Origin of the sequence: Pseudomonas sp. 10B238 (assembly GCF_000970615.1) — a bacterium.
Classification (GTDB): domain Bacteria; phylum Pseudomonadota; class Gammaproteobacteria; order Pseudomonadales; family Pseudomonadaceae; genus Stutzerimonas.
This window is the reverse complement of the sequence record NZ_KQ033934.1, coordinates 225,530-267,559: the sequence shown is the minus strand read 5'-3', so window position 1 is coordinate 267,559 and position 42,030 is coordinate 225,530. Positions and strand designations below refer to the sequence as shown.

The window sequence follows — 42,030 nt, the reverse complement described above, 5'->3', positions numbered from 1 at the left end:
TTTCCCATATGCTGTCGCCTTCCAGCTTTTTCAGCTACGACGCCAATCGGGATATCGCCGTGACAGGTCAGCACGATTTGCTGTTGGATGAGCATTATTTCGACGATGCTACCAATGACCGCATCCGAGGAGAACTTTCGGAGCTCTTGCCCAAACAGGTCTACGAGGTAGAACGGCAACCTTTTTTGGGCCTGATGAGCGGATTGACCAACTACACCATGGCTGACGAGCTTCGCGTAAAGCAGGCACTCGACATTGCTGTCGCGACCGGTGATCTGCTGGCGGTCGACAAGAACGGCAAAACAAGGCGTCGAAAAGGCACAAGCATCAAGTCGACAGATATCCTGATAGCGCCCCCGCAAAGACCCATCTTCTTCGTGCCACCTCTGAAGAAATCCAGTTCAGAAAACTGAGAGGGGCGGCATCGCTCTTCGGGTGGGCGGTTCGCCTCCAACGGTAGAGGTACCGGCATGATACAAGCAGTAGTTTTCGATGTGTTTGGCACGCTTCTCCAGATAGGTGAGCGCCGCCATCCTTTCCGCCAACTGATGCAGAACCTGCGGCTTCAGGGCAAAACACCAAGGCCGGATGACGCACGGACTCTGATGACTCGAAATCTGGGCTTGGCTGGAGCTGCCGATTATTTCGGTGCGCAGTTGAGCAACTCTGAGTTAGCTAGCCTTGAAAGCGACCTTTTCACCGAGCTGGCCAGCGTTCGCCTTTTCGATGATGCGTTGGAGTCGCTAAATCAGCTAAAGGACGCCGGCCTGAATCTCGCGTTGTGCTCCAATCTCGCAGCCCCATATGCGATTCCGGCCAAACTGTTACTGCCGTCGTTCGATGTTTACGGATGGAGCTTTGAGGTTGGGACAATAAAGCCTGAGCCCGCAATCTATCGTCAGATGATCGAACAGCTTGGCTGCGAAGCCTCCGCTATCGCAATGATCGGTGACACGTTGCAAGCCGATATGCTTGGTCCAATTGGGCAAGGCATGCGGGGCTACCACCTACAGCGTGAAGGAAAAGCCGATCAGTGCGGCTTCGTCTCGCTGATGGACTTTGCAGCCCACGTTCTGCAATACCCACCATCCGCCAACGGCTAAAGCGGCGTCGCCAGTTTTAGCTGACGCCGCTAGACCCGGATGGCTTACAGGCATGAAGACACCCTTTTTCTGTAACGGGAGCTCCTTCAACCCTTGAGCGCCAGAATACGCCGAGCGCCGTTGAGAACGATGAATCCCACGACGGTACCGATAATCAGGTCTGGGTAGTTGGACCCAGTCCAAGCGACGAGCGCTCCGGCGACTATGACGCCCATGTTGATGACCACATCATTGGCGGAGAATATCCAGCTCGCTTTCATGTGAGCACCACCTTCCCGGTGTTTGGAAATCAGCAGCAAACAACCCGTGTTGGCGAGCAATGCCAGGAACGCGACGGCCATCATTATCAGCGACTCGGGCTCGCTGCCGAATATAAAGCGTCTGATCACCTCTACGAGCACGCCGAGGGCCAAAATCAGCTGGAGCACACCAGCAAGGTGTGCAGCACGCACCTGCAGATTGACGCTGCGCCCAACCGCATAAAGGGCCAGGCCGTACACTGCCGCGTCAGCGAACATGTCGAGCGAATCGGCAATCAGACCCGCGGACCTGGCAATCAGGCCAGCAGTCATCTCTACCACGAACATGAAGGCGTTGATGCCTAACAGTAAACGTAGGGAGCGGGATTCCTGTGTAGAGTTCGCCGGATTCTCGGCGGCTTTGATCATCTCAGGGTCTGCCGCGACAGTTTTCTGAAGAGTGGCGCCTAGCCCTAACGTCGCCAGCTTTTTGGTTATGGGCTCAACGGCACTGTCATGCATGACATCTAACCGACGGTCCGACAGATCAAAAGTCAGCTTCCGAACTCCGTCCAAACCATTCAGCGCCAAGCGGATCATTCGCTCTTCTGATGGACAATCCATCTTGGGCACGGCGTAAACACTGACCCATTGCCCCGTCGTATCGGAAGGGTTTTGCATATCGGCATCAGCGGCTGGTGTCGCATCGCAGCCGCAGGGACCATCGGACTTGCTCATGATACGGCTCCACTTGAAATCGAAGATGGGATCATTAAAAGCCTTATAGCTACTATAAGGTCAATAACGCAGAGCCGATGAGGATTCACACGATGCGCATTGGTCAGTTAGCAAGGCTAATAGGGATTGATACACAGACGATCCGCTTCTATGAGCAGCAGGGCTTGTTGCCACCGCCTGATCGCCAGGCGAACGGCTATCGTGTCTACACCGAGAAGCATGGCGAGCGGCTAGCTTTCATCCGGCGCTGCCGAATCTTGAATCTGTCACTTCCAGAGATTCACGCACTCCAAAGCTACCAGGATGACCCTCGCCAGCCTTGTACGGCCGTCAATGCCTTACTCGATGATCACATTTCTCAAGTCAGATCCCAGATAACCGCTCTGCAATCACTCGAACGACAACTCGTTTCACTGCGGGCTAATTGCAACGATGGGCGGGAAGTTGAGGCTTGCGGCATTCTCGCCGGAATTAGCGAGGACGCATGCATTAAATGAACGGCGTTGGGGCTTGCGGGCCTGGTTACCCGGCCAACGCGCATGCCCTCGAAATGGTTGTTTGTCCCTGTGGTTTTTGCCCCTTCGTAGTGATGGCTGTCTCCGTGCGGTATCACTTTGAGTCAGGCCTGCCGAGGAAACGTGAGTTCAAACGTGGTCCGACCGTCTTTGCTGGCGACGGCCACGTGGCCTTTGTGGAGGTTCATCACTGAGCGGACAATCGCTAGCCCCAATCCTGCCCCGCGAGGTTGTATGCCGTTAACGCGGTAAAAGCGGTCGAACAGATGTGGGAGATGATCCGATTCGATAGTCGCGCCATGATTGGTGACAGCCAGCGAGACGATGTCTACGTCCTCCTCAAGGATCTTAAGTTCGACCGTACTGCCAGTATTTGAATGCCGCAGCGCGTTGGATAGCAGGTTGGAAATGGCCCGCTGGACCATAAGTCGATTTCCCAAAATCATGGCATCGCCCGTTACTGTCGTAGCGACTCCCGCTTCTTCGGCAAGGACTTCGAAGTATTCACATACGCGCCTCGCCTCGCTTCCTAAAGATAATTGTTCGAGCTTCAGTGCTGGGCTGGCGTGGCTGGCCTGGGCGAGAAACAGCATGTCTGACACGATTCGATCCATGCGTTCGAGTTCTTCAACCGACGACTCGATCACCTCCCGATAATGCTCCTTGCTTCGCTCACGCACCAAAGTCACCTGCGCCTTGCCTATCAGGTTGTTCAGCGGAGTTTTTAACTCATGAGCCACATCGTCCGAGAATTGTGACAGTTGCTGAACGCCGTCATCGAGTCGATGAAGCATTACGTTGAGGCTGTGCGCCAATGCCTGGAGCTCTTGCGGAAGCCGATCGGTGCGGATTCGAGGTGATAGATCCTGTGTAGATACCTTAGTCGCCAAGGCCCGGAACTTGCGAAGCGGCCGCAAGCCATTTTGGGCGATTAGCCATCCAGCCAATCCGATCAATATCAGTAGCATCGGCACGGTCACTAAGGCCGAGCGCAGGAATGCAGCCACCAGCCGTTGATCGGCACTGCGATCTTGCGAAAGTAAAAGCGTCATTGGAGCCAGTCCCGGGACTTGGATTTGCTTGCGCCCGGTTAGCATCTGCACGCCATCTTTCGTTGTCCAGCCAAGATAGTCGCCGTCCCTGCTCACGAGATCCAGCTGCTGCGGCGCATTGGCGAATCGGCCGATACTGAAAATGGGTGATTTCGCTGTATCGCCGATGACCGTAATCGAAAGGTTGTCATGGCCGAGTACGGTATCGCTCAATGCGTGTTGCCAGGAGCGGCCCATACGGGCTTTGGTGTCTTCGAGGAGTCCATGATCGATCTGAGAGAGCTTGGCCGTCACTTCCTCCTGGGCGCGCAGTTCCAGTTGGCGCACCAGTACCCAGTAGCTCAGTGCAATCAGCAGCGCGACCAAAGCGGCGCCGGTCAGTGTGATTTGAAGCGCGAGACGCGATGCGAGGCTGAGTGGCTTCAAGGCCGCGCCTCCAGCACGTAGCCCACACCCCGGATGGTGTGTATCAGGCGATCGCCGAAGGGTTCGTCCACTTTCATCCGCAGGCGACGAATCGCAACATCCACCACATTGGTATCGCAGTCGAAATTGATGTCCCACACCATGGCAGTTATTTCCGTACGCGTGAGGACTTCGCCAGTCCGGCGCATGAGCAGATGCAATAACGCAAATTCTTTGCTGGTGAGGTCGATACGCTGACCGCTCCGGTAAGCCCTATGCCGGGCCGGGTCCAGTTCGAGGTCGGCTACACGCAGGTTGCTCGGAAGTGTGACTGCCTCGCCTCGCCGCAACAGTGTCCGGATACGGGCAAGCAGCTCGGGGAACTGGAACGGCTTGACCAGATAGTCGTCGGCGCCCGATTCCAAGCCGCGGACTTTTTGCTCTAAGCGGCCATTGGCAGTCAGCATGATGACGCGTGTCTGCTTACGCCGCCTGATGAGTTCGAGAACCTCCCACCCATCCATGGTTGGCAGATTCACATCTAGCAGCACGATGTCATAGTCGTTCTGCAGTGCCAGGTGAAACCCATCGAGGCCATCACTTACGCAATCGACCAAGTAACCACATTCGATAAGACCCTGCTGCAAGTATTCCGCAGCTTTGATCTCGTCTTCGACAACCAGGATGCGCATGTTTTGAGGTAACTCGGCAAGGAGGTGCGCGGTAAGCGGAACCAAAAAAATCCATGTAGTAACTAGGTCAAGACGAAAGCGGCTTGGCTCTAGCGTGAAAGGCAGAGGCGAAAAGATCTGCCCAGGGAAGCGGGAAGCACTTTAACGCGGTAAAAGCCCTGTGAGGGCTATCTTGCGAATTTGTAATCTACCGGTCATTTGGTTGACCCGCAGCGCGAGGGGGTGCACCAAACCAAAAAAGGCGCCCTGATGGGCGCCTGAAACACATCTTCAAACCAAGGGAGCAAAACTAAAGAAGATGTGGTGTTGCTCATGGTGTTTCACAAGATCGACAGAGGGTACTCGGCGATGAGTCGGACCTCATCGAGGTCGGACTCGAAAGCTGTCGCCCGCGTGGTAGCTTGGCGCACCCGCAGTGACAGATCCTTGAGAGAGCCAGTCTGTACAACGTAGCGGGCTTCGACGTCGCGTTCCCAGCGCTTCTGTCCGGACAGAGGCGCGCCGTTATCGTCTTGGCGCATATATACCTCATTTGCGTTGCTGTAATCGGCGCCCCAGCCGCGGGCGTAGCGAGTCATGAACGTAAGCCCAGGTATGCCGTAACCCGCCATGTTCAGGTCATAACGCAGCATCCAGGACTGCTCTTTAGGTGAGTTGAAATCACTGTACTGGATGGAGTTATTCAGGTAGATCGAGTCCGCCTGGCGCAAGTAGTCAAAGTCGTTGTTACCGTTGTTTCGCTGATACGACGCCGTGACGGTGTGCGCGCCGAAGGCGACACCCAGGCTGGAGCTCCAGATGTTGTTGTTGAACTCGCCCAGCAACTCGCGGCCTTCGTCGGTTGCCTTGTAGTAGTTGAAACTGCCCAGCAACGCGACGACATCGGAAAGCGGATAGGTGGCCGATAGACCGAAGTAATGTTGGTTCCAGGCATCCTTGAGCCGGCTGGTATACAGGCTAAGACTAAGATTTTCGTTGACGCTATAGTCGCCGCCTGCGTAGCCGAGCCAAGGCGAGTCGACGCCGCCGCCATAAAACGTGACGAAGTCATCGTTCGTGTTGCTGGTATTGGGCTGGCTCATCGCGTGCAGGCGGCCGCCCTGGAGGGTGAGGTCGTCCAGCGAGTTGTTCACAACGGTGACACCCTTGAAAGACTCCGGCAGCAGCCGTGCGTCACCAAAGTGCACGACAGGAGTAGCGGGAAATACATCGCCTGCCTTGATCTCGGTGCCCAAGAACCGTGCTTTCACGGCCCCCCCTACTCGAGAAAAGTCATCCTCGGCATCGCCGGCGCTATTGTAGGGGAGAAGATCGACGGTTCCGCCAGCACCGGAACGTCCTGATCCAGAATCGAGCTTGAGGCCGAGCATGGCGAAGGCGTCGACGCCGATCCCCACCGAGCCTTGGGTATATCCGGACTCGAAGAAGGCCATCAGCCCGTGAGCCCACTCCTCAGAGTAGCCATTGCCGGTCGCACTCTCACCGTCGCGAAAATCTCGATTGAAATAATAGTTGCGATTTATCAGCGATAGCGTGCTGCCTTCGATGAAGCCCTCCGCTGTTTCCGATTGGGCAAAGACCGGGGCGCTGCCCAATGCCAGTGAAAGGGCTGTTAGTGAAAAAACGGCCATTTTGCTCATGATGATGCTCCTGGTGTACGGCAGGTCAGTGCTCAAATGACGCCTTTCGCTTTTTTTTAGCGCTTAGGCAAGTTCTTCCCTGCAGATGACCGCAGGATTAGCGGCAAATTACTATTTTGTTATCTGAAAGGCAAGCAATCGCGCATATCCTCGATTACAGATTTGTAATGTTGCGGTCACGCGGTCGTTATCCACTCTTCTTTAAAGTCAGCCCCATGGCCATCAGTTATCTCCCCGGCTTGGCGAGGCTGATAAAAACGCTTTCGTGTATTGTGTCCTAAACCCAGGACGAATCACTGTCGCAGTAGCGGCGCTGTGTTCCGCGTCTTGGCGGGGGTAGCTCTATGATTGGATTCGACATCTAAACCAGGAAGTCATCGTTTTGCCTTGGATGAGAAAAATAGTTCTGCTGTTGTTGCTAGCCCTGTTCCCATTGCAATCATCATGGGCAGTTGTTAGCACGAGCTGCAGACATGAGGATGGTTCGGCAGCAAATCATCTTGGACATCACGAACATTCGCACGAGTCTCTGGGTGCTGACGAGGAAGGATCGTCAAAAGCCGCAAAAAAAATCAGTCTGGATGGAGACTGTGTCTTTCATGGCGACCATATCAAGCCGCTTATAACGAAAGGGATCTGTCCTGGTTCGGTATTATCAATGAGCTTGAAACCGTTTCCTTCTGCTAGCTACGCATCGGCTGAAGCGGGGCGTCCTGAGAAACCTAATTGGCGCATCGGTGCAAAACCGGTGGGACGCCAAAGTAACCAGTAAGCGCCATTTATCTGTATCTGACGTCTCACCGAACCTTCCCTTTTTTTAGGAGATTTCGGTGCGAAAAGCTCTTTTCTCGCTGGGGTTGACGACGTTGTCGTGCAATCTCGCCTTTGCGCAACCCTTAGAGTTGCCGACCTTCACACAGACCTTACCTGTCGGTGTGTCAAATACATTCCCCGTTGAGTCTGTCGAATCCATAAGCTTTCTACGCGCCTTGGAACTCGCTAGCTCTGCAAGCCCTGAACTGGCTGTTGCAAGACGTGAGCTGGCTGCTTCTCGCGCATTAATTAGCCAAGCCGGAGCACGTCCGAATCCAATATTGTCCGCTAGCCAGGAGGGAATCCGGGGCGATGCCCCGGAGACCACGCTTGAACTGAGCCAAGAAATAGAGCTGGGTGGTAAACGTTCGGCTCGTATTGAGGCGGCGCAACGAGCCTTGGACGTAGCAGCTGCTGACCTACAGGACGCCCAAGCTCGACTGAGGGGGGCAGTGATGGGCGCGTACTACGATGTGCTTACTGCTCAAGAACGGCTGGACCTCGCTCAGGCTGCTTCAAAGCTTGCGAAGCAAGCAGTGAACGTGGCCAATCGACGTGTGAGGGCCGGCATGGTTTCTCCCGTAGAGGAAACCCGGGCGCGGGTTGCGGCTACTGGAGTGCAAGTAGAGCTTGCCCAGGCCACAGCTGAACTCGAAGCTGCGCGCACTCGGCTGGCGGCCAACTGGGGAAATCCACAGCCACGCTTTGAGCGAGTAAAAGAGCCGGCAGAGGCAGTGCCTCCTCTTCCCGAGCTAGCTGAGCTTTATAGCCGTTTGAACGATTCCGCCCAACTAACCCGCGCGCGTCGGGAGGCTGAAAGACGTCGGGCTGCGTTAAAGCTGGAAAGGACGAATCGCTTTTCTAACGTGACGGTTAGCGTAGGTGCCCAACGCTCAGATGAATATAACGGCACGCTGGGATTGGTGAGTATCTCGATGCCCCTGCCGTTGTTTGATCGAAACCAAGGCAACATCGGAGCAGCGCAGGAACGGGCCTACCAGGCGCAGGACGAGCTCAACGCCGTCCATATACGCCTGAAAAGCGAACTTTCCCAAGCGCACATGCGGCTGCGCACTGCTCGCCAGCAGTTTGAACTGTTGCGCAACGATATGCTCCCCAGTGCCCAAAGCGCTTATGAAGCTGCCAGCAAGGGGTTCGAACTTGGAAAATTCACGTTCCTTGACGTACTGGATGCTCAACGCACGCTTTTCCAAGCCCGATCTCAGTACCTGTCTGCGCTATCACAAGCTAACCAGGCGGCGGCAGAAATCTCGCGAATTGTCGGAGATGGGTCGGCCGTTATCACCTCGGCCACTCAGCCATAGGAATCCATATGAAAAGTAAATCGAATACATCTTCCTTGGCTGGTCACAAGAAGCAGATTTTTTGGATCGTCGTCATATTAAGCGTGGCACTTATGCTTGGCGGATTGCTTCTTCGCAGTAGTCCAGCTGTGCCCGATGCGGGCGACGCACATAGCGAGCATGGTGACGAATCGGAGCATGAGGATGAAGGGCATTCGGATGAGGATGCAGAAGCCGAAGGAGATCATGGCCATGATGAAGGAGGCGCCGATAGCGATCACGAGGTCGGTGCGGCAGAGAAAGATGAGCATGAAGATGAGCCCGAGGGAGCGGAGCATACTGAAACAGCAGAGGTAGAACTCTCAGAGACACAAATCCTAGCCGCCGGCATCTCACTGGCAACTGCTCAGCCCGCAAAGATAAAAAGCGCAATTGAGCTGCCTGGCGAAATTACATTCAACCAAGACCGCACAGCGCAAGTTGTGCCTCGTCTCTCAGGTGTCGTTGAAGCGGTCAAAGTCGATTTGGGCGAACAGGTGAAACAGGGGCAAGTACTTGCTGTGATCGCGAGTACAGACCTGTCGGAACGTAGAAGCGAGTTCTACGCGGCGCAAAAACGTCTTGCATTGGCTCAAAAAACCTATCGACGCGAAAAGGAGCTATGGGAAGAGCGTATTTCTGCGGAACAGGATTATTTACAGGCACAACAGGCTTTACGGGAAGCAGAGCTGACTGTTGCGAATGCAAACGCACAGCTACAAGCGCTTGGCAGTGATGCTGGCAAGCCAGACGCATTGAGCCGCTACGAACTCAGGGCGCCGTTCGATGGGATGATCGTTGAGAAGGACATCACGCTCGGTGAGTCAGTCAATACCGATGACCAGATATTCATCATTTCCGATCTCTCCACCGTGTGGGCAGATATCAGCGTTCCTGCCAATGCACTCAGCGCGGTACGAGTAGGCAGCAATGCCGTTATCGAGGCCACAGCATTCGAGTCCAGTGCCAATGGAACCGTTTCTTATGTCGGCTCACTTGTTGGTCAGCAAAGCCGCGCCGCTACCGCCCGGGTCACACTTCCCAACCCTGAAGGGGTTTGGCGCCCCGGCCTGTTCGTCAAAGTGCAGGTAGGCGCTGGCGAAGCATCCGTGCCAGTCGCAGTAAGTCCTGATGCGATCCACACATTGGAAGAAAAGCCGGTGGTGTTTGTACGGACCGACCATGGCTTTGCTGCTCAGCCAATCGTGAGTGGCCGCAGCGATAGTGACGCGGTCGAAATCAAGGAAGGCCTCCAGCCCGGAGCGCGCTATGCCTTGGATAACAGCTTCATCATCAAGTCCGAGCTTGGCAAAGCCAGCGCCTCGCATGCTCACTGATACGGAGTTATAGAATCGTGTTCGAACGTATCATTCGTTTTTCTATCGAGCATCGCTGGTTGGTTATGCTAGCCGTGCTTGGCATGGCAGCGTTAGGAGCTTACAGCTACCAAAAGCTGCCTATCGATGCTGTCCCGGATATCACCAACGTACAGGTGCAAATCAACACTGCGGCGCCAGGTTATTCCCCGCTGGAAGTGGAGCAGCGTATTACCTACCCGCTCGAGACGGTAATGGCTGGGCTGCCCAAGCTCGAGCAGACACGATCCTTGTCTCGATATGGACTTTCTCAGATCACAGTTATTTTTGAGGAAGGCACTGACATCTATTTTGCCCGCCAACTTGTGAACGAGCGCCTGGGAGGGGCCAAAGATCAGCTCCCAGATGGCGTCACTCCAACACTTGGCCCTATTTCCACTGGGCTTGGCGAAATCTATTTTTGGACGGTTGAAGCTGAGGAAGGTGCCACCAAATCGGACGGTACGCCGTATACCCCTGCTGACTTGCGTGAGATTCAAGATTGGATCATCAAACCGCAAGTCCGAAATGTACCTGGTGTTACTGAGATCAATACGATCGGAGGATATGCAAAGGAATATCAGATCGCCCCCAACCCAGACACTTTGCGGTCGTTTGGACTAACACTACAAGATTTGATCGAGGCGGTTGAGCAAAACAATAACAATCTAGGTGCCGGATATATTGAAAAGCGCGGCGAGCAGTATCTTGTTCGCGCTCCAGGACAAATGCAGTCTGTGGAGGACATCCGCGATACCCTTATTAGCAACGTTGACGGTACCCCAGTGCGTATCCGCGACGTTGCGACGGTCGAGGTTGGAAAGGAGCTCCGCACTGGCGCAGCCACCGAGAATGGCCGCGAAGTGGTACTAGGTACGGCCTTCATGCTTATCGGTGAAAATAGCCGAGTAGTTTCAAGGGCTGTCGACGACAAGATGAAAGAGATAAACCTTTCGCTTCCGGAAGGCGTAAAGGCAATTACTGTCTACGATCGAACTGTACTCGTAGACAAAGCTATATCCACCGTTAAGAAGAACCTCACTGAGGGTGCCATTCTTGTTGTGGTTATACTTTTTCTCTTCTTAGGCAATATCCGGGCGGCGATCCTAACCGCGCTTGTGATACCGCTTTCTATGCTCTTCACGTTCACCGGCATGGTAGCCAATCAGGTCAGCGCCAACCTGATGAGCCTAGGCGCATTGGATTTCGGCATCATTATCGATGGAGCCGTGGTGATTGTTGAGAACTGCGTGCGTCGACTTGCACACGCTCAGTCCCATCACGGACGGGCATTAACACTGTCCGAACGGCTTCATGAAGTATTCGCTGCGGCAAAGGAAGTGCGTCGGCCTCTATTGTATGGGCAGCTGATCATTATGATCGTGTATCTGCCGATATTCGCCCTTACAGGGGTAGAAGGTAAGATGTTCACGCCCATGGCGTTTACCGTAGTGACAGCGCTATTCGGGGCGATAATCCTTTCGGTGACGTTCGTCCCGGCGGCCGTTGCGCTCTTTATCGGTAAGCGGGTTACGGAAAAGGAAAACTTTCTAATCCGCAATGCTAAACGGGCCTACGCACCTGCGCTCGATGCGGTAATGGCCAACAAGCCAGCAGTGCTCACCTTTGCGGTAGTTGTAGTCATACTTTCTGGCCTCGTAGGGTCACGTATGGGCAGTGAATTCGTGCCTAGCCTCAACGAGGGAGACTTCGCTATCCAAGCCCTTCGTGTACCAGCTACCAGTCTTAGTCAGTCTGTAGAGATGCAGCAGCAGCTGGAGCGAAAGCTTATGGATGAGTTTCCGGAGATTGAACGCATATTTGCGCGAACTGGCACTGCGGAAGTGGCATCGGATGCTATGCCTCCAAATATCTCTGACGGGTACGTCATGCTGAAGCCACAAGAACAGTGGCCGGATCCAGGCAAGTCGCGTAATCAGCTCTTAAGCGAGGTGCAAGCATCCGCCGCTGAGTTGCCGGGCAATAACTACGAGTTTTCCCAGCCGATTCAGCTGCGTTTCAACGAGCTGATTTCCGGAGTTCGTGCCGCGGTAGCCGTGAAAATCTATGGTGATGACATGGACGTTCTTAACAGCACGGCGGCGGAAGTATCCGAGGTGCTAGGACAAGTACCAGGCGCTTCAGAGGTTACGGTCGAGCAGACGACTGGCCTTCCCATGCTCACGATTGATATCGATCGCGATCAGATCGCACGATACGGCCTGAGTCTAGATACCGTCCAGCAAGCGGTTGCAGTAGCTATCGGTGGCCGAGAGGCAGGCACCTTGTTTCAAGGAGATCGGCGTTTCGATATCGTGGTTCGTTTACCGGACGAGATACGCAGCGATCTCGCCGCAATTGAGCGGCTTCCAATTGCCCTTCCAAGGGAATTAAACAGCACCATAAGTTATATCCCCCTCGGCGAGGTGGCCACCCTGGATTTGGCCCCCGGTCCGAATCAGATCAGTAGAGAAGAAGGGAAACGGCGAATTGTCGTCAGTGCAAACGTCCGTGGTCGTGACATTGGATCATTCGTATCTGAGGCAGAACAGAAAATCCAGGCCCAGGTAGATATCCCGGCAGGTTATTGGATCGACTGGGGCGGTACCTTTGAGCAGCTTGAATCGGCAACGAAGCGGCTGCAGATTGTCGTCCCCGTGGCGCTGCTCCTGGTCTTCATTCTGCTTTTCATGATGTTCAACAATGTCAAAGACGGTTTGTTGGTCTTTACAGGGATTCCATTTGCGCTCACCGGAGGCATTGTTGCGCTGTGGCTCAGAGATATCCCATTGTCCATTTCAGCAGGTGTTGGCTTTATTGCTCTGTCAGGCGTCGCCGTTCTAAATGGCCTGGTAATGATCTCCTTCATCCGTAGCCTACGGGAGCAAGGTTTACCTCTGGACACTGCGATCCGCGAAGGTGCCCTTACCCGGCTACGACCGGTATTGATGACAGCCTTAGTGGCTTCACTCGGGTTCGTTCCAATGGCCTTGAATGTGGGTACCGGTGCAGAGGTACAACGTCCCCTTGCGACGGTGGTGATCGGGGGGATTCTCTCCTCAACGGTGCTAACGCTATTAGTTTTGCCGTTGCTCTACCAGATGGCTCATCGACGCGAAGACGAATTGGAGGAGCAAGAAATCGCGTTGGCCGCTGACAGAACAAGCTAGAGATTGGATGGCGGCACACAACGCCCCGTTCTTGCTAGCTAGCGAGAACGGGGCGCGTTAATTATCGGAGCGCAGTTTCATTAGCGGCGCAGCGGACAGCACAGCCTTTGTGGCGCAGTCTGATGCATCTAAGCGGTAAATAAAAAATTGCTCAGCGCTTAGTGCGTATGACTTTCGCTACATACGCGTCCTTGACCTGATGGCTTTCACCCACGGTGAGCTGACGAAGGATTATGCAAACAGCGACTGACCTGCCCCGGTCGGCAGCAAAGGGCGATAGCTACGACAAAGCCCTGGCTGGAACGATCAGCGGGCTGTGCAAGGCCGAGCTGACACCGTCAATCATGGGCGAACCGTGAGGCCTTTGAGATAGCGACCCAGACATGGGTGCGCTGTACGCCACAGCGTCTGTTCAGCTCACTCGGACATGATCCTTGCGAAGGCTAATAACAACAGATCAGGCAATGGCGGCCTGACTTAAACGAAACGGCTTATATAAATTCCGGGCGATTCGCTGGTAGCGATGTTGCGGGCAAGTTATGGAAACAAAAAAGCGCCCCGAAGGGCGCTTAGAGTGCAACTGCTTCCAAAGGAGATTGGAAGCTGCAGGAGGCGAATATCGTTCAGATATGAAGCGGTTAGTCAGCTTTGGTTTCTTTCTTGCTTTCCGTATTGTTCTGATCTTGGCGGGTATCCTTAATCTGTAATTCGTCTATTTTTCGTTTGGCGGATTCGGTTCCGTGAATTCGTTTTTGATCTGCTCGGAATTTTTCATTAAATTTAATTGAGCGGTCGTAACCATCTTCTGCATAAGACAATGCGGAGCCGCAGATTACCAAACCAACAACAATAGCTTTCAACAGATTCATAGGGCAGTCCTCGCTAAATTCAAAGGTGGCTTGCTGAGCTTTCTCGCTGAGCCCTGCAGGTTCGAATGAATTTTGCGTGATTGAAGTTAACAGCAGCATGAGCCAAGCATTACATTATTGAAATGTAATGCTTCCATTGCGCGGTGACATGAGCGCCTTGCTTCGTCATGTCAGCACCGAGGCGCACCAATCTGCAAGGGCCTATCCTACGAAAAGAATGATTGGAAGATTACAATTTTGTCATCTTCGGATTGACGCCGCATCATCTATCATTAGCGAGCAACGTCGTTTAACGTTTGAGAGGGATCGACCAGTTATCGGCAAGTTTCAGACGATAATGCACGAACTCGCTTGAGAGTGGTCGCATTTCTGTCAGTGTGGTTTGGAAGGCCAGATGGTATTGGTGCTAGTATTATCTATTACTTTTTTGGGCTCCCTATCCTTGTCTTATGTTATTTAAGGACGGTTAAAAACCAATGGCTCACGAACATAACCATAACACCGAAGCCATAGGCGATAAGCGTTTAATCGCTGCCATTGGCGTTAATACTGTGCTAACTCTGGCACAAGTTGTTGGAGGAATACTTTCTGGCAGTTTATCGCTCATAGCTGACGCGCTACATAACTTGAGCGATGCCGCATCACTGGTTATTGCGCTCATCGCACGTAAAATCGGTCGCAAACCGCCAGATGCTTTTAAAACCTTCGGCTACCGACGCAGTGAAACCATAGCGGCTTTGATTAACTTGGTCACGCTGATTATCGTTGGTCTCTACCTCATCTACGAAGCTATAGGTCGGTTTTTTGCCCCACAGCCCATTGAAGGATGGACAGTGGTCGTGGTGGCGGGAATAGCCTTGATTGTAGATGTCGTCACGGCCTTGCTCACCTACACAATGTCTAAGAATAGCATGAATATAAAGGCGGCATTCTTGCACAATGTGTCGGATGCGCTGGCCTCCGTCGGTGTTATTATTGCCGGAACATTAATCCTTCTGTATGACTGGTATTGGACAGATACTGTACTGACGCTGATGATTGCTGGTTACGTGCTATGGCAGGGCTTTAGCATGCTACCTAAAACCATTCACTTGTTAATGGAGGGCGCACCAGAAGGAGTTTCCATCACTGATATAATCAATGTCATGGAGCAAGTGGACGACGTTGTGAGTGTTCACCACGTACATGTCTGGGAAATTGCCGAACATTCAACTGCATTGGAAGCTCACGTTGTCATCAAGAAGGCTAGCCTGCCCGAAATTGAACGAGTGAAGACTGATTTAAAACGTGTACTTCATGAGCGATTCAAAGTCAGCCACTCGACACTTGAAATGGAGCTAGACGGCAGTGTTTGTATCGACACCAGGCAGGCCGACAGTCATCGCAGCGAAGCATAAGCCTGCTTTGCGCTCACCGCTGTTGCTAGACAGTTATCTCGATATCAACGGAGTGAACTTGCGACATCACTCGTTGGCGCTATGTCTTCGACCAGAGACATGCTAGCGGCATGTGGCCAAAGCAGCTCGTCACGAGGAGATCAGGCTAGGTCGTGGCACCTTCGGCAGGCTGCCGCGACGAGCAAGCCCCGCCAGTCGCTACCGCCGCGGACGCTCAGAGCCAGCGGCGGACTCGTGCACGGTAGCGGGCAAATGATTCGCCGAACAATGTTTCCAGCGCCCACTCTTCGGCTGGGATCTGGAAACGGTTCATGTACAGCACGAAAGCAACTACGCCAAGCAGGGTTAGAGGCGAGGCCAAGACCAGCGCCCAAGCCGCCAGGATAATGGCAAAGCCTAAGTACATGGGGTTGCGGCTGTACCGGTAGATGCCAGCCTCCACTAATGCAGAAGCCTGCTGCGGCTGCAATGGATTAACCGTAGTACGCGCGCGGCGAAACGACAGGACGCCGGCGAGGCACACGCCGAGCCCCAGGAGCAGTATTGGCAAAGCGAAGGTCAGGCGCGCGGTCCATGCCAGTTCGAAACCCGGCAATTTGGTTCCCGACAAACCCATCAGCACAGCGATCAGGCCGGCCACGAGCAGCGGTGGCACGCGGTTTTCCAGCGCGCTCATAGTGTCATTCTCGTGCCTTGGCCACTTCGCTGTTCACCAACTGGCGCAGCGGCTCCGGGCCAAACTCGCTGAGCGCACGACCATTGACAAAAAAAGTCGGCGTGCCACGAACCCCAACGGCTTTAACGTCCTGCATGTCCGTTTCCAGCACGGCGTTGACGCCAGGCGTATGCATGTCCTGGCGGGCCTGTTCCAAGTTCAAACCGACGCGCTCTGCAGCAGCCCATGCCTGCGTTACCTTGGGGTCGTCGTGCCAACCGGGTTGGGCTTCCAGCACAGCCCCCAACACTTGTTCATGGAGATTTTGCTTACGCGCCGCCTCCAGCATTCGCGCCACCTCTTCGGAGCCTTGATGGAACAGTACATAGCGCAGCACCAAACGCACGTCTTCCGGGTTCTCGGCGAGGATCTGCTTCACATAGGGGTGGAAGGCGCGGCATGCCTCGCAGGAAGGGTCAAAGAATTCGACGATGGTCACTGGCGCTTGCGCCGGGCCGAACACTGGTGAGTGGAAGCGAACCAACTGGCCGCCGTTCTGTTTGGGTTGTGTCGCGGTCTCTTGGGCTGTCGAACCGGGAGCCTGGGCCTGTTGAGGCGATTGCGAGGGGGAATAGAAGAATGCGGCGGCAGCAAAGACGGCCAGGATCACGACACTGACGATCAGGACCACGGAACGGCGATTCATGGGGTGGTTCTCCGACGGATGATTATGAGCAGGATGGCGATAAGGATAAAAGCGAACAAGGCGAGTGCCGGCAGGGGCACCACGCCGAAGAGGGTCATTCCGGCGCCTGAGCAGGATGGACCAGTGGCCGTGCAGGGCTGGATCGGCTGTGGAATCAGCCCTGCATAGAGCAGCGTGTGAACAAATGCCAGTGCCGCACCGATAGCGGTCAGCGGCAGGGCATAGTGCCAGACGGTGAAATCCGAGCGGTAGCAGGCGATGGCCAGGATCACCGCCAGCGGAAACATGAAGGCACGCTGGAACCAGCACAACACGCAGGGTGCCTGGCCCATCACCTCACCAATGAACAGCGCGGACAGGGTCGATACCAGTGCGACCAGCCAGGTTAGCAGCAGCAGGTTCCAGGGCATGCCTGAAGGTTGAGGATTCATTGCGGTTAACTCCTGGCGATGGCGAGCACTTGCCTCAGACCCGCCATCCAGTTATTTCGAAACATCATGCATCCTCTTATCGGCAGGACTTGTTAGGACCGTTGCGGACTTCGCCCAACGGCAAAGCGAAAAGCAACCAGCCTCAACGCTGGGTTAAATCCGATGCCAGTGGGAGAATGTCGCCCTTGCGCAACAAGGGAAGATATCAGATGTCGCGGGACTGGCTGGAAGAACACCAGATAGCATTTTATTTCGCGGCGGTGGTGGCCGCTGCCATTGCAGGCCTGAGCTCTGCGCAATTCACCGGACTGACGGCCATGGCCATCACACCGGCGATTGCCGTGCTGATGTATGCCATGTTTCTGCAGATTCCTTTTTTGGAGCTGCGAGAAGCTTTTGCCAACCGCCGCTTCGTCGGTGCCTTGTTGCTGGCCAACTTCCTATTGGTGCCATTGATGGTGTGGCTGGTGACGTGGCCGCTCTCATCGAACAAGGCCTTGTTGGTCGGCGCGCTGCTTGTCCTGCTGACGCCTTGTATCGATTACGTGGTGGTCTTCACCCACCTGGGCAAAGGGGACTCTCGTCTGGTGCTCGCGGCGACGCCATTGCTGCTGTTGCTCCAGCTTCTGCTGCTGCCCCTCTACTTGCGGCTAATCCTTGGCCCCGAAGCCGGCACAGTGATCGAGCTGTGGCCCTTCGCAGAAGCCTTCCTGTTACTGATCGTCCTACCCTTGGTAGCGGCTGTGCTCACCGAATTTGGCGGACGCCGATCTCTGCTGCTTCGCGCATGGAGCGCAGGTTGGGCCTGGCTGCCAGTGCCTGCAATGGCCCTGGTTCTAATCGTGGTGGTGGGTTCGCAGATCGCGGCTGTCGTGTACCAACTCGACATCCTGGCGCCGTTGCTTCCGGTATACGGAGCGTTTCTACTACTCGCTCCGGCCCTCGGCGTACTCAGCTCCCGGCTATTTGGCTTGGAGGCTTCTGCCGCACGGGCAGTGGCCTTTAGCTCAGGCACTCGCAACTCGCTTGTAGTGCTTCCCCTGGCCCTAGCGCTCCCGGAGTCCATTCGCGCGCTGGCCGCGGCGGCTGTGATTACTCAGACACTCGTAGAACTGATTGGTGAATTGATCTACTTACGGGCGATTCCAGCCATGGTCAGAAACAGTTGAGCCTCGTCGAAATCGGCGAGAGCGCTCATGCCTCGTGCTGTGGAGCAAGATTGATCAGCGGCGCAATGATGAGCTGAGCGGAGCGCGCCCAAGAAACCAGTGCCTCAAGATCCATCTGTAGAGATTGGGCTTCTGTCCAGATACAAGCACTCTCGGCAGGCACCGTAAGAGCGATGCCCTCAACTATCGTCAGAGCCATCGCATGCAATCTCAGTAGCTCGTCGCGAATGGAGGTGATTCCACCCAGTTCCACCAAGCAGACGTCCAAGCGATCAACCAGCCGGAGCAGTTGAGAGGTGTCGAAGCTGTCGCGCAGGTTTTCCAACGCCACGGCGTCCACTTCGCCGTACGGTGTAAGGCGGAAGGATGCGGGAGGAATGTTGATCATGGCGTTTTCTCGGTATCTAGCTGGCTAGGTCTGATCACCCGCAGCGAGCCGGCAGCTTGTTGGAACACCGAGTCCTTGATCCAGGGCTCCGGTGGCCGGTTTAGCTTGAGGTTGAATTCGCCGAAGCGCTTGAGGTTGCTGGTCAGGTAGAGTGGTTGGGCCCCCTTCAGCATACATAGCGGAACTGGTGTAGACGACTAGCCCTGAGCTAGGCCTTGGGCTTTCAAGCAGCTCCAATGATCGGCACTGAAGTGCTAGGGAGCGGATTACTTCTAAAATTCTGGCTAACACGCTCACACTTAAAAACGCTTCTGGATATGCTGGAAAAAGGCAAGCCAAGCAGGCGAAAAATTGACACTAACTACTTTCAATACAATGGTTATTTCTTGGGATATAACTCTTCTAAAGATAATGCCGGTAAATACGGATTTGAAGAAAGCCCTGCTGAAATCAAGCAAAAAGTGAAAGAGCTTTTACTAATCTAGCTCGGTCGAACAAACTAGGTCTATTGCTCGTTGAGTGATCGTCTCTGAGCATTTTAACTGCTGCCGTTGCTGGCAGCCATGAGTCAAAAATTGCACTCAACGACAGGCAGCTTTTGGCCGACAGGTGCCTGTCGTCACCGGCTGCAATCGGCCGAGGCTGTGTAAAAACGTTTTCGAGCGCGACAGGTACTCAAAACCGGACTGGAAATCGCGCATCTGGGCGAAATCCACATCTGCTGAGGTGCCGAAAAATTTCAGATTTCACGTAGACGCGCGCACTTCAATTTTGACGAAGCGTTTTTACACACTCTGGGCCAAAAGCAGGCATTAGATGTGACCACGGCACTCGAGGTGATTCAAAACTGCTCTAGACGTTCGTCTTCAGCTGATAGCCATATGGACAGCACACACCACCCAAGGTACGGTTCATTTGCCATGGTAATACGCCATTATCAAGCGATGCCTAGAGGGATTTAGAGTGCACGTTAAAGCCATCAAGCTGATCAACTTCAAAAAATTTCGCGACGAACTTCTAGAATTCAACGACGACGTCAATATTTTCGTCGGCGACAACAATGCTGGTAAAAGCACAATCTTGGAAGCGTTAGAAATTGTGCTCAATTACAATCATCGTGGACGGCCCTTCAACGGCGAGTTCTCCCCTGATCTTTTCAATCAGGATGCCGTCACGCGGTTTCTCGCCTCTGACTTGAGCTCCAAGCACCTGCCCAGCCTTATCATCGAAGCCTACATTGACGGTGTGCCTGAGTACCGAGGCTCGAACAACAGCCTCAAGGCTGACGCCCAGGGCGTCTTGGTACAAGCCTGTTTCGACCCGTCGCTGGAGGCCGTATACGAGAGCCACCTGCTGACCAAGCCGAACATCACCAGCATTCCGATCGAATTCTATAAGGTGGAATGGCTCGATTTCGGTTGGAATCCGATAAAACCGATCGCTAAGAAGTTTAAGGCGCTGTACATCGACCCCACACGTATCCACCCAACCATGGGGAAGAACCAGTACATTTCGAGCATTCTCAACACCGCATTGGCGAAGGAAGAGCTCGTCAAGCTGACCCTCAATTATCGTGAAAACCTGCAGGTGTTTAACAACTCCGGGGAGGTCAGGACGGTCAATGCCAGCCTTGATGCGGGTCACCTTATCACCGATAGCAAGCTCACCATTGCAGCAAGTACGTTACCTGCGGGCTCCATCCAGACCGGCCTACAGCTTGAGGTCGATGATGTGCCTTTTCACCTCATCGGCAAGGGTGAACAGAGCAATGTGCAGATTAAACTGGCCATTCAGAACAAATCCCACGACATCGATCTGGTGATGATGGAAGAGCCCGAAAATCATCTATCTCACACCAATCTGAACAAGCTTGTGCACTACATCGAAACCCAGCGAGGAGACAAGCAGCTGTTCCTGACCACCCACAGCTCGTATGTGTTGAACAAGCTGAGTATCGACAAAATTTGCCTTGTGCAGTCAGGGTACAAAAGGCTGCACACGCTAGACGCTAAAGTGGTGAAGACCCTCAAGCGTCTTCCTGGCTACGACACCTTGCGGGTGGCACTGTCGGGCAAGGTCATCCTGGTCGAGGGGCCGTCGGACGAACTGGTGCTCAAGAAAATCTACCAACGAAAACACAACCGACTGCCTGAGCAGGACGGGATAGATATCATCGTGGTACGCGGTGTAGGTTTCAAGACGTTCATCGAAGTCGGTAAAGAGATCGGCACCAAGATCCATGTGCTCAGGGATAATGACGGCGACTATAACGGTAACGTTGTACAAGGACGTCTGGAATACGCTGCGTTTCCTAACATCAAGCTGTACTCGTCGATGAACGACGCCGAATTTTCGCTTGAGCCAGCGATGATTTATGCCAACGCAGTTGACATTAAAACCCTTGACGCTTTCGCAAAGGAAGTCTTGTCGACGGAAACCTTCAATATCTACAACGCAGAGGTCTCTCTGGAGGATCGAAGGGAAAATTTGATCCGTTGGTTCAAGAGCGTAAAGGGCAACGGTAAAGGCGCTCGCAAGGTCGACTCTGCGGTCAAACTGTTCGATGGCGCACTGGACTTCAAGTACCCAGCCTTTCTAGACGAGGTGCTCGATTTTGCCTAACGAACTCTGGGTCGCAGGCGCCGGATCAGGGAAAACGCACAAGATCATTACTGAAGCCATTGAGACCATCAAGGCTGGTGGACGTGTGCTTGTAGTCACCTATACAACCAATAATCAGGCAGAGTTGCGCTCTCGTTTTGTTGAGTTGTACGGTGCTAGCAGTGAGCACTTCGTCGTCAAGGGGCTGTTCTCTTTTTACCTGGAAGATATGGTGCGTCCCTATCAGAGCGAGGTATTTCCAGATCGGATCACGACTATCTCGTTCACTGAGAACAACCCTCACTTAATATCAGGTACAACCTACTACATTGAAGGCAGAGCTGAAAAATCGGAAGATGGCACGATCAATCCACTGCATTACCTGACGCCCTGCAAAACAAAGGCGTACTCCGGGTTTTTGGCAAAGCTTGCGACCCTCATTGCGAAACTATCCAAAAATGCCCCTGCCAAGCGGTTGAAGGAGATTTATCAAAGGGTCTATTTTGATGAAGTGCAGGATTTGGTCGGTTGGGACTACGACGTGATCAAATCACTCAACAAGGTCATGGTCGACTCGATCTGTTGTGTGGGCGACTTTCGACAGACAATCTACACAACGACGTTCGGCCATAAGGCTCCGCAGACGCCTCAACAGAAGGTCGATTACTTCGTCGGGAAAATGAAGTTCGAAAAGCATTCGATGCCGAAGAATCGCAGGTGCATACAAGAAATCTGCGACCTCTCCGACACGATCCACCTGGGGCTGTATGACAAGACGGTAACAGGTGTCGAGAAAGTGCCAGACGAAATATCGCATCACCATGGCACCTTCATAGTGAAACAATCTCAGGTGAGCGATTACTTGGCAGCGTTTCAGCCTCAAGTACTGCGCTGGTCGTCCACCACCGGCACTGGATACCTACCGGGTAACCTTATCTGTTATACGTTCGGTTCCTGCAAAGGCTTAGGCTTTGATCGAGTGCTTGTGATCCCGTCAGATAAACATCTGAAGTTCATTGGCGGAAATGCCAAAGTGTTCGACAAGGATAAGACGGAGGAGTCGCGAAACAAGCTATACGTCGCGATTACCCGCGCGCGCTATAGCCTGGCCTTCCTCGTCGAGGATAAGAAGGTGAAAGGGCTCCCTTACCCCATATGGGATGGCTCTGGCGCGCTCAATGCAGTGATCGAAAAGTGAGGCGGAGAGGCTGACGACTCATGTTGAGTGACGAGAAGCCGCCTCTCCCCGCGGACATTTCAGGAGCAATACCATGACGATGGCCCATGAGCGCACCCGTAGCGTTGTTCAAACACGGGACTTCCTACAGGAGCTGGCTAGGGACACGAGCCTTCCTGAAAACGTACGGTACCAAGCAAATAATCTACTTCGGCATTACCCGACAGCAGAAGCCGTCTGGTTGGCTGGTCGAGTGGAAGAGCGATCCAAGCAAGAGCTTTCCCTATTGGCCGACAAGCATGGACCTCTACATCCGGTGTTAGTCAGCTGGCTGTTAAATGATCCGATGTTTTCGGATCACGGAGCCAGCTGAGCCGGGGCGCAACACTGGCAAGAGGATCCCCCTCGTCAGGTGTTCAAGGGGCAGATGCTGGCTGTGGCCTTGATGTCCATCATGCCGTTTAAATAGGCCCCGTTTATCTCTGAGCGGCCCGAAGGGAGCCGTGCACTGGGCGTGATTGACATACCGCCGTGCCGTAACAGCTTCCCTCGTATCTATAATTGGTGGCTCAGCTAGGAGCCATCATGAGTTTGTTGCCGATTGAATCTGTTTTGCCCGCTTTAAGAGATGCCTTGTCTGCACGTAATGAAGTTGTACTTGAGGCAGCGCCGGGGGCAGGCAAAACAACGCGAGTACCAATAGCGCTGCTGGAAGAGCCTTGGCTGGCCGACCAGACTATTGTCATGCTCGAACCACGTCGACTAGCTGCCAGAGCCGCAGCTGAGCGACTGGCGAGCGAGCTGGGAGAAAGCGTTGGGCAAACAGTCGGCTATCGAATTCGCTTGGAGAGTAAGGTCGGACCACAGACTCGAATTGAAGTAGTGACTGAAGGCATTCTTACTCGTCGGCTTCAAGACGATCCTGCCCTAGATGGCGTTGGGCTGCTCATATTTGATGAGTATCATCTGCGTAGTCTCGATGCCGATCTGGCGTTGGCCTTGTGTCTCAACGGCCGTGAGTTGTTGCGCGACGAACCGCCGCTGAAGGTGCTGCTGATGTCCGCCACGCTGGAAGGCGAGCGCCTGTCGCGCCTGCTGGACGAGGCGCCTGTGGTACGCAGCGAAGGTCGCATGTATCCGGTGGAGCAGCGTTGGGGGCGGCCGAGTCAGATCGGCGAGGCGCTCGAACCCCGGGTGGTACAGACCATGCTCCAGGCCCTGGCCGATGAACCTGGCAGCCTGCTGGTGTTCCTCCCCGGCCAGGCGGAGATTCGCCGCGTCGCCGAGCAGTTGGCCGAGCGCCTCGCTGGCCGGTCAGAGATCCTGCTCTGCCCGCTCCACGGTGAACTGGACCTCGCTGCCCAGCGCGCGGCCATCGAGCCGGCACCGGCGGGCAAGCGCAAGGTGGTGCTGGCCACCAACATCGCCGAGACCAGCCTGACCATCGATGGCGTGCGCGTGGTGGTGGACGCGGGCCTGGAGCGTGTACCGCGCTTCGACCCGGCCAGTGGCATGACTCGCCTGGACACCCAGCGTATTTCCCGCTCCTCCGCGACCCAGCGTGCCGGCCGTGCCGGCCGTCTGCAGCCGGGTGCCTGCTACCGGCTCTGGTCTGAGGCCCAGCATGAGCAACTGGCCGCCCACGGGAGCGCGGAAATCCTCCAGGCCGACCTTGCCGGACTGGCGTTGCAACTGGCGCGCTGGGGGATTGGTGATCCCAATGAACTGGCCTGGCTCGATCCGCCGCCCACGGCTGCCTACGCCCAGGGCCGTGACCTGCTGCAACGCCTCGGCGCACTGGCCGACGATGGCAACTTGACCCGCCATGGCCAGGCCATGGCCGAACTGCCCGCCCATCCGCGCATTGCCCACCTGCTGTTACGTGGCCACGCCCTGGGACTCGGCGGCCTGGCCTGTGACCTCGCCGCCCTACTGGGCGAGCGCGACATCCTGCGTGGTGGCGGTGCCGACCTGCACAGCCGCCTCGCCTTGCTGGCCGGTAACGACAAGGCAGCGCGTGGCGCTCGTGGCGGCGTGCAGCGTGCTCGCCAGCTGGCGCGGCAGTTCCGTTCCTACCTGCGTGGCCCGGCCAGCGAGCCGGTGGCCGATCCGGATCACCCGCGCTGGCTCGGCTGCCTGCTGGCGTTCGCCTACCCGGACCGCATTGCCCAGCAACGTCGTGCCGGAGGGGCCGATTATCGGCTGGCCAATGGCCGTGCAGCCACCTTTGGCGAGCCGGATGCGCTGATGAAGGAGCCCTGGTTGGTGATCGCCGATCTCGGTAGCCGCCAGGGCCAGCGTGAAGAGCGCATCTATCTCGCGGCCGACCTTGATCCCGCACTGTTCGACGGCCCTCTGGCCGAACAGGTAAGGTGCCAGGACCTGCTCGACTGGGAAGAGCGCGAAGGTGTGCTGCGCGCCGAACGTCAGGTGAAAGTGGGTGAGTTGGTGCTGGCCCGCGAAGCCCTTGCCGAACTGGATGACGAGGCCCGCTCGCGTGCGCTGCTCGGTCTGGTGCGACGCAAGGGGCTGGAGCTGCTGCCGTGGAGTGCGGAGCTGCGCCAGTGGCAGGCGCGGGTGGCGCTGCTGCGCCGACTGGACCTGGCCGACACGGGCAGCAGCGAATGGCCAGACCTCTCCGACGCGGCGCTTCTGGCCAGCCTGGAGGAGTGGCTGCAGCCCTGGCTGGGCAAGGTCAGCCGCCTCAGCCATTTCGCCAACCTCGACCTCGCCGGCATCCTCCATGGCCTGCTGCCCTGGCCGCTGCCGCAACGCCTCGACGAGCTGGCGCCGCGTACGCTGGAAGTGCCCTCCGGCTCGCGCATCCGCCTCGACTACAGCGACGAGATGCCGGTTCTCGCGGTGCGCCTCCAAGAGCTGTTCGGCCTCGCCGACACTCCGCGCATCGCCGGTGGCCGTCAGGGCGTCAAGCTGCACCTGCTGTCCCCGGCCCAGCGCCCGGTGCAGGTCACCCAGGACCTGGCGAGTTTCTGGCGCAATACCTACGCGGAAGTGAAGAAAGATTTACGAGGTAGGTACCCTAAGCATTACTGGCCTGAGGACCCGCTTGTGGCCCAGGCTACAGCTAGAGCTAAGCCGCGAAAATCGTAGGCTGTTGCTCAATGCGGGCGTGTGAACCGGAACCCAGTGTTGCCTCGAGAGCAACGCAGGTTGGCTCTCTGTTGAGTGTGCCAGTCAACCGGCGTACTAGGGCCGTGCGAGTTTTACCGTATTGCCATTCGTAGAGTCGACGTGCCCGTTTTTTGCAGATTTCGGCCCTTTGTAAATGTGTGCTCCGGAACTTAAGCGACGGTTCACCCTTGACACCCTAGTGGAGGATCATAGATGTCGTGGACTTTGGCGGCATCGACCATGCATTCCTGGTTGATCACAACGGCCAAGTGATCTTCAGCCTTGACAAGGGTCAGGTGATGACGAACCTCAAGGACATCTATCCGGACAGAGCCCTACGGATTGAGTCGGGCATTCAGGATGCCACCTTGCACGGGCAGGAGCGGATTGTCTCTTTCGCCCCAGTGAACGACCGGTAAACGTCGTCGTCATTAGACACGCGCTTTATGGACGCTTCGGCAGTGAAGCGAGTTGTATCGCAACATTCAAAGGTGGTTATGCCAATGCTCCCAGCTTTTGACTGACTCCGTATTCTCTTCCTCTTCCTCTTCCTTTGTCTCTTTCTTGAGATCTTCTTGCCGAAGTTGCTTTAGCTTCTCCAGTTCACGCACGTACTCGTCAACTGGCATACCATTTTTTAATGCGTTCAGAAGTAGCTCCTCGGCCTGGTCATATATACGGTTAGTCCTGATTATATGGGCAGATGAAACGATGTCTTCGTATCCATCAAGTTTGGCGAATGCAAGATGAATATACCGTTCTACCGAGAGGGGATCTTTGTGGCCAGTCCACAGCATGACGTCGTAAAGAAACTTTTTGCTATTAAGCAGGGCGCTTCTGAAGTCGTCCTTTTGCTTGAACTTGTGTCTTTTGATTAGGAGTACGAAAAGATTGGTGATGAAAGCATGGCGGAACATGTGTGCACAGACTTTTTCTTCGATGCCGGCGTGACTTCTAAGTTGAATCATTTCATTCGTAATACTGCAGGCACCGAGCGGCTTACCAGTCTTTTCTTGAACAAAGAGTCTGTCGTGATCCGTGTCCTTGAAGTTGCGAAGAGATATTCTGCGGGCAAACTGAATATATTTCTTAGCTTCGCTTAGTACCACTCTTGAAATCGGGATAAAACGCTCGGAATAGGTTCCACGTTTCAAGGTTCGCAGACGTAGCAATGGGAACGACATGTTCATGGCATTACGTATGTCCGAAACGGTAATTTCAATTATCTCGCTGCGTCGAGCGCCCGTATGCTCAAGCAAGGAAATCACCAGATTCCGTCGAAGTTGAAGGTGTCTCGATGGGTGGATTTTGTTTGCTGAATCTCGCAAAAGCTTTATATGTTCGCTCGGGATCGGATCGCGCGTGTGGTAGCGCGTTCCAGATACATGAAGAGAGTGGTGATGCAGATAACTCCGCTTTATCGTTCTTCCTGAGCGCGTTGTGATAGTAAATGTTTTCATTACGGCGCGGATGGTTCCATTCTCTGATACAAATGCATCGTCGCCATAAAGACGTCCTACGAATTGCAAAAAATCTAGACAGATCCTACCAATTGCTAGGAGTGTAGTTTCGGTGCGCCTATTTACAGTGGGATCGTTGACAGATCGCTCCTTTCTTAATTCGTCAATGAAGTCTGAGAACTGTTGGTCAGACAGTCCTATAAAGTCAGTTCGGTATCTGAAGCAGTAGCGAACTAGTGGGCTTATTTTGGATGCATACTCCCCAATGCTTCCGCCTTTACCGCCGTGCCTTGATAGGCCTTTTCCACCTCGGCCAGGGCGGTCACGTAGTGCGAGCATGTAGAGATTTGCGACGTTATTGGGCGTGCCATCAGGCCAACAGCAAAACGGCAGGCCAGAACCATCTTTTGTTATAGTACTTCCATGCGCATGGTAGCTAAAGAGTGTTAGCTCTTTAAGTGGTTTAAATAGTTGTTGGCGAAGGTGGTTTGTCACTTGCGATACTCCTCCAGTCGCGTAACTCGCCCGTCTCCGGAAGAAGGGGAGGGGGGGGGTGGCTGTTCTGGAGGGAGGCTCAGTAGAGCAGTAAGTGCCTGAACGGCATCGCTTGCCCGCTTTTCAAGTAGAGCGGGATCTAGATTGCTACGTATATTTCTTAACTCGTTAATTGCCAGGCTTAATCCCTGGAGGAGGACCATGTTGGCGCAGCGCTGCTTATCAAGTCTCTCCTCTAGTTCAGTTACTAGTCGCGAAAGTCCGGACTTAGTGCGTTTTGTTGAAGTGGCCTCTTTGCTGCCATTGACCTTCTCAATGGCCCTCAATGCCGCTAGGCGGAGGGTATCAAGTTCCTTAAATCCTCCCTTGAACTGTAAGTTGGCGTGAGATTTTAAAGTGTTGATGCTCATTGGGGATTTTGACTTTATAGCCCCTGAGTCCTCGAAATTGAATTCGAGCTTGGCTAGCGCTCCTTGGCTTCTGAGAGCCTTTAGAATGTTCTCGTTTTTGGAAAAATAGTCAGGATTACGGTAGATTAGCTTTAAAAGTTCACTGGTTATTAATGTGGCGCTAGCATGTGGCTCTAGGTCGGAGATTTTTTTCATTTAGTCTGTGCTCTGAATTTTTACTACCACGCGCATATGTTGGCCGGTTTCGTCTGTGAAAAACTCTGGCTCAATCTGGACTTTCCCTGTCTTTATCATGTCGGTGATTGCGTCTTCAAGTTCAGCAGTGTCTACTAGAGCAAAATTATCTGTGTTGTAACGAATTTTTAGTATTTCGGCTAGATCTTCGTAAGCAGTGATATCGCCATTATGCAAGCTTTCTGCTATGAACTGAGCCTTAGCGCTACGCAAAACTGCACCATCAGTGGACTCAGTAATGTAATTCCAAACATGCTGCATGTCGGTGTGCCCGAGCATCCACTGCAGTGTCTCCAGTCCTCCAAAACTGCTCGAGTGGAAGAATACCATGGAGAAAAAGCGTCGAAGTTGATGTTGTCGGATATAGTACCTTTCTCCTTTTGAATTTAGTGGTAGTTCGAAATAATCGCACAACAAGTCTAGGTTTCTATTGTAGGCATACATTGTTTGCTGACTAAGCCCGGCATTTCCGAGGAGTCCGGGGGGGGCAAAGAGGCTAGTCATTTCAGTTATGAATCCGCTTTTTAAAAGTCTCTGCTGCATGGAAATTAAGTTTTTAATCATTTTTACGGCAATGGGTTCGATTGGGCGTGCTTGGCGTTGTCTTATGCCGAACAGGTTGGATGTGCTTTTTCTATTTAAGAAGATCAACCATCTTTCGCTTTTATCTAGGCAGTCAGTCGAGTGCAAATCGAGCATTTCTCCTATTCGGCGAGCCATGATTGTTCCAACTACCATCTGGACACATCCAATATAGATGCGTAAGCACTCAATCAGTCCCACATTATTTCTGAGTTCTATGAAGTAATTTGACTGCTTTCTCAGTGCGCCGTGCCTAATAGACACCGTTTGACATACAAGCCCAAGCTTCCTAATTCCCATGTCGATAAGCTCAGGGGGCATAATGTCTTGTAACTCTCCATTGGTAAGTTGCGTAGGGGCAATTCCATTGAGGTTGCAATGCTCTGCCATGCGGCAGAAACCTTCTATTAGAAGTTCTCCATACTTGAAATGGTACTCGATTGATTTTCTGAAGGCGTCTCTCACTATTGGGTACGGCAGCGTCCGAAACCGAGCAGCTTCAGAGAGTGATGGTTCATAATCAAGTATCTGCTTCAGCTCTGATACTTCGGGAGCTGGAAGCCCAATTTCATGAAGAATTCCAAGGTTGTATGTTAAAAATCTGTAGGCGCGAAATGGACCGGATGTCATTGCTTCATGGTCACCTGTCCTGACCGATGAACCGGGATACTCTCTCGATATTATTTCTCTCTCATTATCAGTATAGAATTCTAATGAGCTTAATGTTTTTAGTTTTAGATGCCCGCCTTTCAGTGTGTTGGCATAAAGCGATTTCGCTAGCTGCAAGGTGTTAGGGGTGCGGACTCCAGCAGTTGATCTTTTTTTATAATATCCATGCAAATGCAAGGCAGCTCTTGCATAAGGTATTAAATCAAAAGGTATTTCCAGGTGATGCTCATCTAGTTGTTCGTCAGTCACAATGCGCATTCGTGGATATTGATCTAGAATGCTATCGAGTTCGATAGAACTGGAAGTGTTTATTAAGCTTAAACAAAATTTGCTGATAGTCTTGGTCCACTCGTAAACCGACTCTTCCGAACCGTTGACGCTTGAGAAGACGTCTAGCATTCTCTTCATGTGATGGCTGTTGATTCCAGCCAATCCGAATCTGGATAGCTGATATTCTTTTGCATTCAGAAGAATGTAATCGGCAACGTGAATGGCCCTGTTAAACATCGTCATCTGTGCGGCTAGTGAACCTAATTCGATCGCCGATCCTCGAACAGAACGTGTAGATGTTGTTAAAAAATACTTTAGCCCGTCTAGTAATGGCTTGTTTTTTTGGGCAAGCAGAGAAGTTTCGTCGTCTAATGTAATGTCCCAGTTGATCGTGTTGGGGGTCGCAAAATTGAAATCATATTTCCATATGTGCAAGTCGAAATCACTCAGCAACCAACTTGATTTTTTGTATTCTGTCCTAGGGTCGGTGTAGAACGCTTTTAGGAAGTCTAGCTCTGCTGGTAATTCAACATTCATATATCAACTTCTCCATTCTGCGGGGGTTACACCTCTGCTCGGCGACATAAAGGTGGTCTTTCAGTAGTGCGTCATTATCCCTTCTGATCTCGGCAACAACGGCCTTCGTTAGATCTGCCCAGTATCGTGCTACTCCTGTCACTTCTTCGGGTCGTTCCGCTGTAGCCACTGCTTTCTCTAATGATACGAGGGCGGTCATTATCCCTGGATCCACTGAGATGTAGACCTCTGAGTACTGATTCGCTGAATAGGGTTCAGTTGTTTGAGTGTTCTCCGGGTTGACCAGGTGGTCAGGGATGTCTTTTAGTGCATGGTTCTTAAGAAATAGATTTAACTCTTCCATTGTCTCGAAGTCTGCGGCCTCTATGAGGAAGCTGCTATCTTTCATCGCGTCACAGATTAAGCCGCGCTGAAAAATTCTTATCCAGCGGGCTTGGAAGAAGGCTAGTATTGACTCCGGCAGGTAGTGAGAAAGTTGCAGGCAGTCGTGGTTTGCGTGGCCGAGCGCTTTGGACATGGCTTCGACGCTTTGGGTTTTTAAATATACCTCTACCCCACATGAGGCTCGAAGACTAGAAAGGGTGACTCGAGATAAGAAATTTTTTAGTTCAGTACCCCTCAAGGAAGTATGATTTGAAAATTGTTGTGCAAGTCGTTCAAAAATCCGTGTGTGTTTATCGAATAGCGCTTTGTTCCAAGTCGGAATTACAGCGCTCCGCGGGTGACCGAAACCCTTCCCGCAGGTCAGGAATAACTCCTTCCATCGGCTGTCGCCAATTCCCTTGAGATATTTTCTTAACGGTGCTGTGATCTTTATTACTTCGAAGATTCGCTTTGTTGAGTTCGCGTTTAGTTGTATTTTCTGCTCGCTTAGCTTTCCACCTCTTCTATCCTTGAAGCCGACCAACTGATACCCGGTGTCGGTTTTCACAAAGCCGGATCTTCTACCTTTGTCGTCATACAAACGAAAATTCTTAAGGAAAGATTCTGTGATCTCATTGTGCTCTGCTACCAGTAAGCATTGGTAGGGATAAAGAGTGCCAGCAGCCGGAAGTCCAAGTATATTTGCGACATCAGCAGATAATATGGTGTATCCGTATTGGTGTTCGAAGTCCATGCGCGAGGATGGAAAGCCGTTGCTTTGAAAAATCGCGCAAATTGATTCGTGATCGTAACTCCGACGCTGCCAGCCTTTTCGAGGTTTGATTTCCGAGGAGTTTATCCGTGTGGTTGCGAGTATACGAAGTTGGACTCTCGAGTAAAGTTCATTGGCTTGTTCTGTTGCCCAGGATTTTACGGTTTCGATGTCTTTGTGGATACTTTTGAATAATATTTCTATTGCCTCGTTATCAGTTATTTCGAGAGGGACTCTAGTGATAAGTTTTTCATGGATTTCCACCCCCTCATCAGACACGGACACTCTTGTTTGCGCTCTGTGTTGTTTGGGGCGGATGGGCCGTGGTAGTCCATCCCCAAAAGGGGTTGCCCAAACTCCTGATTGTATAAAGGCCTCTTCGCAGTTCGATATGAACCTGTTCCACGTTTTTATCTGGGTTGGTATATTTAGATTTTCTCTATATGCGGTTAAGAAGTGCTCCTTCATGAAGTGCAAAAAGAATGATTTTATATTTTCTGGGTTTTGGAAGGTTGTAGTTGGCCACTCCAAAGAGTTCTTCGATAAATAGCTGGCCAGCTTGTTGCACAATGTGGTGTTGCATCTTGCTTGCTTGGCCGAAAAAGTCTTCCATGTCCGGTAGTACTCTTCTGTAAACTCAGGGCCATGGGAGTGCCATAGTTCTCCCAGCGCGAGAAAACTTGGTACTCCTTTTAGGGAGTCGACTTGCCATCCGTTCCAATAGCGCAAGGCCAATGGGTTCAATTTTTTCTGCTGGGAATCCCAGAGTTCTTTCCCTTCTTCGAGGTCGGCCATCAAATAGTCGAAATTGGGCATGCCTGGAATTTCGTCGCGCAGACTTGTAAGTGTTTCTACGAAACGTCGAGCCCAGCGAATCCGAACAGGCTCTTTGCTATCGGCCAAAGTTCTTGATCGCAATGCACCGACAAAACCGATGATGATCGGCTCGCAGCTTCGACTCGACAGATGGACGTAGGAGAGTTCTGCCTCGATGAGTTGGAGGTAGCACTCGAGCAGCTTCAGCGGAACGTTAATCAACTCCGACGACGCGTGGGTTTGAAAGGCCTTGGCTAGGGGCTCCGAAATTTTTCGGAATGGATAGTTGGGTAAGAACAGGGTGCTGCTGATGATTGTCAACGAATTCTTGTCCTTGCTTTGGGGTGGAAGATCCCGTATTTGCTGGGTTTAGGTATCTAATGATAAATCCATGCGAATGGCAAAATGCGTGAGCGCAGCCTGGATGCCGATCTGGCCCTGGCGCTGACCCTGAACGCACGCGTGCTGCTGCGCGATGAGCCGCTCAAGCTGCTGCTGATGTCCGCCACGCTGGAAGGCGCGCGGCTCTCCACACTGCTCGACGAGGCGCCGGTGGTGCGCAGTGAAGGGCGGATGTACCCGGTGGCCCAGCGCTGGGGGCGCCCGTATCAGACTGGTGAGCGAATTGAGCCGCGTGTGGTTCAGACCGTGCTCCAGGCGCTCGATGAAGAGCCGGGCAGCGTGCTGGTGTTTCTGCCTGGGCAGGCCGAGATTCGCCGAGTGAACGAGATGCTGGCCGAGCAGCTGGCGGATCGGGGCGAAGTGATGCTCTGCCCGCTGCACGGCGAACTGGAGCTGGCTGCCCAGCGCGCAGCCATCGAACCGGCGCCGGCCGGCAAGCGCAAGGTGGTGCTGGCGACCAACATCGCCGAGACCAGCCTCACCATCGAAGGCGTGCGCGTGGTGGTCGATGCCGGGCTGGCACGGGTGCCGCGGTTCGATCCCGGCAGCGGCATGACCCGGCTGGAAACCCGGCGCATCTCTCGAGCCTCGGCAACCCAGCGGGCCGGGCGTGCGGGGCGATTGGAGCCCGGCGCTTGCTACCGGCTGTGGTCGGAAGATCAGCACGCGCAGCTGGCCGCCTATGGCGACGCGGAAATCCTCCAGGCCGATCTGGCCGGCGTGGCTTTGCAGCTGGCGCGCTGGGGTGTCGAACCGGATGAACTGGCTTGGCTGGACCGGCCGCCTGCCGCGGCTTACGCCCAGGCACAGGACCTGCTGCAGCGCCTCGGCGCGCTCAGCCGCAACGCCCGTGGCGGTTGGCAATTGACCGCTCATGGCCAGGCCATGGCCGAGTTGCCGGCGCACCCGCGTATCGCGCATCTGTTGTTGCGTGGTCAGGCGCTGGGCCTCGCGCCGCTGGCGGCCGATCTCGCCGCACTGCTGGTGGAACGCGATATCCAGCGCGCCAGCGAGCGCGGCGGCGCTGACATTTCCACCCGTCTCGGCCTGCTCGACGGCAGCGCCGGCCGGCATGCCGGTGCGCAGCGAGTGCGGCAGCTGTCTCGCCAGTTTCGTGGTTTGCTGCGCGGCTCTTCGAGCGCGGCGCCGACGGACCCCACCGACCACCGCTGGGTGGGCGCGCTGCTGGCGTTCGCCTATCCGGACCGGATCGCTCGTCAGCGACGTGACGGCGGTGGCGAATACCGCTTGGCCAACGGTCGCGCCGCAGTATTCGGCGAACCGGATGCCTTGATGAAAGAACCCTGGCTGGTGATCGCCGAACTGGGCAGCCGCCAGGGCCAGCGCGAGGAACGCATCTACCGCGCTGCGGCGTTGGACGCTGCGCTGTTCGACGAGGTGCTGGCCGAGCAGGTCAGCCAGCGCGACGAGCTGGAATGGGATGAACGTGAAGGCGTGCTGCGAGCCGAGCGGCAGCGGCGGGTCGGTGAACTGATACTCAGCCGCGAGCCCCTGCCAGGGTTGGATGACGACGCGCGAGGTTGTGCGCTGCTTGGGCTGGTGCGCCGCAAGGGATTGGAGCTGCTGCCCTGGACCCCGGAGCTGCGCCAGTGGCAGGCGCGTATCAGCCTGCTGAGAGCGCTGGACCTGGCCACTGGCGTTACCAGCGAGTGGCCGGATGTGGGCGATGAGGCCCTGCTGGCTCGGCTGGAGGACTGGCTATTGCCCTATCTGGGCAAAGTCTCGCGGCTGGCACATTTCGCCCAGCTGGATCTGAAAGCCATGCTCGCCACCTTGCTCCCCTGGTCGCTGCCACAGCGACTCGACGAACTCGCACCGGTCGCCATCGCGGTGCCTTCCGGATCGCGGGTGCGGCTCGATTACAGCGAGTCACCGCCGGTACTGGCGGTGCGCTTGCAGGAGCTGTTCGGATTGGGCGATACGCCACGTGTCGCCGGTGGGCGACTGCCGGTGAAGCTGCACCTGCTGTCACCGGCGCGCCGCCCGGTGCAGGTTACGCAAGACCTGGCGAGCTTTTGGGCGAACACCTACCTGGAAGTGAAGAAAGACCTGAAAGGCCGATACCCGAAACATTATTGGCCCGATGACCCGCTGGTAGCAGAGCCCACTGCCCGCGCCAAACCCCGCGGGACCTGATGGAACGGCGTCGATCCTTAGGCTTCACCAGAAGGACGGCCGTCTCCGGTCCCCCGCAAGCGTTCAGCTGCAGCCTGGACTCTACTTCGGCAGGCTCAGGTCTTCACCGGCTGCTGACATCTCGGCATAGGCTCGGTCTAGCGAATCGACGACGGCCTGACTGTCTTCCGTGTGGCGGGACACGATGAAGCGAATGGCGACCTTATGCAGCTCCACATGGGGAAGCGCCTCCATGCCGAGGCGATTCAGGGCCTGGCTCACCGGAACCTCGTAGTCGAGCAGATAGTCTGCACGGCGCTGTTTCAACATCTCCAATGCTGAGGTGTGGGTGGCCGTCCGGTGGAGGCGAATCTGCAGCTGCGGGTCGTGCAGCATCTGGTTCACCTGTGGCCAGTAGTTGTAGCCGCCAATGATGATGACGCCGCGTTTGCGCAGGCTGCTGGGCATGGTCGGGCGTGGGGTGTCGGGCCGGTGATAGAGGTTGAGGCTGATTTGGGCGAGGGTTTCCCGGCCCTCCAGCGTGTCGGCTTGCAGCTCAGGTTTGCCCGGCGCGCCGGGCCAGATATCGACAGTGCCGTTCTGCAGGGCCGCGTACAACCGGGCACTCGGCAGACCGCGGAATTGCGCCTGAAAACCTGCGTGGGCGAGTACGCGCCGAGTGAGATCGACCAGGGGGCCGTTGGGGCGCCCTTGGGCATCGCTGTAGATGGCTGGGGGAAAATCGTAGTAACCGACGGTCAGGGTTCTCGGCGCCTCGGACGAGGCAACGCAGGGCCCCGCCAGAGCCGCTGCAATCGGTATCCAGAATAATCGCTTCAAGGTAATTCACTGCCCCTTGTGGTTCGCGCGTAGGCAAAGCATGGGCGCCACGCGCCCGGCTGTCCAGAATGGACACTTGATCGCCGACACGCCGGCGCCGCGACCATGCCGCCAGCAGATAGAAAAGGCTGGCTATGCTGAGGCTAGAGCGTACCGTGCCTATCGGGAGCGGTTACCCGGATGACTCGATGGAGAGGTCTATGTATCGCAAGGTATTCACCAGCAAGGTGTTCGATCGCAAAGTGGTGTTGATCACCGGTGGCTGTGCCGGGATCGGCCGTGCGCTGGCCGAGCGGATGGCCCAGGCCGGCGCCAGGGTCGTGATCTTCGACCTCGATCAGAACGCCATTGACGGGCTGGTCCAGCACCTTACAGACCATCACAACGCCGATGCGCTAGGGCTGCGCTGCGATGTGTCGGATGCTGCGGCGGTGCAGCAGGCCATTGCGCTGGTGGTGGAGCGCTTCGGCGGTATCGACGTGCTGATCAACAATGCGGGTATTACTCATCGCAGCCGGGTCGCCGACACCAGCCTGGCGGTGTTCGAACGGATCATGGCGGTCAACTTTTACGGCGCGCTGCATTGCACCCAGGCGGCCTTGCCGAGCCTGATAGCCCGTGAAGGACAGATCATCGTGCTCAGTTCACTCTCGCAATACGCGCCGGTGCCAGACCGCGGCGCCTACAACGCCAGCAAACATGCGCTGCATGGATTGTTCGAAACCCTACGCAGCGAACTGACCGATACCGGTGTCAACGTGATGCTGGTGTGTCCGGGGTACACCGCGACGGATCTGCGCAAGAACGTGTTGATTGGCGATGGCTCTACCGCGCCACAGCCTGTTTTGACGGTGGGCCGCGTGGCGTCGCCGCAGGACGTGGCGGAATCCATCTATCAAGGCGCGTTGAAGCGGCGACGGTTGTTGGTGCTGTCGAACCTCGACTGGCGGGCTCGGCTGGTGGCGCGCTGCTTCCCGCGCACCTTCGAGCACCTGCTGTTGCCGCGGCTGGCCGGTGCTCGGACTTCATCCGGCGCGGGCTAGGCGGTCGGTGCGTCGCCGTAGAGTTCTTGAGCCAGCTTCATGTCCCAATAGGCAGCCTCGACCTTGTGGCCATCCAGGTCGCGCACGAAGCAGCCGTAGTAGGGCTCGCCATATTCTTCACGCGGGCCGGGTGCGCCTTCATCCGTGGCGCCGGCAGCCAGCGCGGCGCGATGAAACGCATCGACCGAGGCCTTGTCCGCTGCGAAGAAACCGATATGGGTGCCGTTCCCAATGCTGGCTGGTTGGCCGTCGATCGGCGTTTGCAGCCAGAACTCAGGGTATTCACGCCCCCAGGCGATCGCACCCGGATGAGCCATGATGCGCTTACACCCGAGCGTGCTGAGGGTCTGATCGTAGAAGGCAGCGGCTTCATCGAAGCGATTGCTGCCGAGGGATACGTGGGACAGGATGCTGGGGTTCTGGTCGGTCATCAGTGCGGCCTCCTTGACGGGTGGAGACCAAGCCTAGCTCGTCAAATCGCGGTCTGCCGCCTTGCCGATCAACGTTATTGCTTCTGATCGCCGCCCGGTTCGCTGCAAAGCATGAAGCAGCGGAACAGCACCACCGTCGCCAATAGCTGCACCAGCCCGACCACACTGTCGACCACCACGGCGAGCGCTCCAGGCGCTGTCTCCCCCGCCCAGAATTGTGCGGCCACCCAGGCTTCCAGAAGCCACAGCGGCACCAGCACGACGAGGATGCAGCCGAGAATCAGCAGAAAATGGCCGCGGGTCTGCAGGAAGCTTTCCTTCAGTGCTGCCAGCGGACTCAAGCCGCGCATCACCAACAGGTATTCGGCAAAGGCGATCTTGACCATGATCCACAGCCCCGGCAGCACGAACAGCGAGGCGCCGAGCATGATCAGCAAGGTGCCTAGCCCGGCCAGTACCGCCATCGACGGCCACAGCGGCAATGCACGCCTCATCACCTCGCGCAGCGGCGGTGCATGACCGCGGCTGCGCGCATCGAGGAACAGGATCAAAGCGGCGATATACAGCGGGTAGAAGACGAGTCCGATCAGCAGCTCCTGTGCCGGCATGGCACCTTTGCCGAACAGATGGTCGATGGCCAGGCGGGCGAGGCTCTCCAGCAGAATCAGCGGCAGGCAGAGGCGTGCAATGGACAGCAAATTGCGCGAGTAGAAGAACCAGGCGTCACGGAGGATGGACAGGACATTCATCGCAGGGCGGCAACTCGTGGGAAAAACCAGGCGCGCACTTTAGCAGGCCGTTGGAAAAAGTAGGCGAGGCGGGCAAGACGAGGTGCAACGACCATCGCGGGTCAAAGCAGCCGACGACGCAGAGGGTAGTGTTCTAAATCATTTGACCGGGCTGGCGATCCAGACTGTTTTTTACGAAGCATTGCCAACGTAGTTTCAATGGCCTGATGAGCCCAAACGGCCGGCCGGCGACAGCCGCGCTATCGCAGTCCATACTGGCTGGCCATTCCTCCGCTCGGGTTGCCGCGTGAAGAAGATTGCCCTGTTTGCTGATGTGCAGAACCTCTACTACACGGTGCGCCAGGCCCACGGCTGCCATTTCAACTACGCGGCGTTGTGGGCCGACGTCAGTGAGCGCGGCGAGATCGTGGAGGCCTATGCCTATGCCATCGATCGGGGGGACGCCAAGCAGCAGCAGTTCCAGCAGATCCTGCGCAACCTCGGCTTCACGGTGAAGCTAAAACCGTATATCCAACGCAGCGACGGCTCGGCCAAGGGCGACTGGGATGTAGGGATCACCATCGACGTGCTGGACGTGGTGGGGCAGGTCGACGAAGTGGTACTGGCGTCGGGAGATGGTGACTTCGATTTGCTGCTCGACCGGGTGCGCGCTGGCGGCGCCGAGGCGACGGCCTATGGTGCGCCGGGCCTGACAGCCAACTCGTTGATTCGCGCGGCGTCGCGTTACGTGCCCATCGAAGGCAAGCTCCTGCTGCGATAGGGCTGTCGGCCCGTCACTCCTGGGGCTGCCAGTGCCGCATGTTCCATTCGGCGGCCAACGGTGGATGTCGAAAGCGACATCCACCCTACGCTCAGCTTCCTGCTTCCTTTCGAGTAAACTGCGCAGCCTGTTTTCGTCCTTCCGGTTACCGTCATGACCTTCGCCTCTTTGGGCCTGATCGATCAGCTGCTACGCACCCTCGAATCGCTTGAATACACCCAGCCGACGCCGGTCCAGGCCAAGGCGATTCCGGCTGTGCTCAAGGGCCGCGACCTGATGGCCGCCGCGCAGACCGGCACCGGCAAGACTGCGGGTTTCGCCTTGCCGCTGTTGCAGCGCCTGCTGCACGAAGGGCCGCAAGTGGCGAGCAACTCGGTCCGCGCGCTGGTGCTGGTGCCGACCCGTGAGCTGGCCGAGCAGGTGCACGAGAGCTTCAGAACCTACGGCCAGGACCTGCCGCTGCGCACCTATGCGGTCTACGGCGGCGTCAGCATCAATCCGCAGATGATGGCCTTGCGCAAGGGCATCGACGTGCTGGTCGCCACACCCGGGCGGTTGCTGGATCTGTATCGACAGAACGCGGTGAAGTTCAGCCAGGTGCAGGCGCTGGTGCTGGATGAGGCCGATCGGATGCTCGACCTCGGCTTTTCCGAAGAGCTGGACGCGCTGTTCAGTGCACTCCCGAAAAAGCGGCAGACCTTGCTGTTTTCCGCGACCTTCTCCGACCCAATTCGGCAGATGGCGCAGGAGCTGCTGCGCGATCCTCTGTCCATCGAGGTTAGCCCGCGCAATGCTGCGGCGAAAACCGTGAAGCAGTGGCTGGTGCCGGTGGACAAGAAGCGCAAGTCCGAGCTGTTTCTGCATCTGCTGGCGGAAAAGCGCTGGGGGCAGGTGCTGGTGTTCGTCAAGACGCGCAAGGGCGTCGACCAGCTTGTGGATGAGTTGCAGGCGCAGGGCGTCAGCAGCGACGCGATCCACGGCGACAAGCCGCAGGCGTCGCGGTTGCGCGCGCTGGAACGTTTCAAAGCGGGCGAAGTGCAGGTGTTGGTGGCCACGGATGTGGCCGCGCGAGGCCTGGACATCCATGACTTGCCACAGGTGGTCAATTTCGACCTGCCTACCGTTGCCGAGGACTATGTGCACCGTATCGGCCGGACAGGCCGGGCGGGCGCAACGGGCGAGGCCGTGTCGCTGGTCGCCGCCGATGAGGTCGATCAGCTCGCAGCCATCGAGACGCTGATTCAGCAAGTTCTGCCGCGCCACGACGAGCCGGGTTTCGTCCCGGATCATCGGGTGCCGACCACCCAGCCGGGCGGGCAGATCATCAAGAAACCGAAAAAGCCGAAGAAGCCTAAAGAGTCGGCTGGCAAAGGCCGTGTTCATCTGGGCAACTGGTTCGATGAGAGCGAGAAACCCAACGCCAAGCCGATCCGCAAGGTGCCGAGCCTGGGCGGAACGAAGCCGACCAAAAAGCGCTGACCGAGGCGGGTGGCGCGCCGTGCGGGCGTGTCAGCAGGTTGCGTGTTTGTCGCATTGAGATGGCAACAATGGATGAACGCCGGTTTGCCTGATTGCTCGTGACGCCGGGCGTCAGATTGAGAAGGCCTGAGGCTTTGCGTTTTTCATACATGCAAGACAGCACAGGAGAGATCGCTTTTGGCACACGCGCAAGCGGAGCTTCACTCGCTTAGCCGAGCTGACGTATGGGCCGGGTTCAGGCAATTGACGCCGATCTCGCTATTCGTTGTGGTGTTTGGGCTGGCCTTTGGCTTGGCCGCGACGCAGGCGGGGCTGAACGACTATTCGATACTGATGATGAGCGCGCTGGTCTTCGCCGGCGCCTCGCAATTCGCCTCGTTGGAACTCTGGGGCACGCATGTTCCGGTCGTTCCGCTGGTGGTCACCGTGTTTGCTGTCAATGCGCGACACCTGCTGATGGGCGCGACGCTATACCCCTATCTGCAGCACCTGCAGCCGGCGAAGCGCTACGCGGTGATGCTCGTTGTTTCGGATGCCAACTGGGCCATGTCCATGCAGGCGTTCAGTCTCGGCAGGCCGGGGTTAGGCATCTTGTTCGGCGGTGGTCTGGCGCTCTGGACGTTCTGGGTATTGGGCACCTGGCTGGGGCTTTATTTCGGCAGCGCCATCCACGATCCGGTCAGCTGGGGGCTGGACATGGTCATGGGCTGTTTCCTCCTGGCGATGGTCGTCGGCGGCAAGAAAGATCTGCGGATGAGTGTGATCTGGATCGTCGCGGGTGGCGCCTCGATGTTGGCGTACTGGTATCTGCCCGCCAATAGCCATGTGGTGGTCGGGGCGCTTGCCGGTGGTCTGTTGGGCGCGCTGTGGATGGAGAAACCGACATGACGCTGGAAACGGCGGGATCCGGCACGCTGATCGTCATTTTGATCATGGCGGTGGTCACTCTGGCGACTCGCTGGGGTGGTGTGTTTGCCATGTCGTTCGTGCCCATCAGCCGCCGAACCGAGCAGTTCATCAGCGCCATGTCCGGCTCGGTGCTGGTGGCACTGCTGACACCCATGGCAGTCAACGGCGATAACGGTGCCCGGCTGGCTTTCCTCGCCACGGCGGTGACCATGCTGCTGTTGAAGAAGCCGTTGCCGGCCATCGCGGCTGGAATCATCGCCGTGGCGCTGTTCAGGCATCTGGCTTAAGCGAGCGCCGTTCCTTCAGGTACTGGGTGGGTTAGCAATCCCCAACCAGCGCAGCATGCCCACCGCTGCCGCTCGACCACTGGCGAAACAGGCGGTCAGCAGGTAGCCCCCGGTGGGGGCTTCCCAATCCAGCATTTCTCCTGCGCAGAACACGCCCGGCACCTGTCGCAGCATCAGTCCGTCGTCCAGCACCTCGAACGGCACGCCGCCGGCACTGCTGATGGCTTCGTCCAGCGGGCGGGGGCGCAGCAGCTCGATGGGCAGGGCCTTGATCGCGTTCGCTAAACGCTGCGGGTCATCGAAGGCGTCAGCAGGCGCGAGTTCCCGCAACAACCCCGCCTTGACGCCATCAAGGCCGAGTTGGCGCTTGAGGTGCTTGGCCATGGACTGCGAACCGCGCGGTTTGGCCAAGGCGCGAAAGATCCTCTCCAGCGAATGATCGGGTAGCAGGTCCAGCGTGACTGTGGCGCTACCGTTCTGCTCGATCGCCTGGCGGATCTTGGCGGACAACGCATACACCAGGCTGCCCTCGATGCCGGTGGCGGTGACCACGAACTCACCCTTGCGTGGTGCGCGTTCGGCGAGACCGAGGCTGACGGTTTTCAGCGGCGCGCCAGCGAATTTTTCCTGCAGGTGCGAACTCCAGCCTGCCACCTCGAAGCCGCAGTTGGCGGGCCGCAGCGCGTTGACTGCAATGCCGCGGCGTTCCAGCACAGGGACCCAGGCACCGTCGGAGCCCAGGCGTGCCCAGCTGCCACCACCCAACGCGAATAGCACCGCGTCGGCGTCGACACTG

36 protein-coding genes and 3 pseudogenes (1 of these 39 running past the window's edge) are annotated in these 42,030 nt (G+C 55.8%); 21 read left to right on the top strand and 18 right to left on the bottom strand.

Annotation, left to right across the window (positions count from 1 at the left end):
• Positions 1-413 (top strand): annotated as a pseudogene (locus tag RT21_RS14265) (hypothetical protein); the annotation flags it as partial.
• A 57-nt stretch (positions 414-470) separates the two neighbouring features.
• Positions 471-1,103, top strand: a complete 633-nt coding sequence (locus RT21_RS14260; RefSeq protein WP_003292660.1) for an HAD family hydrolase — start codon at positions 471-473, stop codon at positions 1,101-1,103.
• Between the two features lie 86 nt (positions 1,104-1,189).
• Here RT21_RS14260 and RT21_RS14255 read toward each other — a convergent pair whose 3' ends face one another.
• Positions 1,190-2,080, bottom strand: coding sequence for a cation efflux transmembrane domain-containing protein (locus RT21_RS14255; RefSeq protein ID WP_003292661.1), 891 nt, complete (start codon positions 2,078-2,080; stop codon positions 1,190-1,192).
• A 92-nt stretch (positions 2,081-2,172) separates the two neighbouring features.
• On the opposite strand from RT21_RS14255, the gene cadR reads away from it, so the two are divergent.
• Positions 2,173-2,577: a Cd(II)/Pb(II)-responsive transcriptional regulator gene (cadR, locus tag RT21_RS14250; RefSeq protein WP_003292662.1), complete on the top strand. Its 405-nt coding sequence runs from the start codon at positions 2,173-2,175 to the stop codon at positions 2,575-2,577.
• Positions 2,578-2,699: 122 nt separating this feature from the next.
• Here cadR and RT21_RS14245 read toward each other — a convergent pair whose 3' ends face one another.
• From RT21_RS14245 to RT21_RS14235, 3 genes are all read right to left on the bottom strand, one after another.
• Positions 2,700-4,073, bottom strand: coding sequence for a heavy metal sensor histidine kinase (locus RT21_RS14245; protein ID WP_003292663.1), 1,374 nt, complete (start codon positions 4,071-4,073; stop codon positions 2,700-2,702).
• Positions 4,070-4,744 (bottom strand): heavy metal response regulator transcription factor, encoded by a 675-nt coding sequence (locus tag RT21_RS14240; protein WP_008569962.1) that lies wholly within the window; start codon positions 4,742-4,744, stop codon positions 4,070-4,072. The genes RT21_RS14245 and RT21_RS14240 overlap by 4 nt, the downstream gene beginning before the upstream one ends.
• A gap of 320 nt (positions 4,745-5,064) precedes the next feature.
• Complete coding sequence (locus tag RT21_RS14235) at positions 5,065-6,384, bottom strand: OprD family porin (RefSeq protein WP_042925536.1); 1,320 nt, start codon at positions 6,382-6,384, stop codon at positions 5,065-5,067.
• An 830-nt stretch (positions 6,385-7,214) separates the two neighbouring features.
• On the opposite strand from RT21_RS14235, the gene RT21_RS14230 reads away from it, so the two are divergent.
• The 4 genes from RT21_RS14230 (at position 7,215) to RT21_RS23625 (ending at position 13,424) form a co-directional block, all read left to right on the top strand.
• A complete protein-coding gene (locus tag RT21_RS14230; protein ID WP_008569960.1) occupies positions 7,215-8,522 on the top strand; it encodes a TolC family protein in 1,308 nt (435 codons plus the stop codon).
• An 8-nt stretch (positions 8,523-8,530) separates the two neighbouring features.
• Positions 8,531-9,877: an efflux RND transporter periplasmic adaptor subunit gene (locus RT21_RS14225; protein ID WP_015275575.1), complete on the top strand. Its 1,347-nt coding sequence runs from the start codon at positions 8,531-8,533 to the stop codon at positions 9,875-9,877.
• Positions 9,878-9,894: 17 nt separating this feature from the next.
• A complete protein-coding gene (locus tag RT21_RS14220; protein ID WP_015275576.1) occupies positions 9,895-13,065 on the top strand; it encodes a CusA/CzcA family heavy metal efflux RND transporter in 3,171 nt (1,056 codons plus the stop codon).
• 233 nt (positions 13,066-13,298) lie between these two features.
• Complete coding sequence (locus RT21_RS23625; protein WP_023444716.1) at positions 13,299-13,424, top strand: hypothetical protein; 126 nt, start codon at positions 13,299-13,301, stop codon at positions 13,422-13,424.
• Positions 13,425-13,703: 279 nt separating this feature from the next.
• On the opposite strand, the gene RT21_RS14215 is transcribed toward RT21_RS23625, so the two are convergent.
• Positions 13,704-14,033 (bottom strand): hypothetical protein, encoded by a 330-nt coding sequence (locus tag RT21_RS14215; RefSeq protein ID WP_023444715.1) that lies wholly within the window; start codon positions 14,031-14,033, stop codon positions 13,704-13,706.
• A gap of 377 nt (positions 14,034-14,410) precedes the next feature.
• Between RT21_RS14215 and RT21_RS14210 the strand changes: the two genes are divergently transcribed.
• Entirely contained in the window at positions 14,411-15,331 is a 921-nt protein-coding gene (locus RT21_RS14210; protein ID WP_008569956.1) for a cation diffusion facilitator family transporter, read from the top strand.
• 214 nt (positions 15,332-15,545) lie between these two features.
• On the opposite strand, the gene RT21_RS14205 is transcribed toward RT21_RS14210, so the two are convergent.
• From RT21_RS14205 to RT21_RS14195, 3 genes are read right to left on the bottom strand one after another with little or no spacing between them, the layout of a single operon-like run.
• Complete coding sequence (locus tag RT21_RS14205) at positions 15,546-16,007, bottom strand: methyltransferase family protein (protein WP_003292672.1); 462 nt, start codon at positions 16,005-16,007, stop codon at positions 15,546-15,548.
• A gap of 4 nt (positions 16,008-16,011) precedes the next feature.
• The gene (locus RT21_RS14200; protein WP_008569955.1) at positions 16,012-16,692 is read right to left on the bottom strand and encodes a DsbA family protein; all 681 of its coding nucleotides are present in this window, start codon (positions 16,690-16,692) and stop codon (positions 16,012-16,014) included.
• On the bottom strand, positions 16,689-17,123 hold the full coding sequence (locus RT21_RS14195) for a disulfide bond formation protein B (RefSeq protein ID WP_003292674.1): 435 nt from the start codon (positions 17,121-17,123) through the stop codon (positions 16,689-16,691). Before RT21_RS14195 ends, RT21_RS14200 begins: the two co-directional genes overlap by 4 nt.
• 209 nt (positions 17,124-17,332) lie before the next feature.
• Here RT21_RS14195 and RT21_RS14190 point away from each other — a divergent pair, with 209 nt between their 5' ends.
• Complete coding sequence (locus RT21_RS14190) at positions 17,333-18,292, top strand: arsenic resistance protein (RefSeq protein WP_003292675.1); 960 nt, start codon at positions 17,333-17,335, stop codon at positions 18,290-18,292.
• A gap of 25 nt (positions 18,293-18,317) precedes the next feature.
• On the opposite strand, the gene tnpC is transcribed toward RT21_RS14190, so the two are convergent.
• Complete coding sequence (gene tnpC, locus RT21_RS14185; RefSeq protein ID WP_003292676.1) at positions 18,318-18,680, bottom strand: Tn3 family transposase post-transcriptional regulator TnpC; 363 nt, start codon at positions 18,678-18,680, stop codon at positions 18,318-18,320.
• On the bottom strand, positions 18,677-18,853 hold the full coding sequence (locus RT21_RS23620; RefSeq protein WP_003292677.1) for a hypothetical protein: 177 nt from the start codon (positions 18,851-18,853) through the stop codon (positions 18,677-18,679). Before RT21_RS23620 ends, tnpC begins: the two co-directional genes overlap by 4 nt.
• 63 nt (positions 18,854-18,916) lie before the next feature.
• Between RT21_RS23620 and RT21_RS23615 the strand changes: the two genes are divergently transcribed.
• The 6 genes and pseudogenes from RT21_RS23615 to RT21_RS14155 form a co-directional block, all read left to right on the top strand.
• The gene (locus RT21_RS23615) at positions 18,917-19,165 is read left to right on the top strand and encodes a hypothetical protein (RefSeq protein WP_101153433.1); all 249 of its coding nucleotides are present in this window, start codon (positions 18,917-18,919) and stop codon (positions 19,163-19,165) included.
• Between the two features lie 478 nt (positions 19,166-19,643).
• Positions 19,644-21,302, top strand: a complete 1,659-nt coding sequence (locus RT21_RS14175) for an ATP-dependent nuclease (RefSeq protein WP_015275579.1) — start codon at positions 19,644-19,646, stop codon at positions 21,300-21,302.
• Complete coding sequence (locus RT21_RS14170) at positions 21,295-22,479, top strand: UvrD-helicase domain-containing protein (RefSeq protein ID WP_003292679.1); 1,185 nt, start codon at positions 21,295-21,297, stop codon at positions 22,477-22,479. Before RT21_RS14175 ends, RT21_RS14170 begins: the two co-directional genes overlap by 8 nt.
• Positions 22,480-22,552: 73 nt before the next feature.
• A complete protein-coding gene (locus tag RT21_RS14165) occupies positions 22,553-22,831 on the top strand; it encodes a BPSL0761 family protein (protein ID WP_015275580.1) in 279 nt (92 codons plus the stop codon).
• 212 nt (positions 22,832-23,043) lie between these two features.
• Entirely contained in the window at positions 23,044-25,569 is a 2,526-nt protein-coding gene (gene hrpB, locus RT21_RS14160; RefSeq protein ID WP_003292681.1) for an ATP-dependent helicase HrpB, read from the top strand.
• 224 nt (positions 25,570-25,793) lie between these two features.
• Positions 25,794-25,997, top strand: a pseudogene (locus RT21_RS14155) (chemotaxis protein); the annotation flags it as partial.
• A 78-nt stretch (positions 25,998-26,075) separates the two neighbouring features.
• Here the strand turns inward: RT21_RS14155 and RT21_RS14150 are convergent.
• The 4 genes from RT21_RS14150 to RT21_RS14135 are packed head-to-tail and all read right to left on the bottom strand — an operon-like array spanning position 26,076 to position 32,198.
• A complete protein-coding gene (locus tag RT21_RS14150; protein WP_063613243.1) occupies positions 26,076-27,545 on the bottom strand; it encodes a tyrosine-type recombinase/integrase in 1,470 nt (489 codons plus the stop codon).
• Positions 27,542-28,150, bottom strand: coding sequence for a hypothetical protein (locus tag RT21_RS14145; protein WP_015275582.1), 609 nt, complete (start codon positions 28,148-28,150; stop codon positions 27,542-27,544). The genes RT21_RS14150 and RT21_RS14145 overlap by 4 nt, the downstream gene beginning before the upstream one ends.
• Positions 28,151-30,247 (bottom strand): phage integrase, encoded by a 2,097-nt coding sequence (locus RT21_RS14140; RefSeq protein WP_015275583.1) that lies wholly within the window; start codon positions 30,245-30,247, stop codon positions 28,151-28,153. It lies immediately after the preceding gene.
• On the bottom strand, positions 30,237-32,198 hold the full coding sequence (locus tag RT21_RS14135; RefSeq protein WP_138407004.1) for a hypothetical protein: 1,962 nt from the start codon (positions 32,196-32,198) through the stop codon (positions 30,237-30,239). Before RT21_RS14135 ends, RT21_RS14140 begins: the two co-directional genes overlap by 11 nt.
• Positions 32,199-32,600: 402 nt before the next feature.
• Between RT21_RS14135 and hrpB (RT21_RS14130) the strand changes: the two are divergent.
• Positions 32,601-34,757 (top strand): annotated as a pseudogene (gene hrpB / locus RT21_RS14130) (ATP-dependent helicase HrpB); the annotation flags it as partial.
• Positions 34,758-34,838: 81 nt separating this feature from the next.
• On the opposite strand, the gene RT21_RS14125 reads toward hrpB (RT21_RS14130), so the two are convergent.
• Positions 34,839-35,576, bottom strand: coding sequence for a substrate-binding periplasmic protein (locus RT21_RS14125; RefSeq protein ID WP_234463418.1), 738 nt, complete (start codon positions 35,574-35,576; stop codon positions 34,839-34,841).
• 200 nt (positions 35,577-35,776) lie between these two features.
• Between RT21_RS14125 and RT21_RS14120 the strand changes: the two genes are divergently transcribed.
• Entirely contained in the window at positions 35,777-36,619 is an 843-nt protein-coding gene (locus tag RT21_RS14120) for an SDR family oxidoreductase (protein ID WP_046163216.1), read from the top strand.
• Here RT21_RS14120 and RT21_RS14115 read toward each other — a convergent pair.
• Together RT21_RS14115 and RT21_RS14110 are read right to left on the bottom strand one after the other, a co-directional pair.
• A complete protein-coding gene (locus tag RT21_RS14115; RefSeq protein WP_046163215.1) occupies positions 36,616-37,050 on the bottom strand; it encodes a VOC family protein in 435 nt (144 codons plus the stop codon). The two genes, RT21_RS14120 and RT21_RS14115, sit on opposite strands and share 4 nt — an antisense overlap.
• Before the next feature lie 74 nt (positions 37,051-37,124).
• The gene (locus RT21_RS14110) at positions 37,125-37,799 is read right to left on the bottom strand and encodes a YciC family protein (protein WP_046163214.1); all 675 of its coding nucleotides are present in this window, start codon (positions 37,797-37,799) and stop codon (positions 37,125-37,127) included.
• Positions 37,800-38,085: 286 nt separating this feature from the next.
• Between RT21_RS14110 and RT21_RS14105 the strand changes: the two genes are divergently transcribed.
• The 4 genes from RT21_RS14105 to RT21_RS14090 all read left to right on the top strand — a co-directional run bounded on the left by RT21_RS14105 (position 38,086) and on the right by RT21_RS14090 (position 41,234).
• Positions 38,086-38,559 (top strand): LabA-like NYN domain-containing protein, encoded by a 474-nt coding sequence (locus RT21_RS14105; RefSeq protein ID WP_045424243.1) that lies wholly within the window; start codon positions 38,086-38,088, stop codon positions 38,557-38,559.
• Positions 38,560-38,712: 153 nt separating this feature from the next.
• Complete coding sequence (locus tag RT21_RS14100; RefSeq protein ID WP_046163213.1) at positions 38,713-40,038, top strand: RNA helicase RhlE1; 1,326 nt, start codon at positions 38,713-38,715, stop codon at positions 40,036-40,038.
• Between the two features lie 177 nt (positions 40,039-40,215).
• The gene (locus RT21_RS14095) at positions 40,216-40,926 is read left to right on the top strand and encodes an AzlC family ABC transporter permease (RefSeq protein WP_046163212.1); all 711 of its coding nucleotides are present in this window, start codon (positions 40,216-40,218) and stop codon (positions 40,924-40,926) included.
• Complete coding sequence (locus RT21_RS14090; protein WP_046163211.1) at positions 40,923-41,234, top strand: AzlD family protein; 312 nt, start codon at positions 40,923-40,925, stop codon at positions 41,232-41,234. Before RT21_RS14095 ends, RT21_RS14090 begins: the two co-directional genes overlap by 4 nt.
• Positions 41,235-41,249: 15 nt before the next feature.
• On the opposite strand, the gene RT21_RS14085 is transcribed toward RT21_RS14090, so the two are convergent.
• Positions 41,250-42,030, bottom strand: partial view of a TIGR03862 family flavoprotein gene (locus tag RT21_RS14085; RefSeq protein WP_046163210.1) — the 3' portion only. The gene runs 461 nt beyond the window's last position; 781 of the gene's 1,242 nt are visible here — the last part of the coding sequence; its start codon lies off the right edge, out of view; it ends in the stop codon at positions 41,250-41,252.

What these genes read in the sequence shown, in the direction of transcription:
- RT21_RS23615 (WP_101153433.1), top strand. Translation starts at nt 18,917, where the DNA reads ATGATCGGCACTGAAGTGCTAGGGAGCGGATTACTTCTAAAATTCTGG.
- RT21_RS14190 (WP_003292675.1), top strand. Translation starts at nt 17,333, where the DNA reads ATGTCGCGGGACTGGCTGGAAGAACACCAGATAGCATTTTATTTCGCG.
- cadR (WP_003292662.1), top strand. Translation starts at nt 2,173, where the DNA reads ATGCGCATTGGTCAGTTAGCAAGGCTAATAGGGATTGATACACAGACG.
- RT21_RS14235 (WP_042925536.1), bottom strand. Translation starts at nt 6,384, where the DNA reads ATGAGCAAAATGGCCGTTTTTTCACTAACAGCCCTTTCACTGGCATTG.
- RT21_RS14260 (WP_003292660.1), top strand. Translation starts at nt 471, where the DNA reads ATGATACAAGCAGTAGTTTTCGATGTGTTTGGCACGCTTCTCCAGATA.
- RT21_RS23625 (WP_023444716.1), top strand. Translation starts at nt 13,299, where the DNA reads ATGCAAACAGCGACTGACCTGCCCCGGTCGGCAGCAAAGGGCGATAGC.
- RT21_RS14240 (WP_008569962.1), bottom strand. Translation starts at nt 4,744, where the DNA reads ATGCGCATCCTGGTTGTCGAAGACGAGATCAAAGCTGCGGAATACTTG.
- RT21_RS14120 (WP_046163216.1), top strand. Translation starts at nt 35,777, where the DNA reads ATGTATCGCAAGGTATTCACCAGCAAGGTGTTCGATCGCAAAGTGGTG.
- RT21_RS14140 (WP_015275583.1), bottom strand. Translation starts at nt 30,247, where the DNA reads ATGAATGTTGAATTACCAGCAGAGCTAGACTTCCTAAAAGCGTTCTAC.
- RT21_RS23620 (WP_003292677.1), bottom strand. Translation starts at nt 18,853, where the DNA reads ATGCTGAAGGGGGCCCAACCACTCTACCTGACCAGCAACCTCAAGCGC.
- RT21_RS14215 (WP_023444715.1), bottom strand. Translation starts at nt 14,033, where the DNA reads ATGCTGCTGTTAACTTCAATCACGCAAAATTCATTCGAACCTGCAGGG.
- RT21_RS14100 (WP_046163213.1), top strand. Translation starts at nt 38,713, where the DNA reads ATGACCTTCGCCTCTTTGGGCCTGATCGATCAGCTGCTACGCACCCTC.
- RT21_RS14165 (WP_015275580.1), top strand. Translation starts at nt 22,553, where the DNA reads ATGACGATGGCCCATGAGCGCACCCGTAGCGTTGTTCAAACACGGGAC.
- RT21_RS14090 (WP_046163211.1), top strand. Translation starts at nt 40,923, where the DNA reads ATGACGCTGGAAACGGCGGGATCCGGCACGCTGATCGTCATTTTGATC.
- RT21_RS14135 (WP_138407004.1), bottom strand. Translation starts at nt 32,198, where the DNA reads ATGCCCAATTTCGACTATTTGATGGCCGACCTCGAAGAAGGGAAAGAA.
- RT21_RS14255 (WP_003292661.1), bottom strand. Translation starts at nt 2,080, where the DNA reads ATGAGCAAGTCCGATGGTCCCTGCGGCTGCGATGCGACACCAGCCGCT.
- RT21_RS14225 (WP_015275575.1), top strand. Translation starts at nt 8,531, where the DNA reads ATGAAAAGTAAATCGAATACATCTTCCTTGGCTGGTCACAAGAAGCAG.
- RT21_RS14200 (WP_008569955.1), bottom strand. Translation starts at nt 16,692, where the DNA reads ATGAATCGCCGTTCCGTGGTCCTGATCGTCAGTGTCGTGATCCTGGCC.
- RT21_RS14195 (WP_003292674.1), bottom strand. Translation starts at nt 17,123, where the DNA reads ATGAATCCTCAACCTTCAGGCATGCCCTGGAACCTGCTGCTGCTAACC.
- RT21_RS14115 (WP_046163215.1), bottom strand. Translation starts at nt 37,050, where the DNA reads ATGACCGACCAGAACCCCAGCATCCTGTCCCACGTATCCCTCGGCAGC.
- RT21_RS14205 (WP_003292672.1), bottom strand. Translation starts at nt 16,007, where the DNA reads ATGAGCGCGCTGGAAAACCGCGTGCCACCGCTGCTCGTGGCCGGCCTG.
- tnpC (WP_003292676.1), bottom strand. Translation starts at nt 18,680, where the DNA reads ATGATCAACATTCCTCCCGCATCCTTCCGCCTTACACCGTACGGCGAA.
- RT21_RS14110 (WP_046163214.1), bottom strand. Translation starts at nt 37,799, where the DNA reads ATGAATGTCCTGTCCATCCTCCGTGACGCCTGGTTCTTCTACTCGCGC.
- RT21_RS14145 (WP_015275582.1), bottom strand. Translation starts at nt 28,150, where the DNA reads ATGAAAAAAATCTCCGACCTAGAGCCACATGCTAGCGCCACATTAATA.
- hrpB (WP_003292681.1), top strand. Translation starts at nt 23,044, where the DNA reads ATGAGTTTGTTGCCGATTGAATCTGTTTTGCCCGCTTTAAGAGATGCC.
- RT21_RS14210 (WP_008569956.1), top strand. Translation starts at nt 14,411, where the DNA reads ATGGCTCACGAACATAACCATAACACCGAAGCCATAGGCGATAAGCGT.